Origin of the sequence: Leptospira broomii serovar Hurstbridge str. 5399 (genome assembly GCF_000243715.2) — a bacterium.
Lineage (GTDB): Bacteria > Spirochaetota > Leptospiria > Leptospirales > Leptospiraceae > Leptospira_B > Leptospira_B broomii.
This window is the reverse complement of record NZ_AHMO02000008.1, coordinates 636,934-690,851: the sequence shown is the minus strand read 5'-3', so window position 1 is coordinate 690,851 and position 53,918 is coordinate 636,934. Positions and strand designations below refer to the sequence as shown.

63 protein-coding genes, 2 tRNA genes and 2 pseudogenes (2 of these 67 only partly in view) are annotated in these 53,918 nt (G+C 44.3%); 49 read left to right on the top strand and 18 right to left on the bottom strand.

The features are described from left to right. The 22 genes from rplP to rplQ form a co-directional block, all read left to right on the top strand. Positions 1-184 carry the 3' portion of a 50S ribosomal protein L16 gene (gene rplP / locus LEP1GSC050_RS08660; protein WP_010414556.1) on the top strand. It extends 230 nt beyond the left edge of the window, so 184 of the gene's 414 nt are visible here — the last part of the coding sequence; its start codon lies off the left edge, out of view; it ends in the stop codon at positions 182-184. Beyond that, the gene (gene rpmC, locus LEP1GSC050_RS08655; protein ID WP_010570836.1) at positions 181-483 is read left to right on the top strand and encodes a 50S ribosomal protein L29; all 303 of its coding nucleotides are present in this window, start codon (positions 181-183) and stop codon (positions 481-483) included. Before rplP ends, rpmC begins: the two co-directional genes overlap by 4 nt. A 2-nt stretch (positions 484-485) precedes the next feature. After that, positions 486-755: a 30S ribosomal protein S17 gene (gene rpsQ, locus LEP1GSC050_RS08650; RefSeq protein WP_010414552.1), complete on the top strand. Its 270-nt coding sequence runs from the start codon at positions 486-488 to the stop codon at positions 753-755. 1 nt (position 756) lies between these two features. Beyond that, a complete protein-coding gene (gene rplN / locus LEP1GSC050_RS08645; protein WP_008596038.1) occupies positions 757-1,149 on the top strand; it encodes a 50S ribosomal protein L14 in 393 nt (130 codons plus the stop codon). Further along, positions 1,149-1,502: a 50S ribosomal protein L24 gene (rplX, locus tag LEP1GSC050_RS08640; protein ID WP_010570835.1), complete on the top strand. Its 354-nt coding sequence runs from the start codon at positions 1,149-1,151 to the stop codon at positions 1,500-1,502. The genes rplN and rplX overlap by 1 nt, the downstream gene beginning before the upstream one ends. A gap of 3 nt (positions 1,503-1,505) precedes the next feature. Further along, a complete protein-coding gene (gene rplE, locus LEP1GSC050_RS08635) occupies positions 1,506-2,054 on the top strand; it encodes a 50S ribosomal protein L5 (RefSeq protein ID WP_010570834.1) in 549 nt (182 codons plus the stop codon). 14 nt (positions 2,055-2,068) lie between these two features. Continuing rightward, positions 2,069-2,254: a type Z 30S ribosomal protein S14 gene (locus LEP1GSC050_RS20585; protein WP_010414536.1), complete on the top strand. Its 186-nt coding sequence runs from the start codon at positions 2,069-2,071 to the stop codon at positions 2,252-2,254. Between the two features lie 19 nt (positions 2,255-2,273). Next, entirely contained in the window at positions 2,274-2,672 is a 399-nt protein-coding gene (gene rpsH / locus LEP1GSC050_RS08630) for a 30S ribosomal protein S8 (RefSeq protein WP_010570833.1), read from the top strand. Between the two features lie 24 nt (positions 2,673-2,696). Continuing rightward, positions 2,697-3,236, top strand: a complete 540-nt coding sequence (gene rplF, locus LEP1GSC050_RS08625) for a 50S ribosomal protein L6 (RefSeq protein WP_010570832.1) — start codon at positions 2,697-2,699, stop codon at positions 3,234-3,236. 4 nt (positions 3,237-3,240) lie between these two features. Beyond that, positions 3,241-3,609 carry a 50S ribosomal protein L18 gene (rplR, locus tag LEP1GSC050_RS08620; protein ID WP_010570831.1) on the top strand — a complete coding sequence of 123 codons (369 nt, stop codon included), beginning with the start codon at positions 3,241-3,243 and terminating at the stop codon, positions 3,607-3,609. 3 nt (positions 3,610-3,612) lie between these two features. After that, on the top strand, positions 3,613-4,128 hold the full coding sequence (rpsE, locus tag LEP1GSC050_RS08615) for a 30S ribosomal protein S5 (protein ID WP_010414527.1): 516 nt from the start codon (positions 3,613-3,615) through the stop codon (positions 4,126-4,128). 5 nt (positions 4,129-4,133) lie between these two features. Then, positions 4,134-4,313, top strand: coding sequence for a 50S ribosomal protein L30 (gene rpmD, locus LEP1GSC050_RS08610; protein WP_010570830.1), 180 nt, complete (start codon positions 4,134-4,136; stop codon positions 4,311-4,313). A 19-nt stretch (positions 4,314-4,332) separates the two neighbouring features. Continuing rightward, positions 4,333-4,854 (top strand): 50S ribosomal protein L15, encoded by a 522-nt coding sequence (gene rplO, locus LEP1GSC050_RS08605; RefSeq protein WP_010570829.1) that lies wholly within the window; start codon positions 4,333-4,335, stop codon positions 4,852-4,854. A gap of 130 nt (positions 4,855-4,984) precedes the next feature. Continuing rightward, a complete protein-coding gene (secY, locus tag LEP1GSC050_RS08600; RefSeq protein WP_010414521.1) occupies positions 4,985-6,367 on the top strand; it encodes a preprotein translocase subunit SecY in 1,383 nt (460 codons plus the stop codon). A 3-nt stretch (positions 6,368-6,370) separates the two neighbouring features. Next, complete coding sequence (locus tag LEP1GSC050_RS08595) at positions 6,371-6,934, top strand: adenylate kinase (protein WP_010570828.1); 564 nt, start codon at positions 6,371-6,373, stop codon at positions 6,932-6,934. A 1-nt stretch (position 6,935) separates the two neighbouring features. Continuing rightward, complete coding sequence (gene infA / locus LEP1GSC050_RS08590; protein ID WP_010414515.1) at positions 6,936-7,154, top strand: translation initiation factor IF-1; 219 nt, start codon at positions 6,936-6,938, stop codon at positions 7,152-7,154. 10 nt (positions 7,155-7,164) lie between these two features. Further along, positions 7,165-7,278 carry a 50S ribosomal protein L36 gene (gene rpmJ, locus LEP1GSC050_RS20580; RefSeq protein ID WP_010414512.1) on the top strand — a complete coding sequence of 38 codons (114 nt, stop codon included), beginning with the start codon at positions 7,165-7,167 and terminating at the stop codon, positions 7,276-7,278. A 2-nt stretch (positions 7,279-7,280) separates the two neighbouring features. Beyond that, a complete protein-coding gene (gene rpsM, locus LEP1GSC050_RS08585) occupies positions 7,281-7,658 on the top strand; it encodes a 30S ribosomal protein S13 (RefSeq protein ID WP_010570827.1) in 378 nt (125 codons plus the stop codon). Positions 7,659-7,660: 2 nt separating this feature from the next. After that, positions 7,661-8,068: a 30S ribosomal protein S11 gene (gene rpsK / locus LEP1GSC050_RS08580; protein ID WP_010414508.1), complete on the top strand. Its 408-nt coding sequence runs from the start codon at positions 7,661-7,663 to the stop codon at positions 8,066-8,068. Between the two features lie 12 nt (positions 8,069-8,080). Next, a complete protein-coding gene (gene rpsD / locus LEP1GSC050_RS08575) occupies positions 8,081-8,704 on the top strand; it encodes a 30S ribosomal protein S4 (protein ID WP_010570826.1) in 624 nt (207 codons plus the stop codon). Positions 8,705-8,726: 22 nt separating this feature from the next. Next, positions 8,727-9,704 (top strand): DNA-directed RNA polymerase subunit alpha, encoded by a 978-nt coding sequence (locus LEP1GSC050_RS08570; protein WP_010414503.1) that lies wholly within the window; start codon positions 8,727-8,729, stop codon positions 9,702-9,704. Between the two features lies 1 nt (position 9,705). Beyond that, entirely contained in the window at positions 9,706-10,275 is a 570-nt protein-coding gene (gene rplQ, locus LEP1GSC050_RS08565) for a 50S ribosomal protein L17 (RefSeq protein ID WP_010570825.1), read from the top strand. A gap of 216 nt (positions 10,276-10,491) precedes the next feature. On the opposite strand, the pseudogene LEP1GSC050_RS20575 reads toward rplQ, so the two are convergent. From LEP1GSC050_RS20575 to LEP1GSC050_RS08515, 8 genes and pseudogenes are all read right to left on the bottom strand, one after another. Continuing rightward, positions 10,492-11,720: pseudogene (locus LEP1GSC050_RS20575) on the bottom strand (IS256 family transposase). Between the two features lie 367 nt (positions 11,721-12,087). Continuing rightward, positions 12,088-12,489: a nuclear transport factor 2 family protein gene (locus LEP1GSC050_RS08545; protein ID WP_010570821.1), complete on the bottom strand. Its 402-nt coding sequence runs from the start codon at positions 12,487-12,489 to the stop codon at positions 12,088-12,090. A 154-nt stretch (positions 12,490-12,643) separates the two neighbouring features. Next, positions 12,644-12,867 (bottom strand): annotated as a pseudogene (locus LEP1GSC050_RS21350) (transposase); the annotation flags it as partial. Positions 12,868-12,958: 91 nt separating this feature from the next. Further along, positions 12,959-14,944 (bottom strand): SpoIIE family protein phosphatase, encoded by a 1,986-nt coding sequence (locus tag LEP1GSC050_RS08535; protein WP_010570819.1) that lies wholly within the window; start codon positions 14,942-14,944, stop codon positions 12,959-12,961. Between the two features lie 237 nt (positions 14,945-15,181). After that, positions 15,182-17,254 (bottom strand): cellulase family glycosylhydrolase, encoded by a 2,073-nt coding sequence (locus LEP1GSC050_RS08530; RefSeq protein ID WP_010570818.1) that lies wholly within the window; start codon positions 17,252-17,254, stop codon positions 15,182-15,184. A 183-nt stretch (positions 17,255-17,437) separates the two neighbouring features. Then, positions 17,438-18,091, bottom strand: a complete 654-nt coding sequence (locus LEP1GSC050_RS08525) for a class II aldolase/adducin family protein (RefSeq protein ID WP_020987436.1) — start codon at positions 18,089-18,091, stop codon at positions 17,438-17,440. Continuing rightward, a complete protein-coding gene (locus LEP1GSC050_RS08520) occupies positions 18,088-18,744 on the bottom strand; it encodes a class II aldolase/adducin family protein (protein ID WP_010570815.1) in 657 nt (218 codons plus the stop codon). The genes LEP1GSC050_RS08525 and LEP1GSC050_RS08520 overlap by 4 nt, the downstream gene beginning before the upstream one ends. A gap of 36 nt (positions 18,745-18,780) precedes the next feature. After that, on the bottom strand, positions 18,781-20,259 hold the full coding sequence (locus tag LEP1GSC050_RS08515; RefSeq protein WP_010570814.1) for an aspartate aminotransferase family protein: 1,479 nt from the start codon (positions 20,257-20,259) through the stop codon (positions 18,781-18,783). Positions 20,260-20,420: 161 nt separating this feature from the next. Here LEP1GSC050_RS08515 and LEP1GSC050_RS08510 point away from each other — a divergent pair, with 161 nt between their 5' ends. Next, on the top strand, positions 20,421-21,074 hold the full coding sequence (locus LEP1GSC050_RS08510; RefSeq protein WP_040911244.1) for a TetR/AcrR family transcriptional regulator: 654 nt from the start codon (positions 20,421-20,423) through the stop codon (positions 21,072-21,074). A gap of 71 nt (positions 21,075-21,145) precedes the next feature. Here LEP1GSC050_RS08510 and LEP1GSC050_RS08505 read toward each other — a convergent pair whose 3' ends face one another. Both LEP1GSC050_RS08505 and LEP1GSC050_RS08500 read right to left on the bottom strand, forming a co-directional pair. After that, entirely contained in the window at positions 21,146-22,396 is a 1,251-nt protein-coding gene (locus tag LEP1GSC050_RS08505) for an MFS transporter (RefSeq protein WP_010570812.1), read from the bottom strand. A gap of 311 nt (positions 22,397-22,707) precedes the next feature. Continuing rightward, on the bottom strand, positions 22,708-23,166 hold the full coding sequence (locus tag LEP1GSC050_RS08500) for a nuclear transport factor 2 family protein (RefSeq protein ID WP_010570811.1): 459 nt from the start codon (positions 23,164-23,166) through the stop codon (positions 22,708-22,710). Positions 23,167-23,325: 159 nt separating this feature from the next. Here LEP1GSC050_RS08500 and LEP1GSC050_RS08495 point away from each other — a divergent pair, with 159 nt between their 5' ends. From LEP1GSC050_RS08495 to LEP1GSC050_RS08485, 3 genes are all read left to right on the top strand, one after another. Further along, a complete protein-coding gene (locus LEP1GSC050_RS08495; protein ID WP_010570810.1) occupies positions 23,326-24,933 on the top strand; it encodes a xylulokinase in 1,608 nt (535 codons plus the stop codon). A gap of 283 nt (positions 24,934-25,216) precedes the next feature. Next, the gene (locus LEP1GSC050_RS08490) at positions 25,217-26,008 is read left to right on the top strand and encodes an alpha/beta hydrolase (protein ID WP_040911243.1); all 792 of its coding nucleotides are present in this window, start codon (positions 25,217-25,219) and stop codon (positions 26,006-26,008) included. Between the two features lie 319 nt (positions 26,009-26,327). Then, positions 26,328-27,020 (top strand): TetR/AcrR family transcriptional regulator, encoded by a 693-nt coding sequence (locus tag LEP1GSC050_RS08485; RefSeq protein WP_010570808.1) that lies wholly within the window; start codon positions 26,328-26,330, stop codon positions 27,018-27,020. A gap of 10 nt (positions 27,021-27,030) precedes the next feature. Here the strand turns inward: LEP1GSC050_RS08485 and LEP1GSC050_RS08480 are convergent, their stop codons facing one another. After that, entirely contained in the window at positions 27,031-29,043 is a 2,013-nt protein-coding gene (locus LEP1GSC050_RS08480) for a 1-acyl-sn-glycerol-3-phosphate acyltransferase (RefSeq protein WP_010570807.1), read from the bottom strand. Positions 29,044-29,265: 222 nt separating this feature from the next. On the opposite strand from LEP1GSC050_RS08480, the gene LEP1GSC050_RS08475 reads away from it, so the two are divergent. From LEP1GSC050_RS08475 to LEP1GSC050_RS08460, 4 genes are all read left to right on the top strand, one after another. Continuing rightward, the gene (locus tag LEP1GSC050_RS08475; RefSeq protein WP_020987646.1) at positions 29,266-30,258 is read left to right on the top strand and encodes an ATP phosphoribosyltransferase regulatory subunit; all 993 of its coding nucleotides are present in this window, start codon (positions 29,266-29,268) and stop codon (positions 30,256-30,258) included. 61 nt (positions 30,259-30,319) lie between these two features. Further along, positions 30,320-31,594 carry an adenylosuccinate synthase gene (locus tag LEP1GSC050_RS08470; protein ID WP_010570805.1) on the top strand — a complete coding sequence of 425 codons (1,275 nt, stop codon included), beginning with the start codon at positions 30,320-30,322 and terminating at the stop codon, positions 31,592-31,594. A gap of 304 nt (positions 31,595-31,898) precedes the next feature. After that, a tRNA-Lys gene (locus LEP1GSC050_RS08465) sits at positions 31,899-31,971 on the top strand. A 22-nt stretch (positions 31,972-31,993) separates the two neighbouring features. Beyond that, a tRNA-Glu gene (locus tag LEP1GSC050_RS08460) sits at positions 31,994-32,068 on the top strand. Positions 32,069-32,240: 172 nt separating this feature from the next. Here the strand turns inward: LEP1GSC050_RS08460 and LEP1GSC050_RS08455 are convergent. Continuing rightward, the gene (locus tag LEP1GSC050_RS08455; RefSeq protein WP_020987483.1) at positions 32,241-33,110 is read right to left on the bottom strand and encodes a TIGR02757 family protein; all 870 of its coding nucleotides are present in this window, start codon (positions 33,108-33,110) and stop codon (positions 32,241-32,243) included. Between the two features lie 4 nt (positions 33,111-33,114). Beyond that, positions 33,115-34,011, bottom strand: a complete 897-nt coding sequence (locus LEP1GSC050_RS08450) for a hydroxymethylglutaryl-CoA lyase (protein WP_040911556.1) — start codon at positions 34,009-34,011, stop codon at positions 33,115-33,117. Between the two features lie 53 nt (positions 34,012-34,064). On the opposite strand from LEP1GSC050_RS08450, the gene LEP1GSC050_RS08445 reads away from it, so the two are divergent. Next, complete coding sequence (locus LEP1GSC050_RS08445; RefSeq protein WP_010570802.1) at positions 34,065-34,832, top strand: ABC transporter ATP-binding protein; 768 nt, start codon at positions 34,065-34,067, stop codon at positions 34,830-34,832. Between the two features lies 1 nt (position 34,833). Here LEP1GSC050_RS08445 and LEP1GSC050_RS08440 read toward each other — a convergent pair whose 3' ends face one another. Next, positions 34,834-35,478, bottom strand: coding sequence for a hypothetical protein (locus LEP1GSC050_RS08440; RefSeq protein ID WP_010570801.1), 645 nt, complete (start codon positions 35,476-35,478; stop codon positions 34,834-34,836). 42 nt (positions 35,479-35,520) lie between these two features. After that, positions 35,521-36,564, bottom strand: a complete 1,044-nt coding sequence (locus LEP1GSC050_RS08435) for a tetratricopeptide repeat protein (RefSeq protein WP_010570800.1) — start codon at positions 36,562-36,564, stop codon at positions 35,521-35,523. Between the two features lie 74 nt (positions 36,565-36,638). On the opposite strand from LEP1GSC050_RS08435, the gene LEP1GSC050_RS08430 reads away from it, so the two are divergent. The 7 genes from LEP1GSC050_RS08430 (at position 36,639) to purQ (ending at position 41,580) form a co-directional block, all read left to right on the top strand. Further along, entirely contained in the window at positions 36,639-37,187 is a 549-nt protein-coding gene (locus LEP1GSC050_RS08430; RefSeq protein WP_020987249.1) for an ABC transporter ATP-binding protein, read from the top strand. Continuing rightward, complete coding sequence (locus LEP1GSC050_RS08425) at positions 37,184-37,855, top strand: heme exporter protein CcmB (protein ID WP_010570798.1); 672 nt, start codon at positions 37,184-37,186, stop codon at positions 37,853-37,855. Before LEP1GSC050_RS08430 ends, LEP1GSC050_RS08425 begins: the two co-directional genes overlap by 4 nt. A gap of 44 nt (positions 37,856-37,899) precedes the next feature. Next, positions 37,900-38,592 carry a cytochrome c biogenesis protein CcsA gene (ccsA, locus tag LEP1GSC050_RS08420; RefSeq protein WP_010570797.1) on the top strand — a complete coding sequence of 231 codons (693 nt, stop codon included), beginning with the start codon at positions 37,900-37,902 and terminating at the stop codon, positions 38,590-38,592. An 87-nt stretch (positions 38,593-38,679) separates the two neighbouring features. Next, positions 38,680-39,831, top strand: coding sequence for a PP2C family protein-serine/threonine phosphatase (locus LEP1GSC050_RS08415; RefSeq protein ID WP_010570796.1), 1,152 nt, complete (start codon positions 38,680-38,682; stop codon positions 39,829-39,831). Next, positions 39,828-40,700, top strand: a complete 873-nt coding sequence (locus LEP1GSC050_RS08410; RefSeq protein WP_010570795.1) for a phosphoribosylaminoimidazolesuccinocarboxamide synthase — start codon at positions 39,828-39,830, stop codon at positions 40,698-40,700. The genes LEP1GSC050_RS08415 and LEP1GSC050_RS08410 overlap by 4 nt, the downstream gene beginning before the upstream one ends. Further along, the gene (gene purS, locus LEP1GSC050_RS08405) at positions 40,676-40,924 is read left to right on the top strand and encodes a phosphoribosylformylglycinamidine synthase subunit PurS (protein ID WP_010570794.1); all 249 of its coding nucleotides are present in this window, start codon (positions 40,676-40,678) and stop codon (positions 40,922-40,924) included. The genes LEP1GSC050_RS08410 and purS overlap by 25 nt, the downstream gene beginning before the upstream one ends. After that, positions 40,921-41,580, top strand: coding sequence for a phosphoribosylformylglycinamidine synthase subunit PurQ (gene purQ, locus LEP1GSC050_RS08400; protein ID WP_010570793.1), 660 nt, complete (start codon positions 40,921-40,923; stop codon positions 41,578-41,580). Before purS ends, purQ begins: the two co-directional genes overlap by 4 nt. A 54-nt stretch (positions 41,581-41,634) precedes the next feature. Here the strand turns inward: purQ and LEP1GSC050_RS08395 are convergent, their stop codons facing one another. After that, entirely contained in the window at positions 41,635-42,615 is a 981-nt protein-coding gene (locus tag LEP1GSC050_RS08395) for a DUF2804 family protein (protein WP_010570792.1), read from the bottom strand. Positions 42,616-42,862: 247 nt separating this feature from the next. Between LEP1GSC050_RS08395 and LEP1GSC050_RS08390 the strand changes: the two genes are divergently transcribed. The 7 genes from LEP1GSC050_RS08390 to LEP1GSC050_RS08360 all read left to right on the top strand — a co-directional run bounded on the left by LEP1GSC050_RS08390 (position 42,863) and on the right by LEP1GSC050_RS08360 (position 48,541). Beyond that, a complete protein-coding gene (locus LEP1GSC050_RS08390; RefSeq protein ID WP_010570791.1) occupies positions 42,863-44,107 on the top strand; it encodes an EAL domain-containing protein in 1,245 nt (414 codons plus the stop codon). Between the two features lie 97 nt (positions 44,108-44,204). Then, the gene (gene sufC, locus LEP1GSC050_RS08385) at positions 44,205-44,966 is read left to right on the top strand and encodes a Fe-S cluster assembly ATPase SufC (RefSeq protein ID WP_010570790.1); all 762 of its coding nucleotides are present in this window, start codon (positions 44,205-44,207) and stop codon (positions 44,964-44,966) included. Beyond that, positions 44,938-46,167 (top strand): Fe-S cluster assembly protein SufD, encoded by a 1,230-nt coding sequence (sufD, locus tag LEP1GSC050_RS08380; RefSeq protein ID WP_010570789.1) that lies wholly within the window; start codon positions 44,938-44,940, stop codon positions 46,165-46,167. Before sufC ends, sufD begins: the two co-directional genes overlap by 29 nt. Next, positions 46,167-46,481 carry a non-heme iron oxygenase ferredoxin subunit gene (locus LEP1GSC050_RS08375; RefSeq protein WP_010570788.1) on the top strand — a complete coding sequence of 105 codons (315 nt, stop codon included), beginning with the start codon at positions 46,167-46,169 and terminating at the stop codon, positions 46,479-46,481. Before sufD ends, LEP1GSC050_RS08375 begins: the two co-directional genes overlap by 1 nt. An 89-nt stretch (positions 46,482-46,570) precedes the next feature. Further along, entirely contained in the window at positions 46,571-47,758 is a 1,188-nt protein-coding gene (locus LEP1GSC050_RS08370; protein WP_408605401.1) for a cysteine desulfurase, read from the top strand. Further along, a complete protein-coding gene (gene sufU / locus LEP1GSC050_RS08365; RefSeq protein WP_010570786.1) occupies positions 47,742-48,182 on the top strand; it encodes a Fe-S cluster assembly sulfur transfer protein SufU in 441 nt (146 codons plus the stop codon). The genes LEP1GSC050_RS08370 and sufU overlap by 17 nt, the downstream gene beginning before the upstream one ends. A gap of 26 nt (positions 48,183-48,208) precedes the next feature. Then, the gene (locus tag LEP1GSC050_RS08360; protein WP_010570785.1) at positions 48,209-48,541 is read left to right on the top strand and encodes a metal-sulfur cluster assembly factor; all 333 of its coding nucleotides are present in this window, start codon (positions 48,209-48,211) and stop codon (positions 48,539-48,541) included. 40 nt (positions 48,542-48,581) lie between these two features. Here LEP1GSC050_RS08360 and LEP1GSC050_RS08355 read toward each other — a convergent pair whose 3' ends face one another. Continuing rightward, positions 48,582-49,106 (bottom strand): hypothetical protein, encoded by a 525-nt coding sequence (locus tag LEP1GSC050_RS08355; protein ID WP_010570784.1) that lies wholly within the window; start codon positions 49,104-49,106, stop codon positions 48,582-48,584. Then, positions 49,096-49,554 (bottom strand): RidA family protein, encoded by a 459-nt coding sequence (locus LEP1GSC050_RS08350; protein ID WP_010570783.1) that lies wholly within the window; start codon positions 49,552-49,554, stop codon positions 49,096-49,098. Before LEP1GSC050_RS08350 ends, LEP1GSC050_RS08355 begins: the two co-directional genes overlap by 11 nt. Positions 49,555-49,709: 155 nt before the next feature. Between LEP1GSC050_RS08350 and LEP1GSC050_RS08345 the strand changes: the two genes are divergently transcribed. The 4 genes in view from LEP1GSC050_RS08345 to LEP1GSC050_RS08330 are tightly spaced (each overlapping or abutting the next) and all read left to right on the top strand, a layout consistent with a single transcriptional unit that may run on beyond the window. Then, positions 49,710-50,510 (top strand): class I SAM-dependent methyltransferase, encoded by an 801-nt coding sequence (locus LEP1GSC050_RS08345; RefSeq protein ID WP_010570782.1) that lies wholly within the window; start codon positions 49,710-49,712, stop codon positions 50,508-50,510. Further along, a complete protein-coding gene (locus LEP1GSC050_RS08340) occupies positions 50,507-52,177 on the top strand; it encodes a DEAD/DEAH box helicase (protein ID WP_010570781.1) in 1,671 nt (556 codons plus the stop codon). Before LEP1GSC050_RS08345 ends, LEP1GSC050_RS08340 begins: the two co-directional genes overlap by 4 nt. Then, the gene (locus tag LEP1GSC050_RS08335) at positions 52,144-53,238 is read left to right on the top strand and encodes an N-acetylmuramoyl-L-alanine amidase family protein (RefSeq protein WP_010570780.1); all 1,095 of its coding nucleotides are present in this window, start codon (positions 52,144-52,146) and stop codon (positions 53,236-53,238) included. Before LEP1GSC050_RS08340 ends, LEP1GSC050_RS08335 begins: the two co-directional genes overlap by 34 nt. Next, positions 53,219-53,918 carry the 5' portion of an LIC_10740 family protein gene (locus tag LEP1GSC050_RS08330; protein WP_010570779.1) on the top strand. It continues 74 nt past the right edge of the window, so 700 of the gene's 774 nt are visible here — the first part of the coding sequence; its start codon is at positions 53,219-53,221; its stop codon lies off the right edge, out of view. Before LEP1GSC050_RS08335 ends, LEP1GSC050_RS08330 begins: the two co-directional genes overlap by 20 nt.

Genomic DNA, 53,918 nt, shown 5'->3' with positions numbered 1-53,918 from the left:
GCCGGCCGAGACTCGGATGGGTAAGGGAAAAGGAAATCCGGAGTTCTGGATCGCAGAGATTCGTCCGGGTCGTATTTTATTCGAAATGAGCGGCATAGATGAAGCTTCCGCAAAAAAAGCTTTGGATTTGGCAGCTTATAAACTTCCGGTTCAAACCGAATTCGTGAAGAGGTCGGTATTATGAAAAAGGTCAAACTGCACGAACTGAAAGACGTCGAAATTTTGGCTCAGATAGAAGATGCTCGTAAGGTAATTCGTACCGCGCGCTTTCAATACGGAGTCGCGCGCTCTCTCGAAAATCCGAAAGTTATCGCTAACGCTAAGAAAAAGATCGCGCGCCTTTTAACGATTAAAAGGGAACGTGCGCTTGCTGCGACTCCAGGTGCGAATAAAGTGCGTCGTTTCTCTCGTTCGACTCGTAAAGATCAGAATCGTGCGAAAGCGAACGGTGCAGCTAAATTGGCTGCAAAGGCTAAGAACTGATTATGGAAACAGCAAAGAAGTCCGTTAAAAAATCCCTTCTAAGCGAAGGTAAGGTCGTAAGCACCGCCATGGAAAAAACCTTGGTGATGGTCGTAGAAATGCGTAAGACCCACCCTAGATTCAAGAAGATCGTGCGCCGGACCGTAAAAATGAAGGTTCACGATGAGAAAAATGAGTGCCAAGTAGGAGACCGAATTCTGGCGATTGAAACCCGTCCTCTCTCCCGCGAAAAGCGCCACCGTTTATTTAAGATCGTAGAAAAGGCAAAGTAAGATGATCCAACAGGAAACCATCCTCCAAGTAGCCGACAACTCCGGGATCAAGAGAGTTATGTGTATCAAGGTCCTCGGGGGCTCAAAGAAACGGTATGCATCCGTCGGAGACGAAATCATCGTCGCCGTTAAGGACGCACAACCGGCTTACGGGCTAAAGGATTCCACGGGGAAAAAGGTCCACAACAAGGCCGTGCAACGTGCCGTAGTTGTTCGCACTAAAAAGGAAATTCGTCGTCCCGACGGTTCCTATATCAGATTCGACGATAACGCAGTTGCGATTATCGACGATAAAGGGAACCCGAAAGGTACTCGTATCTTTGGACCGGTCGCTCGTGAGCTCCGGGATAAGAAATACGCTAAGATCATCTCCCTAGCTCCGGAGGTTCTATAATGTCTAAGCTGGCATATCGGGGTTCCGAATATACTAAGTTTAAATCCGTTAAACTCCACAAAGACGACGAAGTAGTCGTGATTGCTGGAAAAGAAAAAGGCAAACGCGGAAAAATCCTCGTGATCGACAAGAAGCGGGATCGCGTAGTCGTCGAAGGATTGAATAAACGTAAGCGCTTTCTAAGGCCTACTCAAGAGAATCCTCAGGGTGGAATCGTAGAAGTCGAAGCGCCGATGCATATTTCTAACGTTATGTTCTACGACTCCAAAAAGAAAAAGGGAGTTCGCGTAGGATTCCAGGAAAATAAAGGCAAAAAAGTCCGCGTAGCAAGACCGGACGGGAAAGAGATCTAAGCCATGGCAGCGAGACTTAAGGAAAAATACGGGAAAGAAATCGTTCCCGCACTCCAAAAGCAATACAGTTTCGAATCTGTAATGCAGGTGCCACGCCTCGAGAAGATTGTTCTCAACGTAGGTATGGGAGAAGCGCATACGAATCCAAAAGCGCTGGAAGCTGCAGTCGAGGAAATGGCTTTGATCACCGGACAACGCCCTGTGAAAACCAAGGCTAAGAAATCCATCGCGGGATTCAAATTGCGCGAAGGGATGAGCCTTGGTGCAACCGTTACTCTTCGCGGGAACTATATGTATGAGTTCCTAGACCGCCTTGTGAATGTCGCTCTTCCTCGGGTTCGCGACTTCAAAGGAGTTTCCGAAAAAGGTTTTGATGGCCGCGGAAACTACAACTTTAGCATCAAAGAACAGATCATTTTCCCAGAGATCAAAGTGGATAAGATTAACACGATCTATGGAATGAACATGACCTTCGTAACGAATACTAAAAGCGACTCAGAAGCACATAGCCTACTTGTCGCCTTCGGTATGCCGTTCCGGAACCTGAAATAAGGAGCACCGCAGTTATGGCTAAAACCTCTCTGATCGAAAGGCATAAGAAAGTTAAAAAATTTAAGGTGCGGATACACAACCGCTGCCCTCTTTGCGGCAGACCTCGCGGTTACCTTAGAAGGTTCGATATGTGTAGAATTTGTTTCCGGAAACTGGCTAGCCAGGCTCAAATTCCGGGCGTAGTAAAGGCATCTTGGTAAGGGCTGGGGGAGAAAGTTTATGAGTTTATCTGATCCTATCGGCGATATGCTTACTCGCATCCGGAATGCCGGCCGCGCGAAACACGAAAGCTGCCTTGTTCCAGGAAGCAAAATCAAACGCTCTATCTTGGAACTTATGAAAGAAGAAGGCTTTATCAACGGCTACGAGCCGGTTCAAAACGGAAGTTTTGAAGATTTTAAAGTCACCTTAAAATATGACGGAACCAAAAAACCGGTCATTCGGGAACTCGTGAGAGTTTCCACTCCCGGAAGAAGGGTTTATCTTAAGAGCGAAGACATTCGTCCTTACAAGAATAACATGGGAACTATGATTCTATCCACTTCCAAGGGAATTATGACGAGTAAGAAAGCCCGGAAACTACGCGTAGGAGGAGAGGTGATCTGCAAACTCTCATAAGAGTTTAAGATATCCGTAAAACCTATGTCCAGGATTGGAAAAGCAGAGATTAAACTTCCCGAGAAAGTGGAAGTAAAATTAGAGAACAATGCCATTCGCGTTAAGGGGCCCTTGGGAGAATTACAAACTCCGATCTTCGAAGGAATTGCCCTGAAAAACGAGTCCGGCACTTTGAAACTGGAGAGATCCAGCGAAGAGCAGAACGTTGTCGCTTTGCACGGTTTGACTCGCGCGCTCCTTTTGAATTGCGTTAAAGGCGTTACCCAGGGATGGGAAAAAAACCTAGATATTACCGGAGTAGGATACCGTGCTGCGAAGCGCGGAGAAGATCTGGTAATGAACTTAGGATACTCGCACGAAGTCGTTTATAAGACTCCGAAAGGAATCAAAATCGACGTGAACGAGCAAGTTCGGATCAAAATTTTCGGTATCGACAAACAACTAGTCGGTCAAGTCGCCGCCGATATCCGATCTAAGAGACCTCCGGAACCTTATAAAGGTAAAGGGATCAAGTACAATAACGAAGTGATTAAGAGAAAGGCCGGAAAAACCGGTAAGAAGTAAGGCCATGATTAACAAACTGAAGAAAGTCGCAGCCAAACAAAGAAGAGCAGAGCGCTCCCGCTTCAAGCTACGGCAATTTGGGGATCGCCCCCGATTGGTCTTCAATAAGTCCAATCGTTATCTTTCCTGCCAAATCGTAGACGATATCAAAGGAACTACGTTAGTTTCCGCGACAACTCTCGATAAGGAATTCGCTTCTTCCGGGAAGAGTCGTAAAGACGTAGAAGCAGCCAAGACACTCGGTAAAATTATCGGTGAACGCGCGGCTGCTAAGGGAGTAAAGTTGGTCATGCTGGATCGTTCCGGAATGATATATCACGGAAGGATTGCAGCCTTCGCCGACGCAGCCAGAGAAGCTGGCTTGGAGTTCTAATATATGGCATACGAACAAGAACAAGAAGCTAAGGAATTTTCCGAAAAGGTCGTTAAAATCGACCGTGTCGCGAAAGTAGTTAAAGGGGGACGTCGTTTTTCCTTTAATGCTCTGACTGTTGTAGGCGACTTAAAGGGAAAAGTAGGGATCGGATTTGGTAAAGCCAACGAAGTTCCCGACGCAATTCGTAAGTCTATCGAATCCGCTAAGAAAAACCTAGTGAAGGTGGAATTCCGCGGACATACGATTCCTCACGAAGTCACAGGAAAATTCAAGTCCGCAAAAGTAATTCTAAAACCGAGTTCACCTGGAACCGGAATCATCGCGGGAGGATCCGTTCGTTCCGTAGTTGAAAAAGCTGGAATTCAGGATATTCTAAGCAAGTCCTGGGGTTCATCCAACCCGGTAAACATCGTTAAGGCGACTCTTGACGCTCTGCAGCAGCTGGAAACTCCCGTTTTGGCAGCTCGTAAAAGAGGAATCACCTTGGCTCGTTTATTCGGTAACGACGTAGGATAAGAAAAATGGAAACCGTAATCGTCACCCAAGTTAAAAGCAGTATAGGCATTAAAAAAGGCCAAAAGCTGACTCTCGCGGCTCTGGGGCTCCGGAAGACGGGGCAGCAGCGCAAGCATACTTTGACTCCACAAATCCAAGGCATGATCAACGATGTCAGGCATTTGGTAAAAGTGGATAAGGCCTAAAAGGTTCGGATAATTTATTATGAGCAAGGAAAGAATCAAAACTGCACTCGCGTTCGGAAAGGAGCGCTCTGAAAAGGAAAACGTTCCGGCTCAGAATACAATTCCTGTTCCGGCGGGTTCCACTCGGAACAAAAAACGTTTAGGAAGAGGAATCGGGTCTAAAACCGGTAAGACCGGTGGACGCGGATCCAAAGGACAGTACGCACGGAATACAGTTCGTCGGGGTTTTGAAGGTGGGCAAATGCCAATCCACCGCAGAATTCCAAAAAGAGGATTCACTTCGATTTTTCATACGACATTCTTCCCGATCAACCTCAGGGATATCGAGAAAAGCGGTTTGACCGGGAACATAGATGCCAAAAATATGGTTGAATCGAAGATTCTCGATAAAGAGACGACTCTTTTCAAGATTCTTGGCACTGGGGAAATCAAAAAAGCGGTCCACATCGTGGCTGATAGCGTTTCCAAATCCGCCAAGGAAAAAATAGAAAAAGCCGGCGGGTCGGTAAAATTACGCTCCGAATTGGCTAAAGAAGCCTGATCGGGCTTCGCATTCATGCTTCTGCTTTTGTTGGAAGCTTTTACAGGAGGGACTCGATTTTGAGTCCCTTTTGCCCAAGAGGGGACCGAAAGGTCCTGGAAATAGGAAAAGGAATTTAGTTTAGAACTACATGCTGACTTCGATCGCAAATATCTTTAAGATTCCGGAGCTAAGGAATAAGGTTTTCTTTACCCTTGGCATGCTCCTTTTATTCCGCCTTGGAACGCATATTACTATTCCTGGAATCGATCCTAAAGTCGTTTCGGCAATTGCAGCCGATGCGACTGCCTCGGAAGGATTGGTAGGCATGTTCGACATGTTTGCCGGAGGAGCGCTTCTGAACTTCTCCATTTTTGCCCTCGGAATCATGCCTTACATCTCTTCCTCCATTATCATGCAATTAGTCATGGTTTTGGTTCCGTCTTTGCAGAAGCTCCAAAAAGAAGGGGAAGAAGGCCGTAAGAAAATCGGACAGTACACGAAGTATGGAACGATTATCCTGTGTGCCGTTCAATCTCTAGCAGTCATTCGTTTGGCCCAGCAATGGTCGTACGGCGCCGATCAAAAAGCGGCTCTGCACCCGGGACTTATTCATTCTTCAGTAGAATCCTGGTTTTTCTTTATCGCACTTTTATCCATCACAACTGGAACCGTTTTGTTGATTTGGCTCGGTGAGCAGATCACCGAGAGAGGAATCGGTAATGGAATCTCTCTTTTGATCTTTGCCGGTATCGTAGGTCGTCTACCGAGTTCCGTTTACCAACTGTTCCAGGAGAACTTCGTAGACGGTTTGAATATTATCATTTTATTATTACTATTCATTCTACTGATTTCTCTTACCGTTCTTTTAACGCAAGGTGTCCGTAAGGTGCCTTTACAGTACGGTAAGCAGATGGTCGGACGCAGAATGGTCCAAGCAAAGAGTCAAAGCATTCCGTTTAAAGTAAACGGAGCAAGCGTAATGCCGATCATCTTCGCATCTTCGCTACTTCTGTTTCCGCAAACCATTATTCAACAGATCGTCGATATCCCTGAGTGGGCAGGATGGGCGGTTCTATTAGATTATTTGAATCCATTTTCTCAAATCTGGTACCACGCGGCAGTTTACTTCTTTATTTATATAGGTTTGATCGTTTTCTTCGCGTATTTCTACACCGCGATTCAATTTAATCCGGCTGAACTTGCCGAGAACCTTAGAAAATATAACGGTTTTATTCCAGGAATTCGTCCCGGTTCGCATACGAAAGAATATATCGAAAAAGTTTTAAATCGTATCACTCTTCCGGGTGCGATCTTTCTGGCAGGTCTTGCCCTGGCTCCGTACATTATTATTCGCTTTTTAGATTTAGGAACCAATTCCGGCGGCGGATCGCTGGTTTATACGTTCGGTGGAACCTCTCTTTTAATCATGGTAGGGGTCGCCTTAGAGACTCTGAAACAATTAGAATCTCAGCTATTAATGAGAAACTACGACGGGTTCTTAAAAAAATCCAAAATTAAGGGAAGGTCCTAGAAAATGAATTCGATCATCTTCATGGGCCCCCCAGGCGCGGGAAAGGGAACTCAAGCTAAGATTCTTTGCGATACGCTTGGAATCCCACAAATATCCACCGGCGATATTTTGCGCTCTGCCGTGAAGAATGGAACTCAAATGGGACTCGAAGCCAAAAAATACATGGATGCGGGCGATTTGGTTCCGGATTCCGTGGTCATTGGCATAATCAAGGACCGTATCGTCGAACCGGACTGTAAGACAGGATTCCTGCTGGATGGATTTCCGAGAACTGTCGAACAAGCTGAAGCTCTCGATATGCTTCTGAAAGCGGAAGGCAAAGATATTAAGCGTGCGATAAATTTGGAAGTTCCCGACGGGGAATTGCTTCAAAGACTTTTGAAACGCGCAGAAATCGAAGGGCGCTCCGACGATAACGAAGCGACCATCAAAAGTCGTCTGGAAACATACAATAAAAAGACGCTTCCTCTTCTGGATTACTATGCCGCCAAAGGAAATCTTTCCCGGATCAACGGCGTAGGATCTCTAGAACAAGTAACCGAACTCATCAAAAAGGAGCTGACGTAACTTGGCTAAAGAAGAAGCGATCACTGTGGACGGGACGGTCCTGGAACCACTACCCAATGCCATGTTTCGTGTCGAACTAGAGAATGGGCACAAGGTTTTAGCCCATATTTCGGGTAAGATGAGAATGCACTATATAAGGATCCTTCCCGGAGATAAGGTCACCGTGGAACTTTCCCCATATGATTTGACCAAAGGTAGAATTACCTACCGCAAGAAGTAGGACAGATGTTATGAAAGTAAGAACCTCCGTTAAAAAAATCTGCACTAGTTGCAAGATTATTAGAAGAAAGGGCGTGATCCGAGTGATCTGCACCAATCCTAAACATAAGCAAAGGCAAGCGTAACCATGGCACGTATCGCAGGAATCGATCTTCCAAGGGAAAAAAGAATCGTAGTGGGCTTAACCTATATTTTCGGGATCGGCCCCTCTACTTCCCGCAAAGTCCTGGCAAAAGCCGGGGTTGATCAAGCGGTTCGGGTGAAGGATCTTTCCGACATCCAAGAGGCCGCTATCAGAAAGGTGATTGAAGAAACCGTAAAGGTGGAAGGCGATCTTCGTTCTGAAAACCAACTTAATATTAAACGTCTGATGGATATCGGATGTTACCGTGGGTTAAGACATAGAAAAGGCTTGCCAGTTCGCGGTCAAAGAACTCGTACCAATGCCCGTACTCGCAAAGGCGTTAAAAAGACCGTCGCCAATAAGAAAAAGGCAACTAAGTAATCATGGCTGAAGATAAGAAAACAAAGAAAGATAAGAAAGTTAAGAAGAAGGAAAAAAAGGTCGTACCGCGCGGTAAGGTCTATATCACTGCTTCTTTTAACAATACTATTATCACCATAACCGACCTGGCAGGAAACACTCTATCTTGGTCGACTGCCGGTGCAATGGGCTTTCGTGGCTCAAAAAAGTCCACTCCGTATGCCGCGCAAATCGCGGCAGGAAGCGCTGCCGAGAAAGCGATCGACGCAGCTGGGCTAAACGAAGTGGATGTTCTGGTTTCCGGTCCTGGGATCGGTCGTGAATCAGCCATTCGCTCGTTAGTTGCAAGAGGTCTTTCTATTAAGATGATTAAGGACGTAACTCCTCTACCCCATAACGGTTGCCGTCCCCGTAAAAGAAGAAGGGTCTAAGGTAGGAAGAATATGGCAAGATATAGAGGTCCAGTCGTAAAACTGATGAGGAGAGAGGGTGTTAACCTCTTCCTCAAGTCTAGCTATACTTTCAATCGGGATAAGTTCCACAAAAAGGGACCTCCCGGTATGCCGCCAAAACGGAAGCCGAAAGTTTCCGAATATGGCGCTCAGCTGAGAGAAAAGCAGAAACTGAAACGCGCTTACGGTCTGTTAGAAAAACAATTCCGTCGTTATTATGAAGAAGCTTCGCATGCTCACGGTGTGACCGGTGAGATTTTGCTTCAACTTCTAGAAAGAAGATTGGATAACGTCGTTTATCGACTTGGGTTCGCAGTGACTAGGCGCCAGGCTAGGAATTTCATCTCTCACCAACACGTTCTCGTGAACGGAGAGAGGGTGGATATTCCTTCTTACAGACTGAATGTCGGTGACAAAATCGAAATTAGAGGCAAGTTCCATACCTCCGGTTTTATCGTTCAAAACATTCAATTGGCTCAATCCTTGAACTCAATTCCATCTTGGTTGTCTGCCGACTTTATCAAGTTTTCAGGGGATGTTCTTTCTTTACCGGAACGCCATCATGTGGATATTCCAGTGAAAGAACAAGTGATCGTGGAGTTGTACTCCAAGTAATAAAGGTACGAAGGTTTTCACATTGTCTCTTAAAAGCTTACTCAAAGGATTTAAACGTCCGAAAAAGATCGAATTCACTACGGAAACGAACACGCCTAATTACGGAAAGTTCGTCGCGGAGCCGTTCGAACGCGGGTTTGCAACTACGATCGGAAACTCTCTTCGCAGGACTCTTATGTCCTCGATCGAGGGTGCGGCAATTTCCGCAATCCGCATCGAAGGCGTAAACCACGAGTTCTCATACATCGAAGGAGTGGCTGAGGACGTTACCCGTATCATCCTGAACTTGAAGCAGGTTCGCATTAAATACGAGCCTGAAGATAAAGATCAAAGCAAGGTCATTCACCTCGAATTGAAAGGCGCAGGATATTTTAGAGCGGGCGATTTGGCTGTGGATTCTTCCATAGAAATCATGAATCCGGATCTTCACCTTGCGACTTTGAACGAGGACGCCAATTTGATTCTCGATTTAGAGATTCAAAGAGGTAGGGGATATGTTCCCGCCGAAGATAAGAAGAAAGATATAGAAGTATTGGGAACGATCCCTATCGATTCTATCTTTTCTCCGGTTCAAAAAGTCATTTTCGAAATTTCGGAAACTCGCGTCGCTCAAAGATCTGACTACGAGAAATTGACTCTTGAAGTCTGGACGGACGGCTCTATCTCGCCGGAAGACGCAGTCGCGCAAGCAGCGAAAATCTTAAAAGAACACCTAACGGTTTTCATCAATTTCGAAGAAGAACTAGAAGAGGAAGAAGACGAGCTAGACGAGGCCGACGAGAAGCTGAAAGCGTCTCTTTCAAAACACGTCGAAGAGCTTGAACTATCCGTTCGTTCTCTCAATGTTCTTCGAAGCTTGGAGATCGACTTTGTCGGAGATCTAGTCAAGAGATCCGAAGAAGAGATGTCCAAATCCAAACACTACAGCGAGCAGGCTCTCGGTGAGCTCAAATCCAAACTTGCAGGTTTGGGATTGTCGTTCGGAATGAGGGATTTCTGAAATGAATAAAAGAAATAAAGTAAAGCATCTTAACCGCGAAAAAGGTCATAGAGATGCTTTGATCAATAATATGATCACGAGTCTTTTTAAATACGAAAGGATCGAATCTACCCAAGCAAAATTGAAGGTGGTTCGTTCTCACGCAGAAAAGATCATTACTCGTGCAAAGAAAAATTTAGGCGATGTTGCGCCCGAGATAAAACTTCATAACAAACGTGAAGTTTTAAAAAGAGTGAAAGATCGTAATATCGTAACTAAACTTTTCGAGGATATTGCCGTTCGTTTTGCGAACACGAACGGAGGATATACGCGGATTCTTAAACTCGTAAATCGCCCATCCGATAATTCAGAGGTCGGAATATTAGAGCTAACGAACCGTAAGGATCGCCCGACCCTTCTCAAGGAAATTCGGGAAAAACGCGAAGTTTTTTCCGACGAAAAGAAAGCTAAGGCCGCTAAAGAAGCTCCTCCTAAAAAGGAAAAAGCTCCTAAGAAAGTAGCAGCAGAGAAAAAGAAAACAACTGCTGCTCCCAAGAAAAAAGCCGCAGCAAAACCTAAGAAAAAGAAATAACACCATATACTAAGAGATGGGTGACCGACCCCGGACGTTGAAGGACGGCTCCGGGGTTTTTTATTTCGTTCGTAATTGGAGGGAAAATTTTTGATACTCGCTTTGCCGCTTATTCGTAGGGGCAGGGTGTGTCAGGATACTATCGGATAGTGTCGTTAAAGTTTCGCACAATTAGAATTTCAGGTAAGGCTTTCAACACGGTCAAACCGTTAGTTTTTAAATTCTTAATTCTTTTAACTTCCGCATGTCAACATACTTTTTCTCCCATTCAGTGGAGGCGGCATGTCTGAGCTGAGTCGAGCAGTAGCTAGCATGAGAGCGGACTTACCATCCGGAAAAACTCCAACAACTTTCGTCCTTCTCTTGATCTCTTTGATGATCCGTTCTAAAGGATTATTCGTTCGTATCTTTCTCCAATGTTCGGATGGGAAATCCGTAAAACCGGGGTTTCCTCGATTCCGCAGGAAACTATTTTGGAAGCTTCTTTCAATTTCATTTCGTTTAACCTTTCAACTACAAAGTTAGCTTTCTTCAAAGCCTCTTCCTTGTTTTCCTGAGAGTGAATAGCTTTTAGCATTTGGGAAATAACCTTAAAAGAACCTCTTGGTGCTTTCCCAAATACGTTTCGATAGAAATGAACTATGCATCTTTGCCACTTAGAGTCGGAAAAGAAGTAAGGGATCGATTCTAGTAAGCCTAGACACTTATCAGAGAGGATTAAATTCACTCCTTTGAGTCCTCTATCCTTCGGGTGCTTTAAGAAAGCCTGCCAACTTTCTTTGTCCTCTCTCGGCTCCTTCTATCGAGACTAAAACTTCCCGGTAGCCTTCAGAATTGACTCCTATGACTTCCAGGATTGCTATATTACGGATTTCACCACCCCAAAATTTCTTGAGATACAATCTATCCAGGTAAACGTAAGGATATTCATCGGTAAGTTGACGGTTTCTCCATTCGTCGATCTGAACAAAGACTTTCTGATTTAATTTGCTAGTCGTGGAAGGAGAAACTTTCGTCCCCCAAAGTGTTTCCGTAATATCTTCGACCCTTCGGACAGATACTCCGGCTAAATACATTTCCATGAAAGCTTCTTCTACAGAACTCTCTGGACGTTTGTATCTTTCGATGATCGCAGACTGGAACGGAATTGCTCTAAGTTTAGGAACTTTAGACGGTCCCCTAGAAATCCGGCTTCGCCGGATTGCAACTTTACTTTTCCGGCTTCCGTTTCGAAGTTTCTATTATAAGATCCGGCTCGGGTATCTACTCGATCTGGGTTTCTTTCATACTTCGAGACTTGGCAGAGTTTATCCGCCTTCTCATCTAAGAGAGCATTCAGCGTTTCTTCGATTGGACCTCTTACGGAGTTCACTCAGGTCCTTCTTGAGTTGGATCTCATCCACTTGGATTACTTTCAGGTGGCTTTTATCTTCTTCTGCCCTCATGGGGGGTTCTCCTCTTCTTGAAAATTGTTTGGCCACAATCTCAATCGGTTAGGAGAGCCTTTCTTTTTATCTCTAAATGTGCGAAAAATTTAGAACGTTATCCGATTCATACTGATTAATAAATTTTATAGTATGATGACAACTTGTCCCGTTAATTTTAACTCAAAATTATTGCAGCGGCATTGGTGCCTATGAAAGAGGTTGGTTGATGTTTCGAGAGTCCGTAGGGATTGCGTGAGTTTTGCTCCGAAAAACGAATGACAAAGTGAAATGTGCCACAAGCCGAGCACTAGCCGCAAAGCGAAGTTGCTAAGCCGGAATTAGTTGCAGTTGTAGTGTTTCTTGCATTTAACAGCTAAAGTATTCCTCACGGCTCACCTAACGCTTTAGTCAAGAGTTCCGTATCTAGATATTCGGTTAATTCTTTCAACCTGCCATCCTCGATTTTCACGACCCAGCAGTACGTATTATTGTAAGGTAAACCGCTCTTAGTGGTCACACGTCCCCTGCATTCAACTACCACATACTCGCCTTCCGCAATGAAGCGATGCGCACTATTCGTATATAGATCCGCAAATCGTGAAAAAAGAGGATCGAGAAGTTCGGTACGCACCGTCTTTCTTCCTCGATATGTTTTTGACCAGGCCGTCGAACCTATGATAGTCCAAGAAAAATCATTCGAAAGACTAAGCAACAAAGGTTTGCCATCACCTTTTTCTAATCCTGAAAAAATTCGCTTCATCAGTTCTTTATTTTCTTCAGCGCTCATATCGAAATCTCCTATTTAGATAAAAATGCATCGATCAACATTATAAGATATTGTATTCGGAATAACCTGATTGAGATTGAAACGATAATGTCCTTGAAGTTTCGCACAATTAGAATTTCAGGTAAGGCTCTCAACACGGTCAAACCGTGAGTTTTTAAATTTTTAATTCTTTTAACTTCCGCATGTCAACATACTTTTTCTCCCATTCAGTGGAGGCGGCATGTCTGAGCTAAGTCGAGCAGTAGCTAGCATGAGAGCGGACTTACCATCCGGAAAAACTCCAACAACTTTCGTCCTTCTCTTGATCTCTTTGATGATCCGTTCTAAAGGATTGTTCGTACGAATCTTTCTCCAATGTTCGGATGGGAAATCCGTAAAACCGGGGTTTCCTCGATTCCGCAGAAAAACTACTTTCGAAGCTTCTTCTAATCTCGTTCCTTTAAAAAATCGGGCGAAATAACGCGCAAATTCAATGACCTTTTCCGTCCAAAAGTTCCTCTAGTTTTTCGACTAGAGCGTTATCCTCGCTGATCTCTTTTGCTCTTTGCAGGATATCCCTCGATTTTTCAAAGTCTCCTAGCAATCGGTAATTATCCGCTAGGTTGATTAAGTTTGCGAATCTATGAGGCTGCGAGATTCGAACCGCTTCGGCTGCCTCCGCTGCTTTCTTGAAGTCTTTTATATGTTTATAACATAAGGAAACGACGAACCAGATATTTTGAGAATTCGAATTTAACGATAAATATTTTTCGAACCATTTGATCGCATTTACATAATCCTTCCGATCATAGTATACTTGGCCTAGCAGGCGAGCGGGTTCTTTGAACGTAGGTGCGATTGTCCAAGCTTCTTTCAATAAAGACACCGCTTTTACGGTTTCACGTTGTTGTAAACTTCTTCGCGCCTCTGAGTATTTACTTATCGCTTGTGAATATTTCGGATGATCGGTGGAAATTTGTTCCTTGAAACCGATACGCATTAAGGATAGATCGTCCGATATGACTCCGAAGGAGTGCAGTCTATCCGCTATACCGTCGATTTCTCCTTTAGCTTCTTCGACGATTCGCAGGAAAATAGTTTCGTCCTCATTCATCCGCCAATGGATTCCGTCCTCCGACAAGCTGATATCATCGCGGCCGTCCGAACCTATGTATATAACGTCCCCATCCATGAGCTTCGACTCTTGAATTTTAAATTTGCCGTCGATCGGAGAGCCTAATTTCCAGGTCGATGTTTCTCTTACTAAAAACGAGGCCCTTCCGTCTCTATAAAGAACCGGCCATGGGTGTTCGGCGTTGAAGAAAAGGATCCTTCCGGTTTTTTCGTTGATCAATCCGAGAATGACGGATGCCATCATCATTCCGTCGAAAGTTCGGAAGATATCATCCAATTCCCTATATGTCTGATGTATCCAATCTTCTGGCTTCATTTCTAAGACTCTGCCGTGACTTGCGGATCTTGCCATGATATTGTTAACTGCAGTTCCAAGAACGATAGCACCTCCGGCACCTTGCAGGGATTTGCCCATCGCATCTCCGTTTAGAAATACGATCCATTTCTCCTTATTCGATCCGAAGAGAAGATTTCCGCTGATACATATATCGCCTCCAAGTTCCGATTCCCGATTTTTAAATATGAATTTCTTTTTCTGTTCGATATAGAACGTGGTGCTGACTTCTATCGAAGTGTTCCAGTTTGTGGTAAGAGGTTTACTTAACAACGATGTTAAGTAATAATCGCCGTCTTGCTGTATTTTCAAGGCTTGGATCTCGTCCATTTTGCCCGTTACCTCTCTAGTACGTTCCTTTACTTTCTCTTCTAGAGTATTTGCGTATTCCTCTTCTACTGCTCCGATTAACCTAAAAATTACGATTACACTTTTGGTTATGTACGCGACTACGACCAAAAAAACCAACTTTAACGCTTGTTCGGAAATGGACGCGTATCCGGGCGATAAAACTTTTATTTCGTCTTCGGTAAATTCCACTCCCATTAAGCCGCTGTTTAAGATTACGATTCCCTGGCAAAAAGCGCAAAGGAACCCAGTCCAAAGAACGAAATTCGGCGATAGTAAAAGTCCTGAATATACGATAAAGATCATATTAATGGCATATAAAACTAGTTGTCGAATCACTCCCGAGGACATGTCTCGATCCGTCCAAGATGCGACGAACATCGTAATGCCTAGAGTGATGACATCGGCAAGAATAGAAGCCATGCCAAGTCGGACAGGAATCGTTCCATTTCTACGTAGATAAAAAAGATTAGCGATTGCAAAGCCTGCTAAAGTACAGGTTCCGAGTAAGTAAGCGGCGTTCTGCAGTAAGGAGCTTTGGGCCCAGGACGCTGCCAGGGAACCTAAAAATAAAACAACAAGACCGAAGCGGATTCGATTGATCGTAACAGGTCCCGAAGAAGCTATTCGATCCGTTAATAGCTCCTTTTTATCTTCCATGATTCTTAAAGCTCCGATTGAGAAAATGGGGGTATTCGAGATTAATTAACGTGATTTAGGATGCAAATGTCTACAAATTCTCTTCCGGATCGAGCTTAGAACAAAAATCGGAATCGACCGGAACGGATCTAAAATTGCAAAAATATAAGTGAAATGTGAGAAGATTATAAATCGACTTCTATCGCTCTTCTTCAAGCAAACAAGATCCTATTCCTCGCATCGCGATGATTTGCAGGATTACTCGGACGGATATCCGCTGTAAGTCATTTTGCCGGTCATATAGACAGGGCTTTGGTTATTTGCCTGAATTTTAGTTTTTAAACTGTTCTGAAGATTGAGCAGTACGCTGTCGCTGAAAGAAACATTGGCTGCATCGACTGCGATTGCAAAGTGAATCGAAGTGTCCGAATCTTCCCCGTCCGCTAAGTCATCCCAGAGAATTAAAAGATTTCCGGAGCCGTTTTGTCTATTTCGATCCTGAACCAGGATCGCTTCGGCGTTCTCATTTTGAATACTAGTCGGCACGCCTTTATTGTAGACTCGTTTGTCCGTTATTAGAATAACATCTTGCGTTGAAAAATGAGGAGGTAGAAAAATTTCAGTCGGCGCTTCGGATTTTCTTCCTTTCCAGATTACTATTATAAATCTCTTATCCGAAAAATAAGTCGGTCCGGACGATTCGGCTCGGATTCCTCCCCACTCGAATACGTTCTTCCACGAATCGAATCCGACGGTATTATAATAAAAACTTAAAATTTGTCCTTGGGATCTTCTCGGATAAGCCCGCTGAATCGTGTAATTGTCCACATTGAAAGTCGTTCCGTAATTTCCCACGACTGAAAAATCTTCGTTATTCCAAGCGTCCTTGGAAGTGATCAATTTAGAAGTATTGCCATTCATATATTCGTGGTGATTATTATAATAATAATCCCAATGCCATTCCGTCCCCGAAACAACGGGATTATAGAAGTCCGCATATCGAGTTTTTGCGGTTTGTTGACCGTCGGAAATTTCCATGGCCTGGTAAACCGCGCTAATCATTCTAGGCGTATCTTTGGCTCCGACCCCTTTAAGCCACATTCCGAATTCGCTAAGAAAAACCGGTGTTTGTTCGAATCTAGATTCTTTTCGAATATCATCCAGGTATTTAAAATATGTGGCATTATCAATTCCGGTAAGATCGGTTCCCATTCGCGCAGCGTCATAAAAGTGAGAATTGAAAACAAATCCCGGCCCTGGAAGCGTTGTCAAATGTCCGCCACCTGTTGCAGGTGCGATGGCTCCTATATTCGTATTCCAAAAAACTAATGGTTCTGCGTAGACCAGTTTAGAATCCCATCCATTTTGATTTAAATTTTGTCGAACTTTGTTATAAAAGGGCCAAAGTTTTTGATTGTCCCATTGTGCAGGCGTTAACCCTTGCATTCCTCCGTCCACAGGTTCATTAAAAGGGTCTATTCCAAGAATATAAGCGAACTCCCCGGGCGTGAGTTGGGATTTTAAATATGCGGCGGTCTGTCCGAGCTGCCAAAGAAATTCTTCCTGCATTGTTCGAGTCCCAAGCGAAGTGTTTAAAGTCGAATCGTTCCAGAAATTTCTGAACGCTCTACGAATGGCTTCGTTGGTCAGATTGTTTTGACTCCAGCTGGCGCAAATAATTCCGCAATACTCTGACGGATAGGATCCGCCGGAGATAATCCAAGCCGGGGCTCCGTTTCCGGTATACCAGGAGTTTTTATTAAATAGGTTCCTTGAAAATAAATCCTGATGGAAATCCAGAAGAATATAAAGTTTCTTTTGGGTGGCCTTCCGAATTTGCGCGATAATTGAATCCAGATAAGCATAATCTATCGTATCCACCGCAGGGTGAGTCCCTTCCCATGCGATATTAAATCGAATCATATTTGCCCCTGTCGTCTGGCCTAATCTTCCTAGCGCGATATCTGCATCGGTTTCGTTTTGGAAGGGTTTAAAGCCATGTTGGGCCAGCTTAGCGTTTCCGGAGATATTAAAGCCGCGGAAGTAAACTTCTCGACCGAGACCGTCTATGAATATTTTGTCTGTCTGACCGGCGTACGATTTTTCCCCTATAATAACGTTTATTTCATCGCTCGTATCCACATAATCTAAATTATGAAGATTGGAGCTAAGACTCAACGATCGGTTTAATTGATTTGATATCAAACCGTCAAATTGCTTGCCGGAAAGATAAGATAGGAGCGGGAGCGATGAATTTGCGGTAGGACTGCAATTGCCACTGACATAGGTAATAAACGAAAGGAAAAGGGTAAGAATCAATCGGGACTTCATGGAGGCGAACTCTATTGGTTCGAAATCGAGTCGCCAAGTACAAATTGTAAATCGGAGCGAACAGAGTAATAAAAATAGAATCTTTTTTTATTACTCTATATAAATATTATACTTAATTTAAGTTATATAGAGTGAATTTATAATTGGAATGTATGCGATAAACTCCCCTAAATTCCAATTCAATTAACGATTTTTTTCGGCTTGTTTGGAATACTTTCTTTGATAAACGAATCGGATCGCTTCGGCCTCCAGCCTAGGTACCGGCTTTCCGCCTCCTAGTATTCTGGAGTCTACATATGCCTTACAGGTTTTTTCTAAAACTTGGCATACCGCATGTACGTCATCTATTGTTCCGTGTGCGCAAAAGGCTCCGTTCCCTTTAAGGAGAACTGCATTTCGTCTTTTAATGGCGGCGACTAATTCCTTAAATGTTTTCTTTTCGGAATTGAGCGAGACGATTTTCGCGTTAGGTCCGACAATCTGGGCCATATCATCTAAAAAAGGGCGAACCGTTTCTCCAGCCATGGAGCAAGTAAGAATATTCTCTTGTGTCGAATGAATGATCACTCTAAACTCGGGTCTTGCTAAATAGAGAGCGACGTGAGCTGCGGCTTCTTCCGGCACGTCTCTAGGAAAAACCTGTGCATCGACTAAGGGGATTTCGAAGAATCCGTTTTTACTTTTTTTACCTAAAGCGAGCAAATCCGCCTTCTTGGGCGTAATCCAAACGCTTTGCCCGATTTTAATGCTGGCACATCCTCCCTTTGATAAGATACCTTCCTTAATGAATTGAGGTAGAACAGTCTGCAATTCTAACGGACTCTCCGGAAATTTCATGTCTTTGCCTCAACTCCGAAATTTTGCACGTACCATTCGCGTATCGCTTCACGACTTGCACTTCTTTTTCCGGAGATCTTTAAAAATTCCTGCTCGATGAACTTTTTGCAGACCCGCTCCAAAACTAGAGCCACATTAAACGCATCTTCCATATCCTTTCCGATACAAAGCGTTCCATGATTTGCAAGAAGCACGGCCTTACTGCCGGAACGATCTAATGCTTCGATTGCCATTCTGATCAGTTTTTTGGTTCCCGGTAAGGAATAAGATGTGCAGTAAACCGGTCCTCCGATAATTTTCTTCATCTCAGTATCCAGAATAGGGACTTCGCGATGGGCGGCTGCAACGACTGAGGCTTGCAATTGATGCGTATGAATGACTGCGCCGATATCGGATCGAAGTTCGTAAGCCGCTGCGTGAAGCCCTTTCTCGTAGGATGGTTTGATTCGACCTACGTGGGTCAGGTCGTGTCTGTTTACCCGAACGATTTCGTCCGGTCTTAAATCTTCGTAAGTTCTCCCTGTCGGAGTGATGACAAAATGGTCTTCGTCGATTCGCTGGCTGATATTTCCCCAGCTTCTTGCGATCAGACCGGCTTTCAGTAATCGTATTCCCGTATCACGAACGAGTTTTTTTGCCTTATCGATGTTCATACTACTCTCCGAATCGTGTTAAACGAAGCTAATCCATTATTTCTTTGCCGGAACTCCCTCTACTTTCTGAAACACTTTTTCAAAACGTTTTAGAGCCTCGTCGACTACCGCGTCAGTGTCCGAAGCACTTGTATAGAGACGACTTCCCGCTAATGTTACGAGTCCTTCCGCCATATACGCGGCGCCCATTTCTTCCATCGCTTTCTTTCTTTCGTGCGCTTCGTGAATCGTTTTCTTGATTTTCCAGAACTTCTTTATATCGATTTCGAGCAACATGGTTCCGACCGTTTCCAGATGACAGATAGATCCTTGATTAAACGCAACGAAAGGTAGATCGTATTTCTTTATCAGTTTTTGTAAACCGACAGTAATTCGGTCTCCTGCTCTTCCGGATTTTTCGCAGGCTTTTTGTTTTTCAATTTCACAAAGAGTGAAATAGCCGGCCGCCGAGCTTAAAGGGTTGGCCGCCATCGTACCGCCTATCAATGCTTTCTTCGTTCCGCTTTGGAGTCCGGCAGATAGATATTTCATGAATTCCCTTTTTCCACCGAGACCGCCCGCGGAAGGATAACCGCCCGCTACTACTTTTCCGAAAACGGTAAGATCAGGACTAACTCCGAAATATCCTTGGGCGCCGCTCATTCCGATTCGAAAAGCAGTTACGACTTCATCAAAAATTAATAAAGCGCCATACTTATCACAGAGCTCGCGAACTCCTTTATTAAAATCGAAATCTAACGGTCGCGTACCGCTCTCCGGGCCGACGGGCTCGATTAAAACGGCGGCAGTCCCGCCTCTCCAACGATTCCTTTTTAGAACTTTTTCCAGCGAGTTTAGATCGTTCGGGTAAAACTCTTGAGTATATTTAAAGATATGCTTGGGAATTCCATGCGCTTCGAAATGACGCGTGCCTGGAATACGAATACCGTAGGCAAGTTGGTCGCTCCAGCCGTGGTACGCTCCGCCCATCTTAACTATATTTTTCTTTCCTGTGGCGAGTCGTGCGACTCGAATAGATGCCATACAAGCTTCCGTACCTGAACCGAGCATCCGAAACATTTGTACGGAAGGCATATGCTCGACGATCTTTTCGGCTAGTCGAAGCTCATACTCGTGAAAGAGACCCGTTACGGGACCGGTACTATTCAATAACTGGACGACCTTTTCCCGAACCGATTTTGGGTTGCTGCCTAAAACCGTAGGACCTCCACCTTGCAGAAAGTCGATGTATTTGTTTCCGTCGAGATCGTGGAGGTATGCTCCTTCCGCTTTGGTAAATACGAGAGGAAAGGGGTAATTAAACGCTAAATTGTGCTGAACTCCTCCAGGAATGTATTGGGAAGCCTCTTGAATCATCGCCTTTGAACGGGTACATTTCTTTTCATAATAGTTGTTTAAATAGGTTTGCAGCTCGTCTTTTTTCACCGAACGAATCGGTTGCGAAATGAGTGCCTTGAGTTGGCGATATATTTCCTGAGTATCAGGGTATTTGGATATCGAAAAGCCGGTAGCCATGTCCCTCTCCATCTTTCTTCGAATTCTACTTGACAGTGAGTGACTGCTCACTCACTGTCAAGTAGAAAATACCAAGCAAATCAAAAAGCTTTAAAAAACCGTATAGACAATGGAAAGTTCCGCTTTTGCGGCCGGGAGACTAGGCTACATTGACTTCATCGATGCCAACGAAATATTATAGCGAGACATTTGAACGGATACCGGAAGAGAAACGGAACCGGATTCTTTCGGTCGCAATTGCCGAATTTGCGAATCGCGGTTTTACGAGCGCAAACACCAATACGATCGCTCGGAAAGCGGGAATCAGCGTAGGCTCTCTATTTAAGTACTTCGAAACAAAGGAAGATTTCTTTTTAACAGCGGTAGGCCACGGAATCAATCAACTTGAGCGAACTCTGGAAAAAGTCATGGAAGAGAAAAACGACCTTTTCGGGAAGATCGAAAATATTCTTCGCATTATTCAACGACATTCCAGGGAAAACCAGGATATCATTAGGCTTTATAATGAGATGACTTCCGAAGGGAATTCGGATTTAATTCGCCGTCTTTCATCCGAGTTGGAAAGTGTTTCGGCCAGAATTTATACTTCATTACTATCCAAGGCAAAGAAAGACGGAATCATCGCCAAAGATATTGAAGAGGATATTTTTGCGTTCTGTTTGGATAATCTTTTTATGACGCTGCAATTTTCGTACGCGTCGGAATATTATAGGGAAAGAATGAAAATTTATCTCGGATCGAATATTTTCGATCAAGATGAGAAAGTCATAGAAGGTCTGATGAAATTCATTCGTAGAGCATTAGCGATAAGTTAAGCTTGGCTTGTTAGAAGAGTGAAACGGATTCTTATCTTTAGGCCTTATTATTAAACGCCTGCGCTTGAATTTCATTTGTGTAATACGGAACTTTTTTCCTTTGTCGACCAGTCCATCATCGGAGATTCTTTCAAAAAGAAGGTCAAAATTATATTAAATAGCGATAAAGCAACGAATACCTTCATAAATTCTATGCTGCCGATAACGTTTAAACCTACGATAAAGCCTATTCCAGAAATTTGACCTATTAATAATAATAAGCCTTGCGAAGAGGATTCAGGGGCCGGGGACGTAATTTCGGCGCAATATTGAAAACCGATAGGGGCCCCTGCGCCTAGCAAGAAAAACCCGATTAAGAAAGACCCTATTAGCAAAACAGAATACTCCGTTCCGAATGTGAGGAGTAGAATTCCGGGCAAGAATCCGATCATCGACACGACAAGAAACGGCTGGCGTTTTCCGATCGCATCTGAGATGGGCGGAAATATGACTCCTCCGATAATCCCCGAGATAAGCATAACTCCGCCGACGAGTCCCGTTTGTTCCACATTTAAACCTTTGCTTTCGCAGATTTGATCTATGCAGGTACTCAATGCATTAAAGATTCCCAAGCCGATAAGGAAGAGTAACAGCGCTTTTCGCATATCTTTTTGCCGAAGGATATGTTTGAGCCCTGCAAATACTTTAATTCTAGTGTCTTCTCCGTGAATACTCGGCGATGTCGGAGGTCTTTCTTTTATAAAAACAAGAAATAGAACTGCTCCTATAAAAGAAGCGATTCCGTAAATTAAAACTGCCTCCGGAATTCTAGATAGTTCCGGATGGTCGCCTCCTATCAGCAAAGGAGTGCCGATCATTACGATTATAATTCCTACGAATTGAGCTAATGTACCTAATGCAACAGCGGTGGCTCGTTCATTTATCGGGAACCAGAGCACACTTACTTTTGTAACCGCGTTAATGATGAAAGGTTGAGCGATTGCTAAACCGATCTGACATACGATGACTACTCTGAAATCTTCCGCATACAATCCTTTTAACAACCCGAGGGATCCGGCGATTGCGGCGCCAATTCCAATGCCGATTCTTATACCATACGTATCGATGATATAGGATGCAGGTATCGCCATTACGACGAACACTGCCAAGAAGATCATAGAGAGTAAATCGACTTCGAATGACGTGACCCCGTAGAATTGTTTCGCATCCCTAGCAATCGACGCGAAGGTAAGCCATTGAATTTGGATGATTGCAGTAATCAAAGAATACAGTGCAAGAACAATCCATCTGTATCCATAAACCTTTACTTGGTTATCAGCCATTCTGTTTCCCCGTGCCGAAAGCGTTCGCGCGTTTTATTTATTTCGAACCGGAGTTCAATCGAATGAATGGAATTCCGGACAAATGGTTTGTCGATTCTTGACAGTATTTAGCTATCTTCTTTTCTCTTCCAAGCAATTTACATTTTTGATAAGGAATCGAACATCATTTGGCATGGGCTTCCGCCGATTCTGATATATGGTTCACCGAACCATTTCAGTAAAATGTAAGAGATATATAAGTGAAGTATAATCTACTCTGCGAGGGTAGCAAATGAATAACGGAAAAAACCATGCAAGAAAATACTCATATCTTAAAACATTCCGTTATCGTTGACAGGAGTTGCGGAAATATCCTCGTGAACATCCCAATGTTCCGTGATCTTTCCATCTTGGATGCGAAATATATCTATGATTGCGATGCCTTTCGTCCCCGGTATACGAACGGCATGTACGTGTAAGATTACGTAATCTCCGTCGGTGAAAACTTTCTTAATTTCACTACGGGAATTCGGAAATTTTTCCTTTAAGAAAGTAAGAAATTTCCTGAGTCCGTCTTTTCCATCGGCGGCCGCTTGGTTATGTTGGATGTATCGAGTTCCTAAAAAATTCGCAGCTCGATCGTAGTCCTTTCGATTAATCGCCGCCTCGTAAAATTCTAAAACAATTCGTTTATTAAAGGCTTCCTTCTTGTTATCTTTTGCGCTAACGGTCTGAATGTTGATAATAATAAGAGCGATGATGGATAAAGGTTTGAGTAACATGAGTTTCATTAAATTCTCCGGACAACAATGAATACGAATTGGACTTCTTTAAGCTGATGCACCGAAAGTTTTCCTAGAAAAATGATTGCCTTTCCTTCGCATTCATTTCTAATGTGAGTGAGTGCTCACTTACTCACATTAGCTACTTTTAAAGGGGACCAGAAAACGATGAGGGAAGATTCCTTAGTTCATATCTTGACTTACGATATTGGTACGACAGGTACGAAAACTTGCCTCTTTGAAATTTCCAATAAGCTCAAACTCCTACACTCGACTTCGGCAGAATATGAATTATCCATCCTGGAGAACGGGGGAGTGGAGCAGGATGCAAACGAATGGTGGAAAGCAATGTGTGATACGACTCGCCGTTTGTTTGTTGAAACTGGGTTTGATTCCGAAAAAATATCGGGGATCTCTTTCTGTTCTCAGATGCAAGGATTGGTCTTAGTCGATTCTCAGCTAAAACCGCTTCGCCCAGCTATGAGTTATATGGATCAGCGTGCTAAGGAGGAGATGCATCTTGGGATCGAAACCGGAATTAAGATCGAGGGGTTGAATGCGTTTAAACTTCTTCGTTCATTGCAGATTACCGGAGCCGTCGCCGGTAGCGTAAAAGATCCTCTTTGGAAATACAAATGGGTTCAGGCAAAAGAACCCGAGATTTTTCGGAAAGTCCATAAATGGTTGGATGTCAAAGAGTATTTGATCGCTCGAAGTACGGGTAAGGCGGTTATGACGGCAGACTCCGCCTTTGCTACGTTTTTATTTGATTCGCGTCCGGGTAAAGGACGCTGGCACAAAGGTCTTTGCAATATGTTTGGCGTTAAGTTCGAACATTTACCCGAAATCGTTTCTTCCACGGATAAAGTGGGTGAGCTGATTCCGTTAGCGGCATCCGAGCTAGGTTTAAAGAAAGGAATTCCGGTTTTCGGAGGTGGAGGAGATGCATCGCTGATCGGTATCGGTGCAGGCGCGGTAGAGGAGGGGGACACGCATATTTATTCTGGGACCTCCGGCTGGGTTTCTACCGTAACCCGAAAGAGAAAAGTGGATATTAATTCTAGAATCGCGTCAATTGTAGGCGCTCGACCCGAACATTATAATTATTTTGGAGAGCAGGAAACCTCCGGCAAATGTCTGCAATGGGTAAAAGATCATCTCGCTTTGGATGAAATCGACGTTTATTTGGAAAAAAGGAATGTGACGGAAGGCGCCGATGCGGTTCATGAAAGCCTGTTCGAATTTCTATTAGAATCTATCAAAGACACTCCTGCGGGAAGCGATGGGGTGATTTTTACCCCATGGCTGCATGGTAATCGGTGTCCTTTCGAGGATCCGTTAGCGAAAGGGATATTTTTTAATATCGGGTTAAACACAGGAAAAAGAAAACTCATTCGGGCAGTAATCGAAGGAATCGCATTCCATAAACGATGGATTTTGGAGTTGTCCGAAAAGAATATTCCTTCTTCTAAGACGATTCGATTTGTAGGAGGTGTTGCTCGTTCAGCGATCGTATGTCAAATTCTGGCCGATATCACGGGTAGAATTATTGAAACGACCGAGCATCCTCAAAATGCAGGGGCAACAGGGGCCGCCGCAATTACGGCACTCGGATTGGGTAAAATTGCGTCCTTTAAAGATATCCGCAATCTAATTCCAGTACAGGACCGTTGGCTGCCTAATTCGGCCAACAAGGCTGTTTATCAAAAGAATTTTGAAGTCTTTCGAGAGTTATATAAATCGAATCAACGGCATTTTGCGCGTTTGAACGGGTAGTCCCCGCCCTTCCTGGGTGGGGGCCGGTGCGGTGGTACCCGAGAGGGCTTATCATAAGGCCGCGATTTTGGGAAGACTTTTTTTGCTGTTGTTCGTGTAGGAGTTCCAACTGTGAATCGCAATTCAATCTGCCGGATTTTGCTGGTAATAAGAGTGAGGGGCATCCGTCTAAATTCGATTTTTAGTGATCTTAAGCTTTTCCGCTCTTCGCCTACGCTTAGATTGACGACTTTCTTGCTTTATGAGAATCTTCACGGCAAATTCTTTCGAAACTAGGGGAAATATGAATCTTAATACAATCGTTCGTCATCCAACTAAAAAATCTAAACATCGGATTCCTTTAGTATTTGTGCATGGAGCTTGGCATGGCGCCTGGTGTTGGGATGAATTCTTTTTGCCTTATTTCGCTTCCAAAGGTTTCGAAGCGAACGCGTTCGATTTACGAGGTCACGGAGAAAGTGACGGTAAGAAGGAGATTCGCTTTCATCGTATCTCTAATTACGTTTCGGACCTTGAGGATGTCATATCCAAACTTTCGACCCCGCCGATTCTAATCGGGCATTCGATGGGAGGTCTAGTGGTTCAAAAATATCTAGAGAAGCATTCGACTCCGGGTGCCGTTTTGTTAGCGTCTGTTCCGCCTACAGGAGTGTTGGCGACCACTTTGCGGATCGCGCGTAAGCATCCGCTTGTCTTTTTAAAGACTACCCTTACTTGGAGTTTGTATAACGTTGTTTCCACGCCGGATCTATGTCAGGAGGCCTTCTTTTCCTCCGAGATAAAGAAGAACGCACTCCAAAAATACTTTCAAAACATGCAGGAAGAATCGTTTCTAGGCTTCTTGGATATGATGATTTTTGAATTACCGAAACCGGAACGCGTTATGACCCCCATACTAGTGTTAGGTGCCGAGAAGGACGCGATCTTTTCTCCTTCGCAAGTCTTAGCTACAGGCAAATCTTACCGAACTCAGGCTGAGATTTTTCCGAATATGACGCATGATATGATGCTCGACGTCGGTTGGGAGAAGGTGGCGAACCGTATTCTTACTTGGTTAAACGAATTAGGTGTTTGAATTTCCGATTATCTTGTTCTTTTTTTAAGCGAACTAGATCTTTCGCCTTACGTGGATTTATGAGGAGTCGGTGCGTAGAGCATCGACTAACCCTGATTATGGTTTAACTTGTAATCTTTCGGTTGGAAAACGAAGTATTGCCATTCTTTCTTTTCTTTGATTGTGATCATTCTGCGAAAAATCTGTGTTAAACTATAACGCGCTTTTCTATTCCTCAATGGATAGAAGCAAAATACATCATTCATTGAATTCTTATTAAAAAGATTTGAACTCTCAAGCAGTCGAAAGTAAATCGTAGGAAGGAATTACTTCCAGTTGCATGAAAAGAGTAGAACAATCGAATAAGGTCAGGGCGAAAATTCTCGAGGTCTCTCGCAAACTTTTCGTTTCCGAAGGATACGAAAAAGCGACTATCCGAAGAATCATTGACGAAGCCGGTATTACTACCGGAAGTCTATATCATTTTTTTAAAAATAAGGAAGAGATACTTTTTGCTATTGCAAGCGAAGTCTTTTCTGAAGCGTCTGAAACTGCGGAGCGTCTAGCAGGTGAATTCGATGCTCCGGTTGTGTTTGCTTTAGAAATAGGACTTCAGCTTTATATAATCCACAAAAAGAAATCGATTGCGGAAACGTATTTAGCCGCTTACCGGACGCACGGCGTACTAGAGATGATCGGTCAAAGAGGTGCGGCTCGGAACGCGTTATTATTCGGAAAATATAACCCCGATTTCGATCATGAAGAATATCTGATTAGAACGCATGCATTTCGAGGAATGTTTCAGGCATTATTGGAAGAAGCCTTGTACGTGGGAGCAATTGATCGAAACAGAATGGTAAACACCGCATTACGGTTGGGACTTTCCACGTTCGGAGTTCCTAAGGAAGCGATAGATACTGCCGTCACCAAGACCTTCGAAATTTTAACGGACAAGGCCGCCGAAATTGAAATTCTCGCAAACGAACTCATTAACTTATTCGTGAACGGAAAAGTTCCGTTGGATTCGGAATAACCGATTTCCATTACACTCTAGAAAGTCGTTCTTCCATCATTTCCGCCACTTTTCGCGCGTCTTTTTTGTTGATCACGACTTCGTATGCGGCAAACATAATCGGCACTTCTTCCGGATCGATTTTCATCAGATTCGGCATTACTTTCAATCCGTAAAATCCGTTGGACATCTTTTCGGAAGGATGTCCGTTCGCAATATCATATCCCGTCTTTCTATCTTTGGCATCAGTTCCGAAACAAGAGAGCATGAAATCCGTCAGACCTGCCAATCCTTGGAATGTTTCAGGTTGCCCTCCCATCTGAACTCCGACCTTTACCATTTCGTTGAAAAAGCGATTCGAAAGGTGGAATAAGGAATTATCTACGTTACCCCCCAAAGTCTGATTAAAATAGCCTTCGACGATTCCCATTACAAGAGCATAAATCGTTTTCAGTGCTCCGCCCAATTGAACCCCCTTATAATCGGTGGGAACAATGGCCGGTCTTGGAAAAATATAACCGGTAGTTAACAGTTTCTGGATACGCGGGATGAGAGTTTCATTTGCCGCAGCGATTTCAAAACCGGAGATCTTTCTTTCCATAATTTGATCCGGATAGGAAGCGCCGGAAATGACTCCGATTCGATCATCTTCGATTCCTAAAGCCTGTTGAAGATCGTCTAGAATCAGACCGGAACTCGTAAATCCCTTTACTACATTAAAGAACGGGGCCTTATTTTTGGTCAGATATGGCTGCAGTTCAGGATAGACCGTATGGATTTCCCAAGGATTCGTTCCTTGGATGAACAAAGTCGCGTCCCGTAGTGCTTCCGGGTCGGACGTAAAAGTAAGATTCGGAGGAAGCTTGTAAAGGGAGTAGTTTTTTAGATCCCTTCGTTCTTCGTTAGACTGGGAAGTGTAAGTGGTATCCGGATGATACACTTGCACTACAACTTCTTTGTTGGCAAGAATGGTTGCGACTGCAATACCCATGCTGCTATTTCCGATAACAACGATCTTTTCCTTAGGATCTTTCGGGATTTTGATCAGTTTGTTTTGGTCTCGGGAATCCGCACTGTACAGATTGCGATAAATTCCGTGCTGGTGTTTATTCAGATTTTGGCCGACCAGTAACGCCAAATTATCGATTAAAAACTGCTTTTTATCGCCGTGTTCCGGAAAGGGGAGATGCTCTATATTCTTCGGAAACGATTCCATTTGTTTCCTAGACAAATCGCCCACGAGTACCGGTTTTCCTATTACCAATTTACCCGCTACCTGATTGAATAATAAGCTCGTCGTCGGCAATATCTTGTCGGTCTTCTCTAAAGAAATCGGGAGTACCACTTTATTGGCTACGTAATGGTAAACAGTATCAACGAAGGGCATGAGCCGACCGTCTCTTGAGCGCGTTCCTTCTGGAAAGATCGCTACGATTTTTCCTTCATTCTGTAGCTTTTGAGAATTGCGGAAGGCTCTCATATTGATCTTAGTCATCAGATCGGAAAGGCTAGGGTTATCCGCCATATCTCGCTTGGAGCATACGAGAAGCGTGCCGAACATATACAAACCGAGACGGGTAAAATCTGGTTCGTATGCTAAGCGGCCTGCAATAAATACCAGTTGTTCCGCAACCGCTCGCCCTTCAGGGGACGCGTGATATAACAAATGAAAGATCGCCGGAGCATCAAGATGGCTTAAATGATTTGATATGAGAGTTAACGGATATTTACCGATTAACGGTTTTAAGGCGGCCAGATTTTCTATTCCTTCTACCGTAAAGAATTTCATAATCGGAGAAAGAAATTCGATCATGAATTCCCGGGCCTTTTTTTCGGGAGCGGTATAAACGCCTACCTGTTCTAATGAATTCGGGTCCTTAAATACTTCCATTGCAGGCGGCATAGGAGTGATGGACGAAAGATATAAAAATTTCTGGAGGACTTTCTTTGCTTCCTCTTCGCTCATTCCGGATCGTTTAAACAGATGAATATTTTCGAAGAATTCTTTCTGCCATCTGCCTAGGGATTGTTCTTTTTCGGCCATACTAAGGACGCCTCTATAATTGAATTTGCGGTTGATCGAGGTTTGGATCGGATTTTTCCGGAATAGATCCTGGCCTTTTATTGGTTTCCAGGGGAAGCCCTAGTTTTCCGGAGAATACTTTCTACTTCCGGAACTCGAATTGTCATTCTATTTTTTGGGAAAAACGATTTGAATTCTATCCTTGTCATCCCGAACTGTATTTTGGGGCTCCGCAAAAATAAGATGACACATAATCCTCCCGAGTTCAGCGAAAAGAAATGGATTCCAGACGGCTTTCATTTTCTCGGTCCGGACGAAAGTCTAGAAAGGCGGAAGCTTCTCGATAGGCTAAGCGACGGTCTGCTTGGTTTCGGGTACTCCGAAGTTTTTTTGCCTTCCTTTGATTACTCTTCTTCCTTTCTTCTAACTGTTTCCGCCGAAGATTCGAGCGCACTCTATCGCTTTAGAGATTCGGACGGAAATGAGATCTCGCCTAGCGTGGATTTGACCGTGCAAGCCGTAAAAGGGATGGCCGGTTTTGCGCACCGCAAAGAAAACCAACGTATATTCTACCAGGGAAAGATTTTTCGGGACTATGGTCGTACGAGCGGATCTAGAAAAGAAATTCTACAAATAGGCGCCGAAAACCTTGGCGGGTCCGGAAGTTCCGCTATTCTCAGGCTCTTGGAGGAGATTGGAGAACTTTTTTCCGCTCTTTCTCTCGCTTCCCCCTTGACGATAGTTCTTGGAAACGTAAATTTATTCCGCTCCATAGTGGAATCCGTAGGTCTTTCCTCCTTGGAGCAAAGACAATTGTCCTTCTTGCTATACAGAAAAAATCTTCCGGAGATTCGATCCTTCTTAAACAAAAGAAACGGGGAAAGGATTCTACCCGTTTTAGAGACTCTTTGCCTGGGTTTCTCTCGGGAAAACGAGGATCCGGTTTCTTTATTCTCGAATTCTAATCTTCCGGCGGAATCCATCGAAATATTGGCGGAAACTCGCGAGATCCTTTTCTCGGTAAAAATAGGATCAAATCTTCGGTATTGCCTGGACTTTACGCTTATTCCGGATTTAGAATACTATACGGGCTTTGTGTTCCAGGGATATTTAGAAGGATATTCGGAACCGGTCGTTACGGGTGGCGCGTACGATCATCTCTATGAACTTTTTTCAGGAATACAGAAGGATGCCTGCGGCTATGCAATCAACGTGGATAGCCTAGAAAGCGTGTGAAAAACCGATTGAAAACAAATATTACCTCTTCAGAGCGAACGCACAATAAGGAAAGAATCCTATGCCCGCAACATTAGTAGTCGGAACCCAATGGGGTGACGAAGGCAAAGCAAAAGTAATCGATTATTTATCAAAAGATACGGACATCATAGTACGTTATCAGGGCGGGGCGAACGCCGGACATACCGTAGTGGTCCACGGGAAAAAATACGTTTTTCATTTGGTTCCTTCGGGAGTCATTTACGATCAAACGGTTTGCGTGATCGGAAACGGAGTCGTACTGGATCCCGCGTTCTTCGTGGAAGAATGCGATAAATTGCAGGCGGAAGGATTTCCAGTTTATGAAAAACTTCTGCTCAGCGATTCCTGCCATTTACTATTTCCGTTTCACGGCTTGATCGATTCCGCAAGGGAGAATAATTGCGCTCCGGAACGTAAAATCGGAACGACTAAGAAAGGAATCGGAATCTGTTACGCGGACAAGATGATGCGGATCGGTCTCCGGGTCGGGGATCTTTTGGAGGACGATTTCGAGTCGCGTTTAAAACACCTTGTAGACGAAAAGAATTATGAAATCGGCAAGTTATACGGAATCGAAGAAATTTCCACGAAGGAAATCCTAGATTCCTTGAAACTCTTTCTTTCAAAGGTTCGCAAGAATATTATAAATACGCCATACTATCTGGAAAATCAACTCAAGGCAGGAAAGAAAATCCTGTTGGAAGGCGCGCAAGGGACGGGTTTGGATGTGGACTTCGGAACCTATCCGTATGTAACCAGCTCCAACCCGACGACAGGCGGAGCCTTCATCGGGTCCGGAATCGCTTTCCATCATTTAAAGAGCGTAATCGGAATCACAAAAGCGTATACGACTCGGGTGGGAGAAGGCCCTTTCCCGACGGAGCTCCTAGAAGACGAAGGAGAAAAACTTCGGACTTTGGGCGCGGAATACGGAGCAACAACGGGTCGACCCCGTAGATGCGGTTGGTTTGATACGGAAGTTCTGCGCCATGCGGTGAGGATCAACGGTCTTACTTCGATCGCTTTGACGAAGATCGACGTCTTGTCGGCTTACGACAAGATTCCGGTCGCAGTCGCATACGAAAGAAACGGCAAAAAATTAGAATGTTTTCCTTCTCAAGGACTTGAAGACGTAAAAGTCATTTATGAGGAATTTTCGGGTTGGAAAACGGATATAACCGGGATCGGCGATTTCGATAAATTACCGTCAACCTGTAAGGACTATATCCGAACTTTGGAAAAACTGATCGGAGTTCGCATCGATCTGATTTCTACAGGACCGGATCGTAAAGATACGATCGCTTCCGGTTTTTAAAAAATAAATTCTTTAGTTATAGCGCCAGGGATGCGCAGGGCCCGTCCAACGCGGGAAGTCCTTTGCTATTTCCTGCTTGGAAGTAATCGCGTTGGATGAGGACGACTGTCCGAACCCGTAGCAGCCCGCTCCCGTTTGCAAACGGGAGGCGCCCAAAGAAATTTATTCGGAAGACGATCGAAGATTCTTTTTTGTTCAAACATTGCGACGCGAAGTTTTAGGCTCTCGCAAAAGAAGAGGAAAAAACTCCGTGAAAATCATTTGACTCCCGAGGTCCTAAAAATATCGTGTTCCGTAACGGTCCGAGTCGTTAGCTCAGCTGGTAGAGCACCTCACTTTTAATGAGGTGGTCCTGGGTTCGAATCCCAGACGACTCAGGACCAAAGACAAGTCCGAAAAGCCGCCATCGTCTAGTGGTTAGGACACCAGGTTTTCATCCTGGTAACCGGGGTTCAATTCCCCGTGGCGGTACCATTCGTTTTTCTACGATCTGCTTCTCAATCAAATTAAATTTTTATAATATTTTTGCGAAAAATCGGCTCCGAAAGGGCCGTTCGTCTTTGCTTGTCGCATTAAAGTCGGGGAACTCGATACTAACGATCGTCGAGTCTATTGTGAAAATGAATAAATGCAAGCTTTGCTCAATTCATTTTGCAGCGTAAATTCTGCACAGGCTTTTGACTTCGCAGGTTTCACATAATTCCGGAATATATTTCGTTTTACACTTTCTAAGAATTCCCAATCTAGATAAGGAAAAGTCCATTCTTAACGGATCGTCAGGATAAAGTTTTAGAAAGAAATCCGTGATTTCGCGGGATTTCTTGAAATCGGAAGTTTTCCTCGAGCTGGCTCCGAGAATTTCCGCGAGGCGATTGATATGCGTATCTAACGGGAATACGAGTTCGCTGGGGAGAATCGTTTTATATAATCCCAAATCGGGCGCCTCCTTTCTCACCATCCAGCGAAGATACATGCAATATCGTTTATGTGCGGAGGCTTCTTTTCCGGTACCGATCAAAAAATTAAGGCCGTAAGTGTTCCATTTGGAAGTAATCCCCGAAAGGACGTCGCTTAATCTGTATTGAAATCCGGCGATCCTCTTTTCCAGCTTTGAGTCGGCTCCTTCCAGAGGCGAAAACCAGGGTTCGAGGTAAGGAGATCCTGTCCGTTTAGTTTCTTCATAAGCGATCCTTAATCCTTCAAGGAACAGAAGAATATCTGCCTCTTTTTGAAATCGGTACGGACCTAATTTTCCTTTCCAAACTCGAGTTCCTTCGGAAAGTAGATATGACTTAGGCTTGTCTCCCATCGGTGTCAGAAGTCGGGAAAGGAACCCGCGAATCGAAGAGACGTTTCCGTAAGCGAACAAGGCTGAAAGAATTCCTACAAACTCCTTGTCTTCGGGAGATTCGTATAAATAGCAAAGAAATAGGGGATCGCTGTCCAAAAACTCCGGGCGGGTGTAAGCCTCGTACAGTTTCTGAAAATTTCGTCCTAACCGACTTTCGCTGGCCATTGCCTTAAGAGGAAGCCTTTGCTTTCCATGCAATATAAGATCTGGAAGCAAGTTTTCGATTCAATATCCCTTCCATAAAGGACGAGGCTTCGATTACTTTATCCAATCCGATTCCGGTTTGAATTCCGGATTTATGAAAGAAATATAATAGATCTTCCGTGGCTAAATTACCGGAAGCGCCTTTTGCGTAAGGGCATCCTCCCAATCCTCCCGACGAAGAATCGAAGGAGCGAATCCCCATATCGTACGACTTTTGAACGTTCGAGATTGCCATCCCGTACGTATCGTGAAAATGCCCTGCCAATTTCTCCGCAGGAATTTCCGTTAATATGGTTTCCAGCAAAACCTGTACTTCCGAGGGGACCGCAGTGCCGATAGTCTCTCCTAGGGAGATTTCGTAAGCTCCTTGGTCCAATAAGATCTTAGCGACCTCTAGGACTTTTTTAGGATCGATTTTTCCCTCGTACGGACAATCGATCACGGTGGACACGTATCCTCTTACTCGAATCCCGTCTTTATTCGCTTCCTTAAAAATTTCCGTAAAGCCTTGGATCGATTCGGCGATGGTACGATTGATATTTCGTTTCGTAAAACTTTCGGAGGCCGCTGTAAAGACCGCGACTTCTTTATAGCCGGCTTCTTTTGCAGCCTGGTATCCTTTTAAATTCGGTGTGAGTGCGCTAAAATTCGTTTTTCCGCTCAAGTTTAAGGACGCTGAAAGTTCTTTAGCGTCGAAGAGTTGTGGAATCGCTTCTTTTTTAACGAAAGAAGTTGCTTCGATATTTTTAAGACCCGCCTCTTCCAATTTATGTATGAAAGTAAGTTTATCCTGAGTGGAAACGAGTAAGGATTCGTTCTGGAGCCCGTCTCTCGGACCGACTTCCGTGATTTTGATAGGCATGACTTTAGAGGATTGGTTGTAAGAATTTTGGGCAAGCATTAAACCGGTATTGAATGGAAGCCGCCGATTCGTTTCCTAATTATGCGTTGGAAGTCAAAGGGGTTTCCCTTCGTTCGCCAGAAAAAAAATTTCTAAGCGATATCTTCTTAAGAGTGGATGCTGGGGAATTTCTGGCTATATTGGGTCGGTCCGGTTCCGGTAAATCCACTTTTCTTCGCGTCCTTTTGGGTCTTCCATTTCCTTCTTCTTGGTTATTAGACGGAACTGTTCGATTCTTCGGCAAAAAGAAGTCCTCTCATCCTTCGAGGACGATTCAACCGGTTTTTCAAGATCCTGTCTCGAGCTTTAATCCTATTTGGACGATGGAGGCTAGCTTATCGGAGCCTTTGCGTCTTTTTCGAGAAGAGAAAGAGTATCCTTCCCTGTTACAAAAGTGGTTACCGGTACTCGGCCTCGAAGAAAAAGATCGGAATCGACTGCCTTCTTCTTTTTCCGGAGGAGAATTGCAAAGATTTGCTCTTCTTAGAGCGCTTCTATGTCGTCCGAAAATTCTCCTTTTGGACGAAGCTACTTCCGCATTGGATCCGATTTTGAATTCCGAAGTCCTCTCCGCTTTGTCCAAATTGCGAAAGGAGGAAGGGACGACGATACTTTGGGTGACGCATAACGTAAAATCTGCGTCTAAATTCTGTACTAGGATTGGTGTGATGGATGCAGGAAAGCTAGTGGAAGAAGGACCGGCTAGGGAGATTTCACTCAATCCCCGGGAGAATGAAACGCGGCTTTTGTTTGCGTCTTCCCCCGGAGAAGGTCGAAAATAATTTAGAACTCTATATCGCGCAGATTCTTTCTATCTTTCTTGTCCTTATAGAGAGCAAGTAGCACGTCTATGCGATAGATCGAAGAGCGTAAACTAGTTTCAAGTAGTCGTAACGCACGGATTTGATTTTCGAGGGACATTTCAGTGAGAAGAGTCTTCTCGGATTTTTCGAAAACTTCATGAGTCACTTCACTCTGCTTTAAGTTGCCAGGAGTGAAGACGATCTTCTTATTCTCGAACATGACCTCGTAATAGATCCGTTTACTTTCGGAGGCAAGGGTGATGTCTTTCACCTTTCCGCCTTCAAATTGAAACATGATATACTTGAGCAAATTGCTCTCGTATCCGTCCTCCACTTGAAAGGGAATGTCCTCCGTGACGATGGTTTGGCGCTTCTCATATTCCGGCTTCAGAACCACGAGTATCTCATGCTTACGTTCCAAATCTTTTAATCGTTCGCCGATCGTGGCTTCTAACCCGCCGATGATCTTGCGAAGAGATTTGGTGTATTCGCTGGTTTCGTCCTGAAATACGTCCGACTGGTTGACCTTCTGTTTTTCTTGGGCCACCAGTGGAAGTACAAATAAGAGAGTCGCCAATGCGAAAAGCCTGGTTTGGTTTTTCATCGGTTCCTCCGACTCAAGCATGCGCTATTTCAGCCCGAATGCCAAGTCTTTTTCGATTCCGACTTATTGTTCCTTTTCCGCTTCTTCGTCCAAGGCTTTTATTTCCGCAAATCGCTTAGCCAGGTCCCTGCGTCTCTCGATGATTTTTGAAGAGAATTCGGTAAAGAAAGGATCGTTAGGATACTTAAGCAATTCTTCGTATTCCTTTGCAGCCGTGACATAATCGCCGATACGACTCGCAGTTTCCGCAAAGTAAAAATGAAACTTCTTATTATAGGATCGTTTATTGCCTTGGTCGTCGTGAAGATCGGTGTTTCGAAAGATTTTATAAGCGTAGTAGTCCCGGCCACCCATGAGCTCCAATCGGGCCAATCCTAATTTCGCGTCGGGGCTATTTTGATCGATCGTTAGAGCTTTTTGAATATAGATCTTTGCCCTATTTTTCAGATCCGTCTTAATATAATGCTCGGCTAACAGTATCAAGGCTTCGGTTTGAAATTGATTTCGTTCTACCGCTTTTTTGTAGAATAGGACCGCTTGGATGGGCTCGTTCAGAAGTTCGGAAAGCACTCCCAGGTGAACGTAAGTTCTATAATATTGAGGGACTTCCGCGGCCGCATATTCGAATTGCAGAACCGCTTTTTGATAGTTCTTATCTATATGATACGCTCTTCCTAGGTTGTATCGAAAGGCGAAAAAAGAAGGATCGAAGCGTACTCCCGCTTCCAACATTTTGATTGCGGCACTGCGTTTTTGGGAATCCGCAGTTTGTAAGAGTTGAACCGCTTCGTTGTTAAAGAAGCCGCAATTTTGGATCTGCTTTCCTTCGAATTCGAAAGTTCCCTTAGAGGAAGGAGGATCTCCTTTCCAATTTCGTCCTGCGGCTAAAATAAAGTCCTGATCCGTGCGCAGCAAACTACCGTCTTGGTAGAATTCCGGATCTAATAAGTCGTTTTCTCCCCAAAGAATTCCTGAATATTCTTTTCCCCCGATTTTAAATTGTCCCCAAAGATCCGACTGAGGAAGGAGAAATGACAGGAAGATTGCTCCAAGTAAGGAGAAATTTATGCCTTGTAAAATCGCTTTTCTGACCCAAATTGTCCCCATTGGCTGGCACACAAACAATCTCTCCCGTCCTGGAATGTTCGGGATTCTCCTATAGTATCGGACGAAAGTCCATTTTGAAGAACGTATCCTTCTCGGTTTTTCCGGGAGAAGCTCTTCTTGTAAGAGGAAGAAACGGAGCCGGAAAAACGACGCTTTTACGCTCGGTTCTTCATTACGGAAAATTCGGTTCGAATTTCCGATTTCAATCGCAAGTTCATCCGAAGATTTCCTATCTAGGCCATGAATTGGGTTTATATACTACGCTTAGTTTGGAAGAAAATTTGGAATATTTTAGAGGAATCTCCGGAACGTTTCGGGATTCATCCGAGATAGAAACTTGGTTGAAGGAGTTTCGCTTGTGGAATCGGAGAAAAGATCCCATTTCTTCTTATTCGCGCGGAATGAAGCAGAAAGCTGCCGTTATTCGAACATTGGCTCCGATTTCCGACTTATATTTGTTAGACGAACCTCTTACCGCTTTGGACGGAGAGGGTGCGATAGCCGCAAAAACGCTTTTAGAATCCGTTTGCAAAGAATCGGCCATGCTACTAGTGACTCACGATCCGTCGTTTATTTTACGAGTTCCCACGAGAATTCTCGAATTAGGGGAGCCTAATAAATGAAAGTTTTCTTTTCTTTGGCAAAGAAGGAACTCCGCCTTATGGGGAGAGCGAGTAACGGACTTCTTTCCTTAGTCGTGCTGGTTTCCGCCATCGTTTTCCTATTTCATTTTGCATTGGAGCGAAACGGGAAAATGGATCGGATCACTTTAATCGGTTTAAAGTGGGCAGTGCTATTCGTCGCATCATTCGTACTCGTAGGACAGTTTACTTGGGAGGAAAGAGAAGGGGGGGGAGGAACCGCCAGCAGATTGTTTCTATCTCCATGGATCCTTTTTCTTTCCAAATCGTTTTTGGTTTTTATCGCGCTTTCTAGTACGGGAATTTACCTCCTTGGATTGTTCGCACTTTTCTTTTCCGCATTTCCTTTGGATCTTGCCGAATTCGGAAACCAATTGATATTTTTTTTGCCGGGAATTCTCTCTCTCTCGTTCTTAGGAGTCGGGCTCTCTCATATTAGTCTTTCCTCACGATTGAAAGAAATTCTATTGCCCTTATTGCTCGTGCCGTTTTCGATTCCGATTTTTTTGTACGGCATGGAAGCGGAACGAAAACTTGCCAGTCAACCGCTTTCGACACTGATAGGGTCGCTTGGATTGCTTTTGGCTTTTTCAGTATTTTACGCGTCCATGGGTGCGTTACTTGTCGAAATGACTTCGGACGACGAGTAATTCTACTTGATCCTACAAAACGACCGAAACATGCTTCATAGTGTATGACTGTTCGTCTCTCAAATGCGATCTGGGATTGGATTCTTGGCCTCGTATTTTTTGCATTCTTTCCTTTTTCGGTAATTTTGGGTCTTTATTATCCTGCGGTGATTTTGGATCAGGGAGTTTCCCATCGGATTTTTTATTTTCATGTCCCTGTCGCTTGGGTTGCACTCTATGGACCCGTCATTTCCTCTTTTTGTGCGGTCGTCTATTTATGGAAAAAAGAGCAAATCTGGGATACCCTTTCGGTTTCGGCTAATAAGATCTCCTTATTGTTCGCTGTAGGGGTTCTTTTTTCGGGACCGATTTGGGCCTATAGCGCTTGGGGAACTCCTTGGGATTTTACGGATGCTCGGTTACAATCCTTCTTTGTTCTAGTTTTAAGCCTAGTTGCATATTTCCTCTTGAGAGGACTCGTTTTGGATTCTTCTAAAAAGTACGTTTTTTCCTCTTTCTTGAGTTTAATCTGTACTGCGAACGCAATTATGACCTGGGGCGCTATTCGTTGGGTAGAAAATCCAGGTAATCATCCGGAATCCGTGCTCGGCAAAGGGGGAATGGATCCGGATATGAGGGCGGCATTTTGGGCGGGAGTGCTCGGATATCACCTTCTTTTTCTCGTATTGTATCGACTTGTTTATAGACTGGATAAATCTTTTGCAATCAGAGAGGAGCTCCCTCTCGACGAGGAATAAAGGTAGGATCGGGCGCTATCTTTAGAATAGAATCGAATTTAAATGGCCGGTTAATTTCCAATTTTAAGAATGAGCGATTTCTAAACTATGTCAACGGCAACAAATACAGAAAGCGTGCTGAAATATTCCGAGTACGCCGTTCTTGCGGTCGATGACTCGGACATTAATTTGAAACTTCTCGTTCATACCCTGAAGCCTCTTGGATTTCAAGTATTCACCGCAATTAATACCGAGGAAGCTCGGGCGATTTTAGCAACGAACCATGTGGATATTTTACTTCTAGACGTGAGCATGCCCGGGCAAGACGGATTTTCCTTTTGCAAAGAATTACGGGAAATTGATCGCTTTAAACTTCTACCTATCCTATTCATCACCGCTTATAATCGCGAATTAGGCTTTGACGAAGCCATCACTCATGGGGGGGACGATTTTCTCCACAAACCGTTTCAGCCCAAGGAACTCGTGGCGAAAATTCGGGCATTCATTCGAATCAAGAATCTTCAAGACGAGCTAATGCAGCAAAAGAAGAAGTATGAAAAGGAACTCGTAATGGCTCGGCGGGTTCAGCAGGAACTTGTTCCCGAAAAGTCGTTGGTATGGAACGGAATTCGAGTTAATTCCATCTTTCATCCTTTGATGCAAATCGGAGGAGATTTTATAGATGCATGGGTCGAAGACGAAAAGCTTCACCTCTTCATCGCGGATTGTTCCGGACACGGACCTTCCGCAGCATTGCTATCCGCAATGGTAAAGATGCAGGTTTCCAATTTGGGAAAAATACCTAGCCTCGAAGATAAGGTCGCGAACTTACGGGCGCAATTGGAAAAGATTTTGCCCGAAGATTTTTCCGTTACGTTCTTTTATGGAATTCTAAATAAGGATCGGGTATTCGAATATGCGAATGGGGGACATCCTCCTCCATTACTTTATAAGAAAGGTCAGGTGGAGGAATTGCCCGGCATGGGGCCTTTGATCATTCCGATCGATCTTGGTACGGACGATGAATTTAGAGAGATCACGATTGAGCCGGGTTTTTCGCTTCTCTTATATACTGACGGCGCGACTGAAATTACCGATAAAGATTATAATATTCTAGGAGAAGAGAATCTGAGAAAGATTTTTCAAGAAGCGGTAGAGTCCGGTCAAGATATTCTAACTCTTTGTTTGGACAAGATTCTCGCTCATTCAAATAATTTCACTCACGACGACGACATCGCGCTGATGGTACTACAAGGATGACGGTACTTCCAAAGCCCAGCTATACGGGCAAGGTGAGAGACGTATTCGATCTGGGAAGCGAACTCATATTACTTTCCACCGATAGGGTCTCCGCCTTCGATGTGGTATTTCGGCAGACGGTTCCGGACAAGGGAAAAGTTTTAAATAGAATTTCCGCTGAATGGTTTCGTTTTTTTAAGGATGTTCCGAATCATATCATCACGACGGACGTTTCTCGATTCCCCGCTCCATTTCGGGACTTTCCGGAGGAATTGGACGGTCGCTCGGTTCTCGTGAAGAAATGTAAGCGAATCGATTTCGAATGCGTAGTTCGAGGCTATCTTTCCGGCTCCGGATGGAAGGAATATAAGCAGGACGGAACTCTCGCCTTCAAGGAGCTACCTTCCGGTTTATCGGAATCGGAGAAACTTTCCGAACCTGCCTTTACTCCCGCTATTAAAAATGACAGAGGACACGACGAAAACATTTCCGAAAAAAGAATGGAAGACGAGATAGGAACGGAGCTCTTCAATATTCTTAAGGAAAAATCGATTTCCATCTACAGCCGTGCCGCTGAACTGGTTGGTAAGGCGGGGATTCTGCTCTGCGACACTAAATTTGAATTCGGGATTCTGGACGGCCAAGTCATTCTGATCGATGAAATTCTGACTCCCGATTCGTCGCGGTATTGGTCGGTAGAAACCTATAAGACAGGGACTACGCCTCCAAGTATGGACAAGCAGATCCTTCGAAATTATTTGGAAAAGTCCGGCTGGAACAAACAGCCTCCTCCGCCAGATTTGCCCGGAAGTTTGATTTTAGAACTTACCGCAGCTTATAAGGAATTACAGGACCGGTTACTGCAATGTTTATCGCAAGAATTAACGTAACTTTAAAAGAATCCGTTCTGGACCCGCAAGGTAGTACAGTAAAAACGACTCTTACGGAACTGGGAGAAAAATCGGTACAAGACGTTCGTGTAGGGAAGTACATCGAAGTCAAACTCGATTCTCCCGATATTGAAACGGCCAAGAAAACGGTAGAGAGACTTTGCGAGAAATTGTTGGTCAATCACGTCATCGAAACCTACCGCTCCGAGATTATTCCTGCATGAAAGCTGCGGTCGTAACGTTCCCGGGATCGAACTGCGATAATGATATCGTTACAGTGCTTAAAACTTTCTATTCGGCAAAGGTAGATAAAATTTGGCACAAGGATCAGTTTTCGGAGAAATACGAAATCGTAATTCTCCCCGGCGGATTTTCCTACGGCGATTATCTTCGCTCCGGTGCGATGGCGCCTTTTTCTCCGGTTATGCAATCCGTTAAAGAGCATATTTCGCGTGGAGGAAAACTATTCGGAATTTGTAATGGGTTTCAAATTTTAGCCGAAGCGGGCTATTTGCCGGGAGCTTTGATCCGCAATCGAAATCTAAAATACGTTTGCAAGACCGTCGGTCTAAAAAAGGCTTCCAGCGCGAATAAGATCACCGGTAAACTTCCGGAAAATCAGGTACTGAGAGTTCCGATCGCTCACGGTGACGGTTGTTATTTTGCCTCGGAAGAAGTACGTAAACAATTGAAGGAAGAGGGCCGGATTCTTTTCCTGTATGCCGGCGAAAATCCGAACGGCAGTTTAGACGATATCGCGGGAATTTGTTCGGCCGACTTTAAAATCGCCGGTATGATGCCACACCCCGAACGGGCAATGAACGAGGTAACGGGAGAAATGGACGGCAAAGTCGTTCTAGATTTAATTTTGAATTCATAAATCGTCATCCGAGTATGCGATGGCGTCAGCCTTAGCCTTAGCGGAATGATTCGATCAATCGGAGGATTTCGGTATGATTTCTTCCCAAATGCCGATACCGTCTTTTACGTTTTCTTTTTTGTTCTTCGTTTTTATCCAACCATCGGCAGTGAATATCGTTTTCCGAAATTTACCGTTTCCCCAGGTTGTAGGCCGATCGAAACTGGCTTCCACCGCAGGTTCTAGCTCGATCTTAAACGATGAATCTGCACCGGTGATAATTTTCTTCTTACCGATGGCTGCTAAATGAATTTGCCCGAGAGACTCCAGGATTCCGTCTCGCCAAAGATAAGCGGCGCCGTCCTGAGAAATATGAAAGTGAATTCTTTTTTTCCCGCCGATTCCCGCGTAAATCCGACTTTCCAGCGGGAATGCGAATCCCGAATAACCTTTTGATACCGAGTAAGCAAGAGTTTGATCATCCATGGATACCGATAAATCGTTCCAGGCTAATTGACCTTGAACGGCAAGGTCCGGGGAATGAGTCGTAAAAAACCAATCCTTACCGGACGGCTCTATGCTCGAAAAAGGTAGGGATTTGGATTTGTCTCCAGTTTGAACCAGAGCATCCAACTGGAAATTTAAATCTTTTTCCCAGACGGCGGAATGCGTATAACCTTGGCGGATCGTATCGTCTAAACGAAAGTTAAATCTATGATTATCTCTAGTAAAACTCCAGTAACCGTCTCTAAACGTTCCTTGCTTTAAGAACGAGTTACTCCCTATACCTTGAATTTGGATTTCTCGAACGGATCCTTTTTTTCGATTCCAAAGAAATAGGCTGGCGCCCGAACGAAAAACGGTTTTATAAATGCGAAGTTCCAAGAAGACGGTTTCACTTAAAATATCGACCAAAACCGAATCGACTGATCTCAGCCTGGAAAGAAGTCCGGCTTTATATTCTCTAGAGTTATCGATTAGAATGGAGCCCGAAAACGTCCCAAATAACGGTTCGAGGGTGGAAGGATGAAGAAGAGATCCGACAGGTTCTTTCATGTAAGGTTTTTTCGACTTTTCCTTGTTAGTTTAGCTTTTGATAAACAAACGCCACATTCTACACCAGATGGATTAGTTCATTACTGATTTTAGACGCACTGAAAAGAAACGATTCTACTCTCACGAATCCATACAACGAAAAAACCGGGGAAATTTTCCTTCCTTTCGCCCTTTTCTCGACTCTCTCGAAAAGGAAATATGCTTGTAGACTCGCTTCTATGGGTTTCTACTAGCGCTGGAATTCCCCATGCTTGCAGAATACGAGTCCCATCAAATTCTCTCATTAGGGGAAGGTTATTATTCTCCTCATTACCAACCCATTCTGGATGTCGGAAACCGTAATATCGTAGGTTACGAAGTTCTCGGCAGAGTGCTTTCTCCCGAAACTCAAGAGTATCATTCGCTCGGATATCACTTTCACAATCCCGATACGGATGCCGTCAGACTGGTTCATATCGATCGGATTATCAGAGAAAAGGCAATAAAACATCTAAAAGACACCGGTCTTAAAACGAAGATGTTCTTAAATATGATGCCGAACTTCCTTTCTATGGTATATAGCGGGGAAGTGTTGGATATCAAACGACTTCATATTTTACATTTGATCGACAAATATGATATTAATCCGACGGATATGGTTCTTGAAATCACAGAGGACAAATTCGAAGGAAATATCGAAAAGCTTTTATACATCGTAAGTGTCTTTCGTGAAAGAGGCATCAAGATCGCCGTCGACGATTTAGGCGTCGGTTTTTCCAATCTGGAACGCATCGGTTATATCCACCCGGATATCATGAAAGTGGATATTAAGATCATGAGAGAAAGTCTGAACCGGCGGTCTTTCAAGAACGTACTGGCGGCCATTTCAGAGATGTCGCAGCGCCTAGGATCTCAGCTTTTATTCGAGGGAGTGGAGACGGAAGAAGAATTGTATCTGGCTCTTTCTATGGAAGCGAATTTATTACAGGGGTTCTATTTTTCCAAACCCGCTCTGGATTTCCAAGATAAGAAGAGATTTAATAAAACTCTAAAGAACTCTCTGGAGAAGTTTTCGGGACTTAGATTCTTAGAGATTGTCGAGAACTTGAAGAAGCAAAAATTATTCTCCGACGAATTTTTGGAAATCTTTAAGAACATGGAAAATGGAAGTCTAGACGGCTTAACGAACGGTCTGGAGGAACATTTATCTTCCCTCCCTAAGGAAGTTAGTTCCGTGCTTGTTTGCGACTTACAAGGATATCAAGTTACGCCTACGTTTCAGCGAGACTCGTTTGAAGATCCTTGGATTAAGCTTTTGACCGAAATCGGAAATAATTACGCATGGAAGCCTTTCTTTATTCATCATAAAGCGGAATCGTTTCATTCCAATCGATTATGGGGGTTTACGGAACCTATTCATGATATAGATACTAAACGACAATATGTCTTATTCACCCTTAATCTAGGATCGAACTACGTTTTGGTTTTACGATTGAATTGGGAGCTATTTTAAAACCTGCCGTTTCTAGGTCGCAGGACCATTCTTGATCCTTCTTTCCTATTGATCTCCGCCTATAGAATAAAAACATAGTCCCAAGCAGGAGTCTTAAGTGGCGGAAAACCTACGAATCGTTGGTCTGCGGGCGGGAATCGAGACCGAATCCGGAGAAATTCAGGAAATCCTAAAAGGAGTCGACCTAGTAATAAACGACGGCGAAGTCCATGCTATTATGGGCCCGAACGGCTCCGGTAAAAGCACCTTATCCAACGTAATTATGGGTCACCCGAAATATAAGATTTTGTCCGGGGATATTCTGTTTAGAGGAGCTTCAATTCTAGAAAGTTCCACCGACGAAAGAGCGCGTGCCGGCATTTTTCTTTGCTTTCAATATCCGACCAGCATTCCGGGCGTTACGATCGGAAATTTTCTTAGGACAATACTGAAATCCGTCAGAGGAAAAGATCTACCCGTAAAAGAATTCCGTAAAGAATTGAAGGAAGCGATGGCTTCCCTAGATGTTCCCGATTCTTGGGTAGCGCGCTACGTTAACGACGGATTTTCCGGCGGCGAAAAAAAGAGGAATGAAATTCTTCAAATGGCTCTTTTGAAGCCTAGGCTTGCGATCTTGGACGAGACCGATTCTGGATTGGATATCGACGCCCTGCGGATTATCAGCGAAGGGATTACTAAGAGTAAATCCTCCGATCGATCCATCCTTCTAATTACACATTATCAAAGAATGCTCAATTATGTTACGCCGGACTTCGTACATGTGTTTGCTCAGGGAAGAATCTTAAAGACCGGAACGCGAGAACTTGCTCTCGAACTAGAAGAGAAAGGATATGATTGGATTCTCTCGGGAACAAATTGAAAGAATGCATTTAAAAGAATCCTTTTCGGAATATCTATCCGCACTACAGGAGCCTCAGCTTCTAAAAGAATTCCGCTTAAAGGCGAATTCTTTTTTAGAAAAAGCTCCGTTTCCCAATCCTCATCTAGAGTCCTGGAGAAAATTGAATCTCTCCACCTTCAAGCCGGATGATTTTACCGATCCCTGTCCGCAATCCTGTATGGAATTTACTCTGAACGATTCCGCAGTAGCGACTCAACTATCCGAGTTGGACCCTGAAAATCTTAAGATCGTTCTTCAGTCGTTAGAATCCTTTTTATCTTTTTATAAAAACGAATGGGTTTCCTTATTTGCGGCATCTCGATTTACTCATGCATATTATATAAAATTAAAGAACCTTCCGTTAGACGGTCGGATTCCGGAAGTTTCCATCGCTTGCCGAAGCGGGAATTTCATTGTACCGTTACTGATAATCGACGTACCGCCTGGAGTAAAATCCGGATTTCTAGAACGGTGGGAATCCGAATCGAATCAAAATTTTCTGTTTATGAACGGTATTAGTTTACTTACGACCGGAGCGGGGGCCGACTTCCAGTATTCCAGCATAGAAAATTTGGGCGATTCCACGTTTCGCTTTCGAACGACTCATGCCTACCAAGGTAGAGATACTAAATTTCATGCGTCTATCGCGACCTGGGGCGGATATAGAGGAAAGGCATTCTATGATTCGGAAGTCGCGGGAAAAGGAGCGTGGACTAGATACGTCGGTTTAGCTCCGCTACGTAACCGAGAATTTCACGATACCGAGATTCGAATTTTGCATGAAGAAAGTCATGGACATAGCTCCATTCTTTATAGAACGGCGATCAAAGGTAAGGCTCATAATGTTTTTACGGGAAACCTGAGAATCCCCGCAAATTGCAAGGATGTAGGCGCCGTTCAGATTAATAATAATCTTCTCTTGGATCGATCGGCAAGGGCGGAATCGATTCCAAAGCTGGAAGTATTCGCCGACAGCGTAAAATGCGAGCACGGCGCAACGGTCGGAGAGATAGACGACGAACAATTGTTTTATCTGGCTTCCCGGGGCATTTCTAAAGAGGAAGCGCGTAAAATGATCGTGGAAGGATTTCTCGCCGAAGTAATCCGGGAGTTTCCGTCCGAGTCGATCCGTGAGGAATTGACGGAGGTCATTAATTCGCGTATGTTGGGAGATTCCTAATGGGGACGTATCGAAAGCTGGTTAAGGTTTCCGAATTGAAGGAAGGGAAGGTCAGCGTCGTTGAGACGAAATACAGCAGAATCGGTCTAACAATTATAGGAGGCGAGATCTGCGCGTTCGAGGATGTCTGTACGCACGACGGGGAAGCCATATCCCACGGCGAGCTTAAAGGGGACGTAATCACCTGCCCTAGGCATTTCGCAAAGTTTAATATACGGGACGGTAAAGCGCTATGCATGCCGGCTGTGGAGAATCTTCCGATATTTCGAACGAGAATCGTAGATGACGAAGTGGAAGTGGAATTGGAGGATTGACCTATGGAATCCGAAATAAAAGGAGAGCTGGCAATTTGAGTTTCGATGTTCAAAAAATTCGCGCTGATTTTCCGATTCTTTCGACGAAGATGAACGGAAAGCCGCTTGTATTTTTAGATAGTGCGGCTAGTTCACAGAAACCGTATTCGGTTATCGATGCCGAGCGGAAATTTTATGAAACGGAAAACGCAAATATTCACCGCGGGGTATATGCTCTTTCGCAAAAGGCGACCGAGAAATACGAGTTCGCTAGAATTAAAGTCGCCCGATTTATCGGCGCGCCCTGCGCCAAGGTAATCATATTTACCAGAAATACGACGGAGTCCATCAACCTGGTTGCCCAGTCTTGGGGACGAACAAACATCCACGAGGGAGACGAAATCGTATTAACCGAACTCGAACATCATTCTAATTTAGTTCCCTGGCAGATGTTGGCACAGGAAAAGCAAGCCGTATTAAAATTTATCCCTCTCAATTATGATGCTACATTAGATTTAAGTAATCTTGATCAAATCATTACCGAACGCACTAAGCTCGTGGCAGTGGCTCAAATGTCCAACGTCACCGGGACGCTTCACGATTTGGATTCTATCGTAAAGAGAGCTAGAGAAGTCGGAGCAAAGGTTTTGGTGGACGGAGCGCAAGGGGTCTGTCATCTTCCCGAGAGAGTTCAAAAACAGGATTTTGATTTTTACGCATTCTCCGCCCATAAAATGTTAGGGCCGACAGGAGTGGGTGTTCTTTACGCCAAAGAGGAAATTTTAGAAGCGATGCCCCCTTGGATGGGGGGAGGCGATATGATCGCCAAGGTTTGGAAGGAGAAATCCACCTATGCGGATCTCCCGGCTCGTTTAGAAGCCGGTACGCCGAATATCGCAGGAGTCATCGGCTTCGGAGCGGCGATCGAGTATTTAGAATCTGTCGGAATGAATGAGATTCGAAACCACGAGTTGGAGCTCCTCGCGTACGCGCTGGAAAGAATGGAAGATTTCGGCGGTTTGGAATTGTACGGTCCTCGGGACTTAACGAAGCGAGGCGGGGTGATTTCTTTCAATTTTCCGGGAGTACATCCGCATGATGTGGGTTCCATTCTGGACGAAGAAGGAATCGCCATCCGTGTGGGACATCATTGCGCTCAACCGTTTATGGACTTTATGAGAATTTCCGGAACTTGCCGCGCTTCTCTCTATCTTTACAACACGAAAGAAGACGTAGACAGTCTTCTCGACGGTCTAAAGAAGGTGAAGGAGATTTTCGGCCGTGTCCTTAAACGATGAACTTTATAAAGAGGTTCTCCTAGACCATTATCAGAATCCCCGTCATTACGGGGTACTCCAGAATGCGGATCTCCATCAAGAAGGCGTCAATCCTCTTTGTGGGGACGAAGTGGAACTTTTTTTAAAATTGGAGGACGATAGAATTTCGGATATCCGATTTCAAGGGAAAGGCTGTTCGATATCGCAGGCTTCTTCTTCGATGCTAACGGACTGTCTATACGGAAAAACTTTGTCCGAAGCTAGGAAGTTGCTGGAAGACTTTAGAGGAATGTTGCTGGAAGATAGAGAGCCGAATTTTCCGGAAGAATTCGAAGACCTTGAGTCTCTGGAAGCAGTCAAAAAAATACCGGCAAGAATCAAATGTGCCGTTCTTCCTTGGAATACTCTTGAAAAAGCGTTGGAAAAGGCCCCGAAAACCATATAATCCAGGAAGACAAACAGAGAGTTAAAATGCCTTTATTAGAAGAACCTAAAACAGACATCGAAAGGAAGATATACGATGAAATCAGCAGGGTGGAAGATCCGGAGATAGGCATTTCCGTCGCAGAGCTCGGTTTGATATATCGAATTCAGGTAGAAGAAGGTAAGGCAAAAATCGAGATGACTTACACTTCTATGGCATGCCCTGCGGGACCGCAAATGAAGAAAGAAATACAAGATAATGCTCTTCGCGTCGACGGGGTTAACGAGGCCGAAGTGGAAGTCGTATGGACTCCGAAATGGGATCCGAGAACCATGGCCTCCGAAGAAGCTAAAATGGATTTAGGCATATTTGATTACTGATCTTTTCTAATAGCGTCTTTCAGGTTATTTCGAAGTGAAATCATTCTTTCGAACTCACGGAGGTGGCTACGACAAGGGTTGTCATGATCCAAACGCCGGAAAATGAGTAGAACTTCCAGTTATAATCGTAATCCGCATCGTTGATAAAGCTTACGAAAAAAACGTCGGGCATCAAAATTCCCAACCCCAACAGTATCCCGACAAAGATTTGAAGTATAAATAGGAATTTATATAGCCAGTCGCTTCTCCAAAATCCGCCGAAGAAAAAGACGAAAAACGAAGGGAGTATGAAAAAGATATTCGTCGCTACTCGGATATTCTCCCGTTCTTCGGCGCCCAAATTAATCGTATAACTTACCCAGCTGGAAAGGCTCAGGACGAACTGAGCGAATGCCAGTAGAAAAATCGTTTTTTCTTTTCCGGTTTTTTCCGAGAAGAATTCCCTAAATTGTCCGTATAAACCTAGGAGGAAGCGCTGCCATCCCTGTAGAATGATCGGGAGGGCAGGTATAGCTAGCTTGAGATCTTTGAATAAAGCTGCGAACATTAAGTCTTTAATCCACAAGCACGGTCAATTCCACTTCTACTGGAGCGCCTAACGGTAAGGAAACGCAACCGACTGCAAAGCGAGCATGACGACCTGCCTCCCCGAAGATTTCCAAAAGAAGATTCGAGGCATAATTTGCCACTAAATGCTGCTCGGTGAAATCGGAAGCAGAGGCAACAAAAACTCCGACTTTAACAATCGATTTGATTTTATCCAATCCACCGGCGACCGCAGATATCGCAGCCAAGCCGTTTAATGTAGCCTGTTCAGTGGCTTCTTTTACATCGCTGACTAATAGATCAAAACCGAGCGCTCCGGTGGAGATTAGGCTTCCTTCCCGCATCGGGAGTTGTCCGGAAGTAAATACAAATTGGCCGGCACGGGTCGCAGGAATATAAGCGGCTATCGCTTTTGGCGCAGGCGGTAATTCGCGACCTAAGGATTTGATCCTTTCAAGAACACTCATTGAAATATTTCTCCCGGTGACCCTTACTAATATAGGGTTTTTCGGCTTTTTCAAGCAGTTTAGAATGATAAGATTCGGAGGGCTTCGACTGAAAACAAGAGGATTTTCCTTTACCGTAGAACTTGTCGAGAGATCCTAAGGACAAATAGAGAGGAATGGATTCTATCTTAGACCTTGAACCCCACCCGAGATATCCCGATGCGTACCTAGTTTGCCGTCGGACGGGAGTGCATTTCTATAAACTCGCCAAAGAGCGAGAGTATGAAGATTCATACTTTCAGGAAGAATACAAAAATCAGTACGATAGAACTTATCACGAAGATGAGCCCCAAGTACGGGATTTGGCGAAGCGCCGATTGTCTGCTTTAAGGATGTTTCAAGATCCGAATCAAAAATCACTTTTTGAGATCGGTTGTGCAGCCGGTTTTTTTTTAGACGAGGCCAGAAAGGCAGGATATCGAGTAAAAGGTTTGGAGCTTTCCCGCACTGAAGCAGATTATGCAAAGAGTCAGCTGGGATTAGATGTAAAATCGGGCTCTTTTTTGGAAGATAAGTTCCTACCGAGTGAGAAATTCGACACGGTTTGCGCCTTTTTCGTAATTGAGCATTTTCGAGACGCCGAGACGGTTTTTGGTCGAATTTCAAATTTGGTAAAACCGGGGGGAGTCCTCTTTTTAGGACTTCCTTCCCTATTCGGACCGTCTTATAGCACGAATCCGGCCGATTGGTTTCAGAACCATCCGAGCGACCATTTTTGGGATTATTCCCCTAATTCCCTGAAAAAAATGTTGAAATTGTACGGTTGGCGCACGGTATATAAGAAACCTATGTCCTACCACCCGAACAGAGATCGGGGCTGGAAGGGAAAATATCTAACTCATCCTCTATTTATCCGTTATGCGAATCTCGCATGCTATGCGGACACATTTCACTTAATCGCGATTAAAAATATATGAAATTCGAAGAATTAAACCTCGAACCAAATCTGCAAAAATCAATCGAAAAAGCAGGTTTCGTCGAGCTTACACCGATCCAGGAGAAGGCCATCCCCCATGGAATAGAGGGGAAGGACATCACCGGATTAGCTCAGACCGGCACAGGAAAGACAGTAGCTTTTCTTGTTCCGATCATCCACAACATCCTGACCAAGGGAATCAAAGGCGTCAGCACGCTTATACTAGCTCCTACAAGAGAGCTTGTGATCCAGATATCCGAGGAAGCGGAGAAGCTCCTAAAGTACACCGACTACCGTGTCGTTCCGATCATCGGAGGTACCGATTACAAGTCGCAAAACCGCGATTTGCAGGCTCTAAACGGAATCATCGTCGCCACACCAGGGCGTCTGATCGATTTGGCTAGAGGCGGTACTGCGGATTTAGACAAAGTAGAGTTTTTCGTCCTAGACGAAGCCGATCGAATGCTCGATATGGGTTTCATCAACGACATTCGTTGGTTACTTCATAAGTGCAAGAATCGTAAACAGACTCTCTTGTTTTCCGCCACGTTATCGGTCGAAGTGATGAGATTAGCGTATCGCTTTATGAACGATCCTGTAGAGATCCAGATTAATCCCGATAAACTGATCACCGAAAGAATCGATCAAAAACTCGTTCACCTAGGAAGGGAAGAAAAACTCCCTTACATGGTAAACGCGATTTTGGACGCAGAAGTCGACGGCCAGGGAATTATATTCACTAATTTTAAAGCGAATATTCCTCGAATCGTTCAGACTCTCCGTAGGTACGGAATTCCGGTAACCGGAATCTCCTCCGATTTGGACCAGAAAAAAAGACTTCGCTTAATGAGAGATTTCAAGTCTGGTCGATTCAAATTCATGGTTGCGACCGACGTTGCCAGTCGTGGAATCGACGTCGAGAATATCGGGGTGGTATTTAATTATGATCTCCCGCAAGATACCGAAAACTATGTTCACCGAATAGGACGTACCGCGAGAGCGGGGCGACTCGGAAAGTCCATCAGCTTTTGTTCGGAGACCGACTATAACGAGCTCGAGAAAATAGAACGTTACTTGAAGCAAAAGATAGAAGTCACTCCTGTCGACGAAGAATTATTAGATTTTCCTAAAGGGGTTTTCGAACCGTTTCTTGCCGGAGACGCTTACGATCAGGCGCCCAAAGGGAGAGACCAGCGTCATGAGAGAAACGGAAATGGAAACGGTAGACGCCCTCAAGGACGCGACGGCGGTTTCCACAAAAAAGAGGAACGCCCAGTCTCCTCAAACGGCAACCGACATGCTGCGGATAAGGATCGGGGACCTAGGGAAAATCGAGATCGAAATAGGGATCCGCGTGGACCGAAGCCTTTCGATAAGAAAAGACCTGAAGCCGTTATCAAAGAAGCGGAACAATTTCTACAAAAGGCCGATACCGTTATGGGTGCGGTCGTAGAATCTAGGGATAAGAATCCTAAGCGCAAAAAGAAAAATAAAAATCGTCCAAAGGAGAATGGGTTCGTACAAAATTCCGTAACGACACAAACTCCTAGAAACGATATTTACGATAAGAAGAAACGGAATCTATTCGATATCAACGAATCTTCAAGAAATCAATCCAAGCAGAAGGAATCCATTTGGAAAAAAATCACATCCTTCTTCGGGGACTGATTCTATTCCTTTTCTTCGGAATTGCTCCGCTTTCCGCCCAAGTTCGCATAGCTACGATCGGAAAAAATCGTTATGTGCACTTGGAGGAAATTCGTAAAAGGATTCCCAGCCTCCAAACAAAATTCGAACCGGCGATTCTCGTTGGTTCGATTTCTCATCCTTCCGGTGAAATTCGTTTTCGGATCGGCTCGTCTTTTTACGCAATCAACGGAAGTTTAGAAAAAACAAGTCTTCCAGTATTGTATCAGAATCGAGATTTTCTTTTACCTCCGGAAGTGGTTGAGGCCATTTTTGTACGTCTCTTACCCGACGATGTTAAATACGAATTTCATGATACCGAATTGGTATTCGAGATTCTGCCGAAGGCGGAGCTTCTTCGTTTATCTTCAATTATCCTAGATGCAGGTCACGGCGGAAAGGATCCGGGCACCTCTTCTAATAAAGGTTTACAAGAAAAATCCGTCTCGCTTCAAGTCGCTAAAATACTGAAGAAGTTTCTAAATAAAGTGTATCCGGAAGTAAGAGTCGTTTTGACGAGAGGAGAAGATACTTTCGTCGAGTTGGAACGTAGATCGGAAATTGCGAATAAAGAAATTCAAAAAGGCGGATCGGTCGTATTCGTCAGTTTGCATTGTAACGCATCGATATCCGAGGATGTAAACGGTTTCGAAGTGTATTATCTTTCGCAAACACCTTCTACCGAATCTGCTCGGGAGACTTCTATTCTGGAAAACCGTATTGTCGGAAAAAAGGGAAGCTTAGGTATTAAAAAAATACAGGCGGGAATGTTATCTTCCCTGGTCCAACGCAGAAGCCGTTCTCTCGCACATAATGTCGAATCGGAGATGAAAAAAAAGCTTGGTCCTAAGATATTGTCCCGAGGGGTCAAAAAGGCCGATTTCTCAGTTTTACGCGGGAGCTTAATGCCTGCAATTCTTGTGGAGATGGGTTATTTGACTAACGGGAAAGAGTCCGAACTTCTGGCGAGTCAGGCTCAACAAGTTCGGGTTGCAAAAAGCATCCTGGAAGGAATACGAGCCTATGAACTGGCAAAAGATTAAAAATGTTTTCAGACACATCCACGCAAGATGGGAGAAGTTCTACGCTTGGATTTTCAGTCTATCTACTTTGCCGGCAAATTCGTCCGAGACGAGGCGATTATTATTTCTAACTTATTCTTGGATTTTATTCCTGCTTTTCCTTACCGGTTTCGTTCTCGCCGGGAAGAATCCCCTGAAATTGCTAGTTCCGTTCGCTCTGTACGATTTACCCAATTTTGATCCTCGCAAATCCTTAATAGTTTACGGCTCGGATGGTGAAGGTGAAATCTTTACGATTCATCGAAAAGTACTCTTAGATGGGAAAGATTTTCGGCATGATGTCATTACTCTGGTGGGCGAAGTCGGAGAGGCAAGCTTCTTCGATCCGTCAGTGCCGAACGACGCGGTCCACTTTAGAAACTTAAAAAAATTGCCGAATCTTCAGGACTCGGTGATTTCAATCTGGAAAAGAGGGGATCTGCTGATTTTGGATATGCGGAAATCGACTCTTGAGGACCTTCTTTCGGAAATGAAGTTCAGAATCGATTATACTTATGCGAGTCAGATGAGCGAAGAGGAGAAATCGCGCGAAATTACCCGTAGGAAACTAGCGCTCTTATCGTCTTCATTCTTAGCCGTAGAACGCACGCTATTCGAGAACTACCCTGAATTAAATCGTATCGAGTACAGATTGGGCGGGG

Bases quoted from the DNA above. Each gene is read 5' to 3' on its own strand.
- rpmC (WP_010570836.1), top strand. From the start codon at position 181: ATGAAAAAGGTCAAACTGCACGAACTGAAAGACGTCGAAATTTTGGCT.
- rpsQ (WP_010414552.1), top strand. From the start codon at position 486: ATGGAAACAGCAAAGAAGTCCGTTAAAAAATCCCTTCTAAGCGAAGGT.
- rplN (WP_008596038.1), top strand. From the start codon at position 757: ATGATCCAACAGGAAACCATCCTCCAAGTAGCCGACAACTCCGGGATC.
- rplX (WP_010570835.1), top strand. From the start codon at position 1,149: ATGTCTAAGCTGGCATATCGGGGTTCCGAATATACTAAGTTTAAATCC.
- rplE (WP_010570834.1), top strand. From the start codon at position 1,506: ATGGCAGCGAGACTTAAGGAAAAATACGGGAAAGAAATCGTTCCCGCA.
- LEP1GSC050_RS20585 (WP_010414536.1), top strand. From the start codon at position 2,069: ATGGCTAAAACCTCTCTGATCGAAAGGCATAAGAAAGTTAAAAAATTT.
- rpsH (WP_010570833.1), top strand. From the start codon at position 2,274: ATGAGTTTATCTGATCCTATCGGCGATATGCTTACTCGCATCCGGAAT.
- rplF (WP_010570832.1), top strand. From the start codon at position 2,697: ATGTCCAGGATTGGAAAAGCAGAGATTAAACTTCCCGAGAAAGTGGAA.
- rplR (WP_010570831.1), top strand. From the start codon at position 3,241: ATGATTAACAAACTGAAGAAAGTCGCAGCCAAACAAAGAAGAGCAGAG.
- rpsE (WP_010414527.1), top strand. From the start codon at position 3,613: ATGGCATACGAACAAGAACAAGAAGCTAAGGAATTTTCCGAAAAGGTC.
- rpmD (WP_010570830.1), top strand. From the start codon at position 4,134: ATGGAAACCGTAATCGTCACCCAAGTTAAAAGCAGTATAGGCATTAAA.
- rplO (WP_010570829.1), top strand. From the start codon at position 4,333: ATGAGCAAGGAAAGAATCAAAACTGCACTCGCGTTCGGAAAGGAGCGC.
- secY (WP_010414521.1), top strand. From the start codon at position 4,985: ATGCTGACTTCGATCGCAAATATCTTTAAGATTCCGGAGCTAAGGAAT.
- LEP1GSC050_RS08595 (WP_010570828.1), top strand. From the start codon at position 6,371: ATGAATTCGATCATCTTCATGGGCCCCCCAGGCGCGGGAAAGGGAACT.
- rpmJ (WP_010414512.1), top strand. From the start codon at position 7,165: ATGAAAGTAAGAACCTCCGTTAAAAAAATCTGCACTAGTTGCAAGATT.
- rpsM (WP_010570827.1), top strand. From the start codon at position 7,281: ATGGCACGTATCGCAGGAATCGATCTTCCAAGGGAAAAAAGAATCGTA.
- rpsK (WP_010414508.1), top strand. From the start codon at position 7,661: ATGGCTGAAGATAAGAAAACAAAGAAAGATAAGAAAGTTAAGAAGAAG.
- rpsD (WP_010570826.1), top strand. From the start codon at position 8,081: ATGGCAAGATATAGAGGTCCAGTCGTAAAACTGATGAGGAGAGAGGGT.
- rplQ (WP_010570825.1), top strand. From the start codon at position 9,706: ATGAATAAAAGAAATAAAGTAAAGCATCTTAACCGCGAAAAAGGTCAT.
- LEP1GSC050_RS08545 (WP_010570821.1), bottom strand. From the start codon at position 12,489: ATGAGCGCTGAAGAAAATAAAGAACTGATGAAGCGAATTTTTTCAGGA.
- LEP1GSC050_RS08535 (WP_010570819.1), bottom strand. From the start codon at position 14,944: ATGGAAGATAAAAAGGAGCTATTAACGGATCGAATAGCTTCTTCGGGA.
- LEP1GSC050_RS08530 (WP_010570818.1), bottom strand. From the start codon at position 17,254: ATGAAGTCCCGATTGATTCTTACCCTTTTCCTTTCGTTTATTACCTAT.
- LEP1GSC050_RS08525 (WP_020987436.1), bottom strand. From the start codon at position 18,091: ATGAAATTTCCGGAGAGTCCGTTAGAATTGCAGACTGTTCTACCTCAA.
- LEP1GSC050_RS08520 (WP_010570815.1), bottom strand. From the start codon at position 18,744: ATGAACATCGATAAGGCAAAAAAACTCGTTCGTGATACGGGAATACGA.
- LEP1GSC050_RS08515 (WP_010570814.1), bottom strand. From the start codon at position 20,259: ATGGCTACCGGCTTTTCGATATCCAAATACCCTGATACTCAGGAAATA.
- LEP1GSC050_RS08510 (WP_040911244.1), top strand. From the start codon at position 20,421: ATGCCAACGAAATATTATAGCGAGACATTTGAACGGATACCGGAAGAG.
- LEP1GSC050_RS08505 (WP_010570812.1), bottom strand. From the start codon at position 22,396: ATGGCTGATAACCAAGTAAAGGTTTATGGATACAGATGGATTGTTCTT.
- LEP1GSC050_RS08500 (WP_010570811.1), bottom strand. From the start codon at position 23,166: ATGAAACTCATGTTACTCAAACCTTTATCCATCATCGCTCTTATTATT.
- LEP1GSC050_RS08495 (WP_010570810.1), top strand. From the start codon at position 23,326: ATGAGGGAAGATTCCTTAGTTCATATCTTGACTTACGATATTGGTACG.
- LEP1GSC050_RS08490 (WP_040911243.1), top strand. From the start codon at position 25,217: ATGAATCTTAATACAATCGTTCGTCATCCAACTAAAAAATCTAAACAT.
- LEP1GSC050_RS08485 (WP_010570808.1), top strand. From the start codon at position 26,328: ATGAAAAGAGTAGAACAATCGAATAAGGTCAGGGCGAAAATTCTCGAG.
- LEP1GSC050_RS08480 (WP_010570807.1), bottom strand. From the start codon at position 29,043: ATGGCCGAAAAAGAACAATCCCTAGGCAGATGGCAGAAAGAATTCTTC.
- LEP1GSC050_RS08475 (WP_020987646.1), top strand. From the start codon at position 29,266: ATGACACATAATCCTCCCGAGTTCAGCGAAAAGAAATGGATTCCAGAC.
- LEP1GSC050_RS08470 (WP_010570805.1), top strand. From the start codon at position 30,320: ATGCCCGCAACATTAGTAGTCGGAACCCAATGGGGTGACGAAGGCAAA.
- LEP1GSC050_RS08455 (WP_020987483.1), bottom strand. From the start codon at position 33,110: ATGGCCAGCGAAAGTCGGTTAGGACGAAATTTTCAGAAACTGTACGAG.
- LEP1GSC050_RS08450 (WP_040911556.1), bottom strand. From the start codon at position 34,011: ATGCCTATCAAAATCACGGAAGTCGGTCCGAGAGACGGGCTCCAGAAC.
- LEP1GSC050_RS08445 (WP_010570802.1), top strand. From the start codon at position 34,065: ATGGAAGCCGCCGATTCGTTTCCTAATTATGCGTTGGAAGTCAAAGGG.
- LEP1GSC050_RS08440 (WP_010570801.1), bottom strand. From the start codon at position 35,478: ATGCTTGAGTCGGAGGAACCGATGAAAAACCAAACCAGGCTTTTCGCA.
- LEP1GSC050_RS08435 (WP_010570800.1), bottom strand. From the start codon at position 36,564: ATGGGGACAATTTGGGTCAGAAAAGCGATTTTACAAGGCATAAATTTC.
- LEP1GSC050_RS08425 (WP_010570798.1), top strand. From the start codon at position 37,184: ATGAAAGTTTTCTTTTCTTTGGCAAAGAAGGAACTCCGCCTTATGGGG.
- ccsA (WP_010570797.1), top strand. From the start codon at position 37,900: ATGACTGTTCGTCTCTCAAATGCGATCTGGGATTGGATTCTTGGCCTC.
- LEP1GSC050_RS08415 (WP_010570796.1), top strand. From the start codon at position 38,680: ATGTCAACGGCAACAAATACAGAAAGCGTGCTGAAATATTCCGAGTAC.
- LEP1GSC050_RS08410 (WP_010570795.1), top strand. From the start codon at position 39,828: ATGACGGTACTTCCAAAGCCCAGCTATACGGGCAAGGTGAGAGACGTA.
- purS (WP_010570794.1), top strand. From the start codon at position 40,676: ATGTTTATCGCAAGAATTAACGTAACTTTAAAAGAATCCGTTCTGGAC.
- purQ (WP_010570793.1), top strand. From the start codon at position 40,921: ATGAAAGCTGCGGTCGTAACGTTCCCGGGATCGAACTGCGATAATGAT.
- LEP1GSC050_RS08395 (WP_010570792.1), bottom strand. From the start codon at position 42,615: ATGAAAGAACCTGTCGGATCTCTTCTTCATCCTTCCACCCTCGAACCG.
- LEP1GSC050_RS08390 (WP_010570791.1), top strand. From the start codon at position 42,863: ATGCTTGCAGAATACGAGTCCCATCAAATTCTCTCATTAGGGGAAGGT.
- sufD (WP_010570789.1), top strand. From the start codon at position 44,938: ATGATTGGATTCTCTCGGGAACAAATTGAAAGAATGCATTTAAAAGAA.
- LEP1GSC050_RS08375 (WP_010570788.1), top strand. From the start codon at position 46,167: ATGGGGACGTATCGAAAGCTGGTTAAGGTTTCCGAATTGAAGGAAGGG.
- LEP1GSC050_RS08370 (WP_408605401.1), top strand. From the start codon at position 46,571: ATGAACGGAAAGCCGCTTGTATTTTTAGATAGTGCGGCTAGTTCACAG.
- LEP1GSC050_RS08360 (WP_010570785.1), top strand. From the start codon at position 48,209: ATGCCTTTATTAGAAGAACCTAAAACAGACATCGAAAGGAAGATATAC.
- LEP1GSC050_RS08350 (WP_010570783.1), bottom strand. From the start codon at position 49,554: ATGAGTGTTCTTGAAAGGATCAAATCCTTAGGTCGCGAATTACCGCCT.
- LEP1GSC050_RS08345 (WP_010570782.1), top strand. From the start codon at position 49,710: ATGGATTCTATCTTAGACCTTGAACCCCACCCGAGATATCCCGATGCG.
- LEP1GSC050_RS08340 (WP_010570781.1), top strand. From the start codon at position 50,507: ATGAAATTCGAAGAATTAAACCTCGAACCAAATCTGCAAAAATCAATC.